This window comes from Gemmata sp., assembly GCF_051859125.1.
Lineage (GTDB): Bacteria > Planctomycetota > Planctomycetia > Gemmatales > Gemmataceae > Gemmata.
This window is the reverse complement of the sequence record NZ_JBHYGG010000057.1, coordinates 1-41472: the sequence shown is the minus strand read 5'-3', so window position 1 is coordinate 41472 and position 41472 is coordinate 1. Positions and strand designations below refer to the sequence as shown.

At 69.9% G+C, this 41472-nt stretch carries 40 protein-coding genes and 2 tRNA genes; 16 read left to right on the top strand and 26 right to left on the bottom strand.

The genetic code is table 11. From position 1 onward, the window contains the following. Window positions 1-152 precede the first annotated feature (152 nt). Window positions 153-848 carry a YdjY domain-containing protein gene (locus ACTIGN_RS07195; protein WP_439622270.1) on the top strand — a complete coding sequence of 232 codons (696 nt, stop codon included), beginning with the start codon at window positions 153-155 and terminating at the stop codon, window positions 846-848. A gap of 185 nt (window positions 849-1033) precedes the next feature. Beyond that, the gene (locus ACTIGN_RS07190) at window positions 1034-1780 is read left to right on the top strand and encodes a hypothetical protein (protein WP_439622269.1); all 747 of its coding nucleotides are present in this window, start codon (window positions 1034-1036) and stop codon (window positions 1778-1780) included. A 197-nt stretch (window positions 1781-1977) separates the two neighbouring features. Here ACTIGN_RS07190 and ACTIGN_RS07185 read toward each other — a convergent pair whose 3' ends face one another. Next, on the bottom strand, window positions 1978-3687 hold the full coding sequence (locus ACTIGN_RS07185) for a hypothetical protein (protein WP_439622267.1): 1710 nt from the start codon (window positions 3685-3687) through the stop codon (window positions 1978-1980). A gap of 179 nt (window positions 3688-3866) precedes the next feature. Then, window positions 3867-5237 carry an outer membrane protein assembly factor BamB family protein gene (locus ACTIGN_RS07180; RefSeq protein ID WP_439622265.1) on the bottom strand — a complete coding sequence of 457 codons (1371 nt, stop codon included), beginning with the start codon at window positions 5235-5237 and terminating at the stop codon, window positions 3867-3869. Window positions 5238-5355: 118 nt separating this feature from the next. Here ACTIGN_RS07180 and ACTIGN_RS07175 point away from each other — a divergent pair, with 118 nt between their 5' ends. Both ACTIGN_RS07175 and ACTIGN_RS07170 read left to right on the top strand, forming a co-directional pair. Beyond that, complete coding sequence (locus ACTIGN_RS07175) at window positions 5356-6036, top strand: Uma2 family endonuclease (RefSeq protein ID WP_439622263.1); 681 nt, start codon at window positions 5356-5358, stop codon at window positions 6034-6036. A gap of 23 nt (window positions 6037-6059) precedes the next feature. Next, window positions 6060-7097 carry a DUF1963 domain-containing protein gene (locus ACTIGN_RS07170; protein ID WP_439622261.1) on the top strand — a complete coding sequence of 346 codons (1038 nt, stop codon included), beginning with the start codon at window positions 6060-6062 and terminating at the stop codon, window positions 7095-7097. A 95-nt stretch (window positions 7098-7192) separates the two neighbouring features. Here ACTIGN_RS07170 and ACTIGN_RS07165 read toward each other — a convergent pair whose 3' ends face one another. Both ACTIGN_RS07165 and ACTIGN_RS07160 read right to left on the bottom strand, forming a co-directional pair. Beyond that, a complete protein-coding gene (locus tag ACTIGN_RS07165; RefSeq protein WP_439622259.1) occupies window positions 7193-7555 on the bottom strand; it encodes a ribosome-binding factor A in 363 nt (120 codons plus the stop codon). A 179-nt stretch (window positions 7556-7734) separates the two neighbouring features. After that, entirely contained in the window at window positions 7735-8502 is a 768-nt protein-coding gene (locus ACTIGN_RS07160; RefSeq protein WP_439622257.1) for a hypothetical protein, read from the bottom strand. A 214-nt stretch (window positions 8503-8716) separates the two neighbouring features. On the opposite strand from ACTIGN_RS07160, the gene ACTIGN_RS07155 reads away from it, so the two are divergent. The 7 genes from ACTIGN_RS07155 to ACTIGN_RS07125 all read left to right on the top strand — a co-directional run bounded on the left by ACTIGN_RS07155 (window position 8717) and on the right by ACTIGN_RS07125 (window position 17346). Beyond that, window positions 8717-9850 carry a pyridoxal-phosphate-dependent aminotransferase family protein gene (locus tag ACTIGN_RS07155; RefSeq protein ID WP_439622255.1) on the top strand — a complete coding sequence of 378 codons (1134 nt, stop codon included), beginning with the start codon at window positions 8717-8719 and terminating at the stop codon, window positions 9848-9850. Window positions 9851-9975: 125 nt separating this feature from the next. Beyond that, window positions 9976-11595, top strand: a complete 1620-nt coding sequence (locus ACTIGN_RS07150) for an exosortase C-terminal domain/associated protein EpsI (RefSeq protein WP_439622253.1) — start codon at window positions 9976-9978, stop codon at window positions 11593-11595. Between the two features lie 157 nt (window positions 11596-11752). Beyond that, the gene (locus ACTIGN_RS07145) at window positions 11753-13297 is read left to right on the top strand and encodes an MraY family glycosyltransferase (RefSeq protein WP_439622251.1); all 1545 of its coding nucleotides are present in this window, start codon (window positions 11753-11755) and stop codon (window positions 13295-13297) included. Window positions 13298-13392: 95 nt separating this feature from the next. After that, complete coding sequence (gene rsmH, locus ACTIGN_RS07140) at window positions 13393-14274, top strand: 16S rRNA (cytosine(1402)-N(4))-methyltransferase RsmH (protein ID WP_439622249.1); 882 nt, start codon at window positions 13393-13395, stop codon at window positions 14272-14274. 35 nt (window positions 14275-14309) lie between these two features. Then, window positions 14310-16142, top strand: a complete 1833-nt coding sequence (locus ACTIGN_RS07135; RefSeq protein WP_439622248.1) for a hypothetical protein — start codon at window positions 14310-14312, stop codon at window positions 16140-16142. Between the two features lie 81 nt (window positions 16143-16223). Beyond that, complete coding sequence (locus ACTIGN_RS07130; RefSeq protein ID WP_439622246.1) at window positions 16224-16802, top strand: hypothetical protein; 579 nt, start codon at window positions 16224-16226, stop codon at window positions 16800-16802. Window positions 16803-16824: 22 nt separating this feature from the next. Continuing rightward, window positions 16825-17346, top strand: a complete 522-nt coding sequence (locus ACTIGN_RS07125) for a YbaN family protein (protein ID WP_439622244.1) — start codon at window positions 16825-16827, stop codon at window positions 17344-17346. Here ACTIGN_RS07125 and ruvB read toward each other — a convergent pair. From ruvB to ACTIGN_RS07050, 15 genes are all read right to left on the bottom strand, one after another. Continuing rightward, window positions 17325-18365 (bottom strand): Holliday junction branch migration DNA helicase RuvB, encoded by a 1041-nt coding sequence (gene ruvB / locus ACTIGN_RS07120; protein WP_439622242.1) that lies wholly within the window; start codon window positions 18363-18365, stop codon window positions 17325-17327. The genes ACTIGN_RS07125 and ruvB overlap by 22 nt on opposite strands. A 26-nt stretch (window positions 18366-18391) precedes the next feature. Further along, a complete protein-coding gene (locus ACTIGN_RS07115; RefSeq protein ID WP_439622240.1) occupies window positions 18392-18631 on the bottom strand; it encodes a hypothetical protein in 240 nt (79 codons plus the stop codon). A 6-nt stretch (window positions 18632-18637) separates the two neighbouring features. Further along, window positions 18638-18844, bottom strand: a complete 207-nt coding sequence (locus tag ACTIGN_RS07110) for a hypothetical protein (RefSeq protein WP_439622238.1) — start codon at window positions 18842-18844, stop codon at window positions 18638-18640. A 6-nt stretch (window positions 18845-18850) separates the two neighbouring features. Then, window positions 18851-19567, bottom strand: coding sequence for a Holliday junction branch migration protein RuvA (ruvA, locus tag ACTIGN_RS07105; RefSeq protein ID WP_439622236.1), 717 nt, complete (start codon window positions 19565-19567; stop codon window positions 18851-18853). After that, window positions 19564-20175, bottom strand: coding sequence for a crossover junction endodeoxyribonuclease RuvC (ruvC, locus tag ACTIGN_RS07100; RefSeq protein ID WP_439622234.1), 612 nt, complete (start codon window positions 20173-20175; stop codon window positions 19564-19566). Before ruvC ends, ruvA begins: the two co-directional genes overlap by 4 nt. 146 nt (window positions 20176-20321) lie before the next feature. After that, window positions 20322-21887, bottom strand: coding sequence for a cysteine--tRNA ligase (gene cysS / locus ACTIGN_RS07095; RefSeq protein ID WP_439622232.1), 1566 nt, complete (start codon window positions 21885-21887; stop codon window positions 20322-20324). Window positions 21888-21956: 69 nt separating this feature from the next. Further along, window positions 21957-22463 (bottom strand): 2-C-methyl-D-erythritol 2,4-cyclodiphosphate synthase, encoded by a 507-nt coding sequence (gene ispF, locus ACTIGN_RS07090; RefSeq protein ID WP_439622230.1) that lies wholly within the window; start codon window positions 22461-22463, stop codon window positions 21957-21959. 252 nt (window positions 22464-22715) lie between these two features. Further along, window positions 22716-25244: a DNA gyrase/topoisomerase IV subunit B gene (locus tag ACTIGN_RS07085; RefSeq protein WP_439622228.1), complete on the bottom strand. Its 2529-nt coding sequence runs from the start codon at window positions 25242-25244 to the stop codon at window positions 22716-22718. A 54-nt stretch (window positions 25245-25298) separates the two neighbouring features. Beyond that, window positions 25299-25628, bottom strand: coding sequence for a hypothetical protein (locus tag ACTIGN_RS07080; protein ID WP_439622226.1), 330 nt, complete (start codon window positions 25626-25628; stop codon window positions 25299-25301). 8 nt (window positions 25629-25636) lie between these two features. Further along, a complete protein-coding gene (locus ACTIGN_RS07075; RefSeq protein ID WP_439622224.1) occupies window positions 25637-25951 on the bottom strand; it encodes a DUF721 domain-containing protein in 315 nt (104 codons plus the stop codon). Window positions 25952-25954: 3 nt separating this feature from the next. Next, the gene (gene dnaN / locus ACTIGN_RS07070; protein ID WP_439622222.1) at window positions 25955-27082 is read right to left on the bottom strand and encodes a DNA polymerase III subunit beta; all 1128 of its coding nucleotides are present in this window, start codon (window positions 27080-27082) and stop codon (window positions 25955-25957) included. A gap of 330 nt (window positions 27083-27412) precedes the next feature. Further along, a complete protein-coding gene (locus tag ACTIGN_RS07065) occupies window positions 27413-28447 on the bottom strand; it encodes a DnaA/Hda family protein (RefSeq protein ID WP_439622220.1) in 1035 nt (344 codons plus the stop codon). Between the two features lie 164 nt (window positions 28448-28611). Next, a complete protein-coding gene (locus tag ACTIGN_RS07060; protein WP_439622218.1) occupies window positions 28612-29073 on the bottom strand; it encodes a type II toxin-antitoxin system VapC family toxin in 462 nt (153 codons plus the stop codon). Beyond that, window positions 29070-29453: a hypothetical protein gene (locus ACTIGN_RS07055; protein WP_439622216.1), complete on the bottom strand. Its 384-nt coding sequence runs from the start codon at window positions 29451-29453 to the stop codon at window positions 29070-29072. The genes ACTIGN_RS07060 and ACTIGN_RS07055 overlap by 4 nt, the downstream gene beginning before the upstream one ends. Window positions 29454-29562: 109 nt before the next feature. Next, window positions 29563-30780, bottom strand: coding sequence for a cysteine desulfurase family protein (locus tag ACTIGN_RS07050; protein WP_439622214.1), 1218 nt, complete (start codon window positions 30778-30780; stop codon window positions 29563-29565). 69 nt (window positions 30781-30849) lie between these two features. Between ACTIGN_RS07050 and ACTIGN_RS07045 the strand changes: the two genes are divergently transcribed. From ACTIGN_RS07045 to ACTIGN_RS07035, 3 genes are all read left to right on the top strand, one after another. Further along, window positions 30850-31557, top strand: coding sequence for a DNA alkylation repair protein (locus ACTIGN_RS07045; RefSeq protein ID WP_439622212.1), 708 nt, complete (start codon window positions 30850-30852; stop codon window positions 31555-31557). A gap of 83 nt (window positions 31558-31640) precedes the next feature. Then, a tRNA-Ser gene (locus ACTIGN_RS07040) sits at window positions 31641-31727 on the top strand. Between the two features lie 171 nt (window positions 31728-31898). Next, window positions 31899-32315: a hypothetical protein gene (locus ACTIGN_RS07035; RefSeq protein ID WP_439622210.1), complete on the top strand. Its 417-nt coding sequence runs from the start codon at window positions 31899-31901 to the stop codon at window positions 32313-32315. Window positions 32316-32318: 3 nt separating this feature from the next. On the opposite strand, the gene ACTIGN_RS07030 is transcribed toward ACTIGN_RS07035, so the two are convergent. Then, entirely contained in the window at window positions 32319-33245 is a 927-nt protein-coding gene (locus ACTIGN_RS07030; protein WP_439622208.1) for a DUF1559 domain-containing protein, read from the bottom strand. A gap of 300 nt (window positions 33246-33545) precedes the next feature. On the opposite strand from ACTIGN_RS07030, the gene ACTIGN_RS07025 reads away from it, so the two are divergent. After that, window positions 33546-36983, top strand: coding sequence for a DUF7133 domain-containing protein (locus ACTIGN_RS07025; RefSeq protein WP_439622206.1), 3438 nt, complete (start codon window positions 33546-33548; stop codon window positions 36981-36983). Between the two features lie 71 nt (window positions 36984-37054). After that, window positions 37055-37669: a Uma2 family endonuclease gene (locus tag ACTIGN_RS07020; RefSeq protein ID WP_439622204.1), complete on the top strand. Its 615-nt coding sequence runs from the start codon at window positions 37055-37057 to the stop codon at window positions 37667-37669. Between the two features lie 52 nt (window positions 37670-37721). Here ACTIGN_RS07020 and ACTIGN_RS07015 read toward each other — a convergent pair whose 3' ends face one another. The 6 genes from ACTIGN_RS07015 to ACTIGN_RS06990 form a co-directional block, all read right to left on the bottom strand. After that, window positions 37722-38150: a TIGR03067 domain-containing protein gene (locus ACTIGN_RS07015; RefSeq protein WP_439622202.1), complete on the bottom strand. Its 429-nt coding sequence runs from the start codon at window positions 38148-38150 to the stop codon at window positions 37722-37724. A 59-nt stretch (window positions 38151-38209) separates the two neighbouring features. Continuing rightward, complete coding sequence (locus ACTIGN_RS07010; protein ID WP_439622200.1) at window positions 38210-39424, bottom strand: hypothetical protein; 1215 nt, start codon at window positions 39422-39424, stop codon at window positions 38210-38212. 39 nt (window positions 39425-39463) lie between these two features. Next, window positions 39464-39537, bottom strand: a tRNA-Pro gene (locus ACTIGN_RS07005). Window positions 39538-39711: 174 nt separating this feature from the next. Then, window positions 39712-40224, bottom strand: coding sequence for a hypothetical protein (locus ACTIGN_RS07000; RefSeq protein ID WP_439622198.1), 513 nt, complete (start codon window positions 40222-40224; stop codon window positions 39712-39714). A gap of 90 nt (window positions 40225-40314) precedes the next feature. Continuing rightward, window positions 40315-40824: a hypothetical protein gene (locus ACTIGN_RS06995; protein ID WP_439622196.1), complete on the bottom strand. Its 510-nt coding sequence runs from the start codon at window positions 40822-40824 to the stop codon at window positions 40315-40317. Continuing rightward, window positions 40821-41339: a hypothetical protein gene (locus ACTIGN_RS06990; RefSeq protein WP_439622194.1), complete on the bottom strand. Its 519-nt coding sequence runs from the start codon at window positions 41337-41339 to the stop codon at window positions 40821-40823. The genes ACTIGN_RS06995 and ACTIGN_RS06990 overlap by 4 nt, the downstream gene beginning before the upstream one ends. Window positions 41340-41472: the final 133 nt, after the last annotated feature.

Genomic DNA, 41472 nt, shown 5'->3' with positions numbered 1-41472 from the left:
GATACCGGTTCTGTTGGGCTCGGACCCGTCCACCACGGTTCCGGTTCAATCGGACCTGGTATGAGTCGGTGGTGGGAGGTTGGTCGTTGGGACCAACCACGGCAGCACGCACAACCGCGACCCGGAGGGGGGCGCGACCAAGGATGACTGACATGAAGCGAATCGCAGTTGCGCTCGGACTTCTCGCCGCGGTCGCCGCGGCCGACCGCGGGGCCGCCCAGGAGAAGAAGGACGCGCCGAAGGGCGGCGTCACCGTGGACGAGGCCAAGCGGTGCGTCCTCGTGGACGCCAAGGTCGCGCCGCGGAAGCTCCCGAACCTCGACCAGGTGTACCCGGTCGAACTCATCGCCGGGTGGGGCGCGCCCAAGGGGAAGAAGGCGCACGAGATCGTCGTGGCGATCGACGTGGACCCGTCCGAGGTCCACGAGGGGCTGGAGAAGCTCGGCCTCAAGGCCGGGAAGCCGGCCCGCGGCGAGAACACCAAGGCCGAGGGGCCGGTCGTCAACGTGTACATCGAGGTGCCCGACGGGGCCGGCGGCGGCAAGCGGGTCCCGCTCGAAAAGGTGCTCTGGGACCCGAAGACCAAGAAGGCCCCGCCCAAGATGACGTTCGTGTTCACCGGCTCGGTGCTGACGGCCACCGACCCGAACAAGCCCGACGAGAAGAAGTACGGGGCCGACGTGACCGGCAGCCTCATCGTGCTGTTCCCGGTGTCCGACGAGGTCGTGCTCCAGACCGCGTGGACCATGAAGGAGGAGAAGTTCCTCAAGCTCGACGTGAACCCGGACGCGCTGCCCAAGGAGGGCACCCCGGTGAAGCTCGTGATCGAGGCGCCCGAGAAGAAGTGACCGCGCCTTCCCCGGGACCGAGGGCGTTCCGCCCGCAGCGCTTGGTTTCTGTAGCTGGCCTCTGTGAGGCCGGCGCTTCTGGGATTCCGCGAGCGTCCGGGGTCACAGACCCCGGCTACAGAACGCACACCGTCCCGCCCGCGGTCCCAGGAATCCACCCACCACCCTCCCCGCGACCCATCACCATGACCCGCCGCACCATCCTCGTCGCACTCACGGCCGCCGGGTGTTCGCAGAACCCGGCCGCGCCGCCCCCGCCCGCCGGAACGGTCGTCGTGACACAGACCGCCGCGGCCGCGCCGCAAGGCGCCACCACGGTCCCGGTCGCCGTGCAGCCGCCGAAGCCGCCCGAGCCGCCGCCCACGGTGTTCGACTACCCGGCCGACCTCGGCGGCAAGGCGGTCGTTCGGGCGGTCACGCCTTCGCTTGCCCCGCTCGCGAAAGAGAAGACCGCCCCGGCCCCGAAGCCGCGGACCCCGCCGGCCCGCGTCGTCGATCCGGACCCGGTGCCGGTCGCACGGTACGCCCCGCCGCCGGTGCTGCCGCCGAAACCGGGCGAGTCGAAGCCGACGCCCCCGCCGGAGCGCGTGCCCTACGACCTCGGGTACCTCGCCGATGCGGTGCCCGAGAAGCCGACGTTCCCGGTCAAGCCCGGGATCACGCAGCGGGCCGCGGACGTGAAGGTGCCGCCGGCGCTGCCGGTCCTGGGCCGCCCGGCGACCGACCGCGTGGGGCTCGACGACCCGACCGCCGAGGCCGGCAACCAGGCGATCGTCGCGCCGCTCGTGCGCGTCGGGTTGCTCCCGGCGGCGTTCCTCAAGGTGGCGCTGCCCGACCCGTTCGAACTGGGCGAGCAGGTGAAGCCGCGGGTGCCGCCCGCGATCGACCCGGGGCTCGCGCCCGTCGCGGTCGATCCGCAGCGGGTGAAGTGATGCCCAATCGCAGGGATCGTTTCTTTGTTGGTGGGGCAGGCATTCTTGCCTGCCTCCCGACGCGCCCGGAGGCAGGCAAGAATGCCTGCCCCACCAAGGGCAAATGATCCACGCTCAAAGCCACCAAAGCCGAGAACCCGGTCCTGACGGACCGGGTTCTCACGTTCACACCCAGGGGTGATCGGGCCGCGCTCGGCTCACGGCAGGTTCACGCGCTTCAGCACCAACTTCGTGCGGTCGCCGCTGAGGACCACGAGCAGCTTGGCCTCGGGGATCAGGTAGAAGTGCTGGTCGAGGTCGGCCCGCCCGGCACCGCTCGGATCGAGGATCCCGTCGAACTCGGGGAGCCCGCTGAGCACCGTCGTGTTCGCGGCGAACTGGCCCACGTTCCCGGCGGCGTGGACGCTCACCATGAGCGAGGGCTTGAGCTGGCGGGCCACCGGTGGTTGCTGGGGCTGTTGCTTCACCACCTGCGCGCCGGCCGGGGCCACCCGCTTCGAGGCGAGTTCGGCGGACTGATCGTCGAGTGCGACCGCCTTGGACCCGACGACCGGGGCCGGCTTCGCACCCTCGGGGCCGACCTGATCGTTCGGCGGCGGGACGGGCTGGACCCGGGGCACCGGGACGTACCGCATGAACGCCATGACCCGGAGCACGTAGCCGTCCTGCGTCAGCGGGAGGTCGCCGGACCGCGTGACCTGCGGGAGGAACCACAGCCGCCCGACGGGCACGGTGTAGGTCGCCTTCAGCGGCACGGCCGCCCCGGTGCGGTCCACCGGGGACGCCCAGTTCCCGTAGAAGAGGCCGTCGGGGCCGGGGGTCGTGACGGCGGCGTCGACGGCCGTCACGGCCCAGTCGCGGCCGGCCTCGGTGAGCACCTTCGCGCTGCGGGTGACGGGCGGCTCGAACGAGTGGGCGAAGGTGAGGAACGCGGTGCCGTCGGGCGCGGCCCGGAGGTTGTTCGGGACGATCCCCGGCTTCTTGCGGCTCCCCTCGACCTCCTTGAGCGCCGCGCCGGTCACGTCGAGCAGCACGACGTCGCCGAACGGGTTCGTGACGAGGAGCGGGCCGTCGGTCCGGTGCCCCATCGCCATCGCGGAGACGCCGCCGAACAGCGGCACGGTCGTGTCGTACCGGGGCTCCAGGGCCGGCAGCGTGAGCACCCGGAAGGTGTTCCCGGCCGCACAGGTGACGACCCACGACAGGCCCGCGGCCACCTTCACGTCGCCCTTCTCGGCCCCGACGGTCCCGACGACCCGGCCCTCGGAGGCGTCGAACACGCCGAGCCGCCCCGCGTCGGGGAAGTGAAGCACGAGGAACCGGCCGCCGCCCCCGACGGCCACCGCCCCGACGCGGCCGCCGTGGGGCGCGAGGTCGAGGGTCGTGAGGTCGGCTTCGACTTTGGACGGCGTGATCTGCGGGACGGGCCCCGCGAGGGGATTGAGGTCGAACTTCTCGACCCGCGGCGGGGGCGGGACCGACGACCCGGGCTCGGGGGCGTCCCCGATGCCGGCCGTGAGCGACGTCCGCGGGACCGGCAGCGCGTCGGCGTGCGTGCCGGGGCGGGCCGTGAACAGGTAGTACCCGGTGGCCCCGAGCCCGCTGATGCTCACGAGCAGCACGGCGAGGCTCGCGAGCATCACGCCGAACATCGAACCACTCTTGATCTGCCGCTCGCGCCTGCGGGTGGCAGCCGTCTTCCGCCGGGTCGCGAGCCCCGCGTAGGCGGCCTGCGAGGCGGGGTAGCCGGACCGCACCCGGGCGGCCGCCGGGGCGCGGCGCGACGCGGGGCGGAACTCGGCGGTCAGTTCGGCGTCGCACCGCGGGCACTCGATTGCGACCGCGGCCCGGGCCTCGGTGACGGGGAACACGCGCTGGCAGCGGGGGCAGGTAACGTCCAACGGCATCGCACCACCGGGTGTGTCCGGCCATGAGAGGAGCCTGGTTGGAGAGGTGAGTGGGGAGTGGGGGAATTGTGGCACTGCGCGTGGGCCGACGCAAGCGCCGTCTGACGGACTGCCGAATTTCCACCCTGTGAACGATCGGTTCCCACAGGTCGGCCCGCCGAACACCGCGGTTTACCACGCTACTCGGCGAGCGAGACGCACACGAGTTCCTTGTCGTTGCGGACGAACGCGCACCGGTCGGCGAACGCCGGGTGGCTCCACACGACCTTGCGGCCGAACGCCGCGCCGGTGGGCTCGACCACCTTCGCGCGGCCCACCTCCTCGTACCTGTCGCGGGACAGCTTCGCGATCGCCAGCTCGCCGAGTTCGTTGAACAGGAAGAACCGGTCCCCGTTCTTGACGAGGAACGCGGTGCCGGACCCGCCGCCCTTGAAGTCCTCGGCCTCGTCCCTGCCGAGCACCGGCTTGAACGTGAACCACAGCTTCTTGCCGGTGTCGAGTTCGACGGCCCGCAGCATCCCGGGTTGGTCGACGCCGTAGACGAGGCCGCCCTCGACGAACGGGGTCATGTTCACCGGGTACAGGCCGCGGGGCTTCGGGGTCATCCCCTTCGCCTTGTCGGTCGCCTCGTGCCACACCACCGCCGGCTCGCCCTTCTCGTCGAACTTCAGGACGAGCCCGGCCCCGCCGATCCCGGCCGCGAACAGCCGGTCGCCCGACACCCGCGGGGCCATGATCGACATGCCGAACATCGGTTCGAGCCCGAACGACCACAGCACCCTGCCGGTGAGCGGGTCGAGGCCGTTGATCGCCTGCGCGTGCCAGATCACGAGCTGGTCCCGGCCGGCGACGTGAACGAGCGTCGGCGGGCAGTACCCGATCTCGCGGGCGGTGAGCGCCTTCCACTTCTCCCGGCCGGTCGCCGCGTCGAGCGCCACGGCGACCGAGCCGTCGCCGCCGGCGAGGCAGATCACGAGGTCCTTGTACACGAGCGGGTGCCCGCAGTACCCCCACGTCGGCACCTTCGCGTCGTAGTCCTTGGGGAGGTTCTTGGCCCACACCACCGCGCCGGTGTCGGCCGCGAGGCAGTGCAGGTCGCCCATCGCGCCGAGGAGGTACACCTTTCCGTCGGCGACGGTCGGCGTGCACCGCGGCCCGGCCGGGTAGCTGATCTGGTACGCGCAGTCGTACTCGTGCTTCCAGAGTTCCTTGCCCGTCTTCGCGTCGAGGCACAGCAAACGCTCGACGCCCGGCACCCGGGTCTTGGTGTCGAACGGGTCGGCCGGGTTCATCGCCCGCACCCCCAGGACGCGGTCGGCGACGAACACCTTCCCGCCCGCGACCGCCGGCCCGGCGTACCCGGCCGAGACCGGTGCCCGCCACAGCACCTTTGGGCCGTCCTTGGGGAACGCCTTGAGGATCCCGGTCTCGGTCCACACCGCGTCGCGGTTCGGCCCCATCCACTGCGGCCAGTCCGCGGCGGGGCACGGGCACAGAGTCGCGAGCGAACCGAGAAGCGTGAGGGCTGCGGCGGCAAGGACGCGGGGCATGGCGGCTCCGGGCGAGTTCCGAAGGCGAATAGGTCTCAAGATACCGCGCCACCGCACCGCGGCTTACAGCAGTCAGGGACTTGGGTTATCATCGGGAGCGCCCCCGGAGGACCGAACCGTGACGCCGACGACCACCCCCGATCCCGCGGCCGCCCAACCCCGCCGCCGCAAGCCCGGCCGGGCCGTGCGGATCGCGAACGTCCCGTGGGACATGTACGAGAGCGTCCTCAAGGCGTTCGGGGACAAGCGCGGCATCCGAGTGACCTACGACCGCGGGGAGCTGGAGATCATGGTCCCGAGCTTCGATCACGACCGCGGCGACCGACTCCTGGCGATGTTCGTCCCCATCCTCGCCGAGGAACTCGGGGTTCCCGTACTCCCGGGCGGCTCGACCACACTGAAACTCAAGAAGGTCATGAAGGGGATCGAGGCGGACGACATCTTTTGGCTCGCGAACGCCGCGAAGCTCGCAGGGGTTCGCGACCTGGACCTGACCGTTCACCCGCCGCCCGACCTCGCGATCGAGGTGGACGTGTCGCGGAGTTCGATGAAGCGCCTCGCCATTTACCGGAAGCTCGGTGTGCCCGAGGTGTGGCGGCTGAAGGACGACACGCTGACGTTCCACGTCCTGAGCGGGAAGAAGTACCAAATCGCATCGCACAGCCGGTCGTTCCCGCTCGTCGCGTCCGCGGACCTCGTCACGTTCGTGAAGCGGGGCCGCGAGGCCGGCGACCAGACGCCGCTCTACCGGGCGGTCCGCGCGTGGGCGCGGCAACTCGCCGCGAAGCTGCCGCAGTAACGGCCGACGACTCGGGGAACGACATGCCACCGGAACGCGCGCCTCGGTCGGCCGACGAGCGAGCCCTGTTGCGGGCGCTGACCGGCCAGTTGGGCGACACGCTCGCGCTGGACGCCTACACCGACTGGCTCGAGGAACACGACGACCCCCGCGGCGCGTACCTGCGCGGGTTCACGACCGCCTACAGGAGTGGGAGGCGGCTCCCGGCACGACCCCAGGGCGTTTCGGCCGACTGGGACGAACTCGTCGGCCTCGGCCCGCGGCGGCGGCTCCGCGATCGACCGGCCGTGGTCGGGGGTCTCGAACCGCACCTCCCGACGCTCCTCAACGCCGGGCAAGTCTGCGTGCGCCTGGACCTGCTGCCGCGACAGTCGATGTCCCGCGTTGCCCCGGCCGCCAGTCGCGCCGGCGGCGTGCCGGACCTGCCCGTTGGAACCCCCTGGCCAATGTGTAATGACGACCTCTGCGGCGGCCGCTGGCCGATGCTCTTCCTCGGTCAGATCAACCTCGCCGACCTCGCCGACACCCTCTGCCAGAACCTCCTCCCTACGGCCGGCCTGTTGAGCCTGTTCTTCTACCCGGAGAACCACCCGCGCGGGCTCGAACTCCGCTACACCCCGCCCGGCGTCCCGCTCGCATGCACCCGCCCGCCCGAGCCGTACGCGTTCAATCCCGCCCAGATCGGTAACGTGCGGTTCCCGACCGACCCCACGCGCCCGGTCCGGCTCGTCGAAGCGGTGCGCTACCCGGGGTGGTTCGACGCACTCGCCGGCACGCTCGGCGAGTTCGACGCCGCCGGGGACGATCGCATCGATTGGGTTCTGTCGGGCGATCGCGCCGAGAAGCCGCACTACCTCGCGTCGCGGTACCGGCCGTCGGTGTGCTCGCAGTGGGCACCGGACCTCCGCTTCGCCGACGTTCCGTCGTCGCACCTGGAGCTGTTCGAGTTGTCGGACAACGAGGCGCTCCACTGGCACTTCGGCGAGAAACTGCACGTGTTCGTCGATGCCGCAGCGGCGCGCCGCGGGGACTTTCGCCAACTGAATTGGGGGACGATCTGAGCAACGCGGGCAACGAACCACAGGCCGGCCCCCGACCACCCACGGCACCGCAGTACCGGCCGCGGGCCGCCGGAGTGATCCGGCGGCCCGCGGGTTCACAGCACCTCGAACACCACCTCGGGGGCGTGGCGGCGGCAGATTGCGGCCGCCACTTCCGTCCGCAAGAACCCCGCCGCCCGGGACACCGACGCTTCCACCGGTTCCCGGGCGGCGTCGGGTGCGGACAGCACCACGAGCAGCCGCCCCGTGTGCGGGGCCGGTTCCACCGACGCCACGGTCAGTGCTTGCAGCACCGGGTCGCCGCACCCCGCGAGCGCCTGGTGCAGCGCGTCCCTCACCTGGGCACAGAGCTGGAGTGCCTTGCGGCCCGCCTGCTTCGGCGTGTTCCACGGCTTCGCGTGGAACTCCTTCGGGTCGGTCCCGTCCTCGCCGCCCAGGTCGCCCGCGAGTCGGGTCAAGTCATCGGATCGTTGCCGCCTGCGACTCATTTGAGTCGTCGCCTCGAATGGAAAGGGATGGACCTGCGACGCCACCGACCGCTTTCACACGGGCACGCACGGGTCACCTCCCTTCAACGCGAGAAGCCCGCCCCAACACGGGCGGGCTTCTCATCGGACACCGGCGCTCGCGGCGAGGTTCACCGGCCGGCGGCGATCGCCGCGGGGTCGAACGCCTTCTTCGGCCCGCGGTACTCCTGCCGCTCGATCGGGTACTGGTCGAGGCCCAGCGCCGGGAGCAGGCAGTCGTGGGTGCGGTCCGGGTCGATGACCGCGCCGCGGCTCATGATCTGCCGCACGGCGTGGCGGCTCGCACCGATGCCGAAGAACGAGAGCGGGTAGCGGCTCCGGCTGTAGAGCGGGTCCATGTCCGTGATCGCGTGGATGCAGTCGGAGCCGTTGCCGCACCGGGCCGCCTCGCCGAGCGAGTCGATGCACTGGTACCCGATCGCGCCGGAGTCGATGAACGCCTTCTGGGTCAAGAACCGCTGGTACGCGCCGTGCCAGATCTCGTACGGCCCCCACATCGCGACCGTTTCGTCGTGCTCGAGCATCCCGCGGACCGACGCGTGCAGGTCCAGGTTCACCCCGGGCTCGACGCGGAAGTTCCGCGGGCGGATGTCGAGCGTCGCCGGCATCCAACTGATCGTGCTTTGCTCGACCGCGGGCACAACCCCCGCGCCGAGGTCGGTCACCTTCACGACCGTCGCCCACGAGTGCGTGTACTTCGGCGTCTTGGGCTTCGATTCCGACCCGAACACGATGAGGAAGTACCGCTCGTTCGGCGGGGCCGGTACCGCAAGGAGTTGGGCGGGCGTCAGGTCGTCCGCCGGGGTCGGCGGCTTCGTGGCGAACGTCGCGCACCCCGGGCCGGTGAGCGCGAGAACCAAGACGAGGGCGGGGCGCATGCGAGACTCCGGCGGAACGACGTCCATGCTCGCACATCGGCCCCGCGACAGAACGGGCATAACCCCGGCGACTCCCCCCGCCGCGGCGACCCGCCCGCCCGCACCCGCGCGACCCCTACAGCTTCGCGCGAACCCCGTTCCGGGTGTCGCGTCCTCCACGCGGGGAATACAACTACCCCATCCGGACGAACTTCTCCAGAAAGGACGAGCAGAGATGAAGGCCCGACTGTTCACCCCCGGCCCGACCCCGGTCCCGGAAGAGTCGCTCCTCGAACTGGCGCGGCCGGTGACGTACCACCGCTCGCAGGAGGCCAAGGCGGTTCTGGCCGAGGTGTCGGAGGACCTGAAGTACGTGTTCCAGACGGCGCAGCCGGTCCTCACGCTCACCAGTTCGGGCACCGGCGGGATGGAAGCAGCCGTCGCGAACGCCTTGGCCGCGGGCGAGAAGGCCGTCCTGCTGACGGCCGGCCGGTGGGGCGAGCGGTGGCGGGGCGTGCTCAAGGCGTTCGCCGCGAACGTCGTCGCCGTCGAGGTGCCCTACGGCAAGGCCGTGACCCCGGAGATGCTCGCCGCCGCGCTCGCCGCGAACCCGGACGCGAAGGCCGTGTTCGCCACGCTCAGCGAGACCAGCACCGGCGTCGGCCACGACGTCGAGGCGTTCGGCAAGCTCGTCGCCAGGACCGACGCGCTGCTGATCGTGGACGCGATCAGCGGCATGGGCGCGATGGAGTGCAAGGTCGACGCGTGGGGCATCGACATCTGCGTCACCGGGTCGCAGAAGGCGCTCATGCTCCCGCCGGGGCTCGCGTTCGTGAGCGTGTCCGAGAAGGCGTGGAAGAAGATCGACGCCACCCCGATCCGCAGCTTCTACTTCGACCTGCGGCGGTACAAGAAGTCGTACGCCGAGAGCGACACGCCGTTCACGCCCGCGAACACGCTGATCCGCGCCCAGCGCGCGAGCCTGAAGCGCATCCGCACCGAAGGGATCGAGAACCTGTGGGCGCGGCACGACCGCGTCGCGGCCGCGTGCCGGGCCGGGGTGAAGGCGATGGGGCTGGAACTATTCGCCGAGCGGCCGAACAGCGGGCTCACGGTCATCACCGTGCCGGCCGGCGTGGACGGCAGCGGCACGCTGAAGAAGATGGAGAAGCAGTACGGGTTCAAGCTCGCCGACGGCCAGGACAACATGAAGGGGAAGATCTGGCGGCTGTCGCACATGGGGTACACCGACGCCTTCGACGTGCTGGGCGCGCTCAGCGCGCTGGAGCTGGTGCTCGTCGAGAGCGGGTTCAAGGTCGAGCCCGGGGCCGGCGTCGCCGCGTTCCAGAAGGCTTACGCAGCGAAGTGAGCCGTGGTAGCATGGGGGCGTCCGTGCCCACGCCCCGACTGGCGTGCCGGGAGCTTCCGCGCCCGGCGGAACGGCCCTCCGGTCGCTCACGCTCCCGGCTCGCCTCGGTCACCTCGACACTCCACATGTCGATCAATCGCTCCAGGCCGCCGGTCGCCGCTGTGGTCCTCGCCGCCGGTGGCGTGGCGCTCGTCTGCTCGCTCGCCCGGTTCTGGGGGGCGAACCCCGAGTACGTCGACCGGTTCCTGATCCTCGCCGGGGCCGCGTACGCCGCGTGGAGCGTCTGGCCCGCGGTCGCGCACCTCTCCCCCGCCCCGTCCCGACTCGGCTACCTCCCGCTGCTCGTCGGTGCGGCGGCGTTCCCCGTCGGGTGGTTCCTCCAGGCTCAAGTGGTGCCGAAGCCGGTCGTCCTCTGGTGGCTCACGGCCGTGTGGGTGCTGGCGGCGGGCGGACTCGTTCTGGTTGCGGTCGGGCCGCGGCACCTCCGGCGGCTCGCGTTCCCGCTCGGGTTCGTCTTCTTCGCCCTCCCGGTGCCGCTCCGCGTCCTCGTGCCGCTGCAGCTCGTGCTGCAAACCGGGACCACCACCGTCGCCGCGTGGGCGCTCCCGGTGCTCGGCATCGCCGTCGAGCGGCACGGGTTCGTGCTGAGTCTACCCGGTGGCGACCTCGGCGTCGCGGAGGCGTGCAGCGGGGTGCGGTCGGTCACGGCGCTCACGGCGATCGCGGCGTTCGTCGCGTGGTGGCGCGGGTTCGGGCCGGTTCGCGGGGCGGCGCTCGTGCTGCTGTCGGTCCCGGTGATCGCCGCGGTGAACGCGGCCCGCGTCGTCGCGAGCGGGGTGATCCAGGAGCGCGCCGGGGCGGACTACGTCCGCGGGAACTGGCACGAAGCGTTCGGCGTCTTGATGGTCCTGCTCGGCCTCGGGTTGATCGTCGCCCTGGCGCACCTCTTGCGGCCGCGACCCGCTGCGCTGGCACCGGCGCCGGAACCGGCCCTTCCCCACGGCCCGCCCCCGCTCGTGCCGCGCCCGGCGACCGTTGTCCTGATCTCCTCGGCGGTTGCGACCGTCGCCGCGCAGTTCCTCGGGACCGGGGCCGAGCAGGAGGTGCTCGCGTCGGCACCCATCGAGCAGATCCCGCACGCCCTCGACCGGTGGCGGGGGACCGACCTGCCCGTGCCGGACGACGTGCGGTCCGTCCTCTCGGCCGACGCGATCACCCGCCGCGAGTACAGCGACCTCGGGTACACCGTTCACGTCTGGGTGATCTACTGGTCGTCGCAGCGGATGGTCAACGGCTACCACCACCCCGACGTGTGCTGGCCGAACCGCGGGTTCCGCCAGACGGTCCGCGACACGGTTCCGGTCCCGCTGGGCGGCGGCCCCGGCTCGGTCCCGGTCACGCTCCGCGAGTTCGTCCGCACGGCTCCCGGGGGCCGCGACACCGACCGGCAACTGATCCTGTACTGGACGCAAGAGGGGCGGCGGGTGTGGGATGCGGCCGACGAGCAGCGGGCGCAGGCGACCGGAGGCGCGGCCCACGAGTGGCTCGGGGAGCGATTGTTCCGGCGGGAGCGGCCGGCCGTGACAGGTCGCCTCGTTGTTCTACTGGGAACACCACTTTGGGGTGACGGCGCAACGATCCGCACGCAGACGCTCGGCCTCGCCGGGCGCGTCGCGGGCGAGTTGTACCGGGCGTGCCCGTGGGCCGACCCGCAGGGCGGGACGGTGCAGGAACGCGGACAATAATCTCCGACCGTTCGCTTCGTAGTTCTTGCGAGATAAGTGATTTTCCCAGTTTTTGCGGTTCACGACCAATTCGGGGGCGTGTTAGAATGTCCCCCGTAACACCTGGCCTCTCTCCCCCAGATTAACACCCTGTTCATCTTCACCGAAGAGAGCCGGCATGTTCGCCCATGAAACTGTGACCGCCCTCCTCGCCCTCGGGGCCGGGGTCGGGCTCCTGTCGACCGGCCTCGCCCGGGGCGTCGCGCGCCGGGCCGGGCTGGTCGATAAGCCCGACGGGCAGCGGAAGGGGCAGGCCGCACCGGTCCCCGTGGCCGGGGGCGTCGCGGTCCTCGCCGCGGCCCTCGTGACCCTCGCGGCCGTCGCGTTGCTCGACCCCGCCGTGGCCGCCGCCCTCACCGCCGACCCCCGCAAGACGCTCGCGCTCCTCGCCGGGGCCGTACTCATCACCGGCGTCGGCGTCGTCGACGACCGGTTCAACCTCCGCGCCCGGTACAAGCTCGGGGGCCAGTTCCTGGCCATCACGACGCTCGTGGCCGGCGGCGACTTCGTCATCCACAGCGTCGGCGTGTTCGGGTTCGTGATCGACCTGGGCCGGCTCGCCGGGCCGTTCACCGTGTTCTGGCTCCTCGCGTGCGTGAACGCGCTGAACCTGATCGACGGCATGGACGGCCTGCTCGGCACGGTCGGGTGCATCGCGCTCGTGACGTTCGCGGTCATCGCCGCCATCGGCGGGCACGTGTTCGCGGCGAGCGTGGCCCTGGCGCTGGCCGGGGCGGTGTTCGGGTTCCTCTGGTGGAACCTGCCGCCGGCCACGATCTACATGGGCGACGCGGGGAGCATGCTCATTGGGCTCGTCGTCGGGGCGGTGGCGATCCCGGACTCCCTCAAGGGGCCGGCCATGATCTCCCTGTGCGCCCCGCTGGCCATCCTCGTCCTACCCGCGTTCGACACCGCCGCCGCGATCGTCCGCCGCAAGCTGACCGGCCGCGGGCTGGCGCAGGCCGACTGCGGCCACATCCACCACCGGATGCTCGACCGCGGCCTGACCCCGAAGCGGGTCCTGGCCGTCGTGGCCGCCCTCGGGACGTTCGCCGCCGCCGGGGCGCTCGGGAGCATCGCCTGGAGCAACGACCTGTACGCCCTGCTCGCCGCCGCCGGGGTCGTCGCCTCGCTCGTCACGTGCAAGCTGTTCGGGCACTCCGAGCTGGGCCTGATCCGCGCCCGCGTGGCGAAGATCGTCCGCAAGGTGTTCGTCCGCGACGCGAGCGCGTGGGGCCTGGCCGTGCGGCTCCAGGGGTCCCGCGACTGGGGCGCGGCGTGGGCGGAACTCACCGCCCTCGCCCGCGGCCTCGGGGTCCAGTCCCTCAGGCTCGACGTGAACGCGCCGGCCCTGCGCGAGAACTACCACGCCCGGTGGGACAGCTCCGCCGCCGAACTCGCCCTCAAGTTCCTGCAACTCGAGGTCCCGCTCCTGGGCAAGAGCGGCGCCCCGATCGGCCAACTGGCGGTCACGATCCCCCGCGACGGCCGCCCGCTGGCCGAGGCGTTCGCGCTCGTCGCCCGGCTCATCGAGACGTTCGAGTTCCACGCCGCCGGCCTCATCGCCCCCGCCCCGCGGCCCGGCGCCCGCCCGACGCCCGTGCTGGTCGCGGCCCCGGTCGTGGTCCGGGTCAGTCCCGAGCCCGTCGCCATCCGCGCCTGACCGCCGGGCCGGCCCCGGCCGCGCCCGCTCCCGCCCGTTCCCTTACAACACCTCCCGGGGACCACCTCGCCTTGACCCGCCTCCCGGGGCACCGTATGTCCGCGCCGCGCGAGCCTCGACACGCTCCCGTACTCGCCGCCGAAGTCCTGGCCCTCCTCGACCCGCGACCGGGCCAGACGTGGGTCGACTGCACCGTCGGCGGCGGCGGCCACGCGCGGCTGATTGCCGAACGACTGGGTGCCTCCGGGCGGCTCGTCGGGCTCGACCAGGACCCGTCGATGCTGGACCTGGCCCGGCCGCGGCTCGCCGGGGCCGGGGCACACGTCACGCTGGTTCACGCGAACTTCGACCAACTGGCCGGGGTGCTCGAGAACCTCGGGACCGGCGCGGTGGACGGCGTCCTCGCGGACCTCGGGTTCGCCTCCGACCAGATGGACGCCGGGGCGCGCGGGCTGAGCTTCCGCGAGGACGGGCCGCTCGACATGCGGCTCGACCCGACCGCCGGGACCACGGCGGCCGGCCTGGTCAACACGATGAGCGAGGCCGCCCTCGCGGACGTGTTCTTCGAGTTCGGCGAGGAGCGGCACAGCCGGCGGGTGGCGCGCAAGGTCGTGGAGCGCCGGGCGACCCGGCCGTTCGCGACGACCGCCGACTTCGCCGCCGTGGTGCGGAGCTGCGTCCCGCGGTCGGGCGGGATCGACCCGGCGACCCGCGTGTTCCAGGCGCTGCGGATCGCGGTGAACGACGAACTCGGGGCGCTCGACCGGTTGCTCGCCGCGCTGCCAAAGCTCGTGGGGCCGGGCGGCCGGGCCGGGGTCATCAGCTTCCACTCGCTGGAGGACCGCCGGGTGAAGCAGGCGTTCCGCGGGCCGCCGTGGGAGCCGGTGACGAAGAAGCCCGTTGAGGCCGGCGACGAGGAGATCGCCCGCAACCCCCGCAGCCGGAGCGCCAAGCTCCGCGTGGCGAGACGAACCTGAGCGAACCGCGGTTCGCGACACCAGCGAGGTCACGGATGACCGCCGAACCCATTGCCGTTGACGCGCCGAAGCCGCGACCTGTCGCCGCGCCGCTCCCGTCGCTGCCCCCGCTCCCGCCGCTCCCGAAGGCGGCCGACAGGCCCGTCGAGCCGGTGAAGCTCGCGGAGGCGCCGGCGGCCCGAGCCGCGGCACCGGTGGCGGGTCCACCGGCCCCCGCGCCCGCGGCGAAGAAGGCGGGCCTGGGCAAGAAGATCGTCGTCGCGGCGGCGTCGGCGCTGAGCCTCGCGGCCGGCGTCGCGGGGGTCAAGTACCTCGCGCCGGACGACCCGCCCGCGACCGCGACCCCGTCGGCCCCCACACCGCCCGCACCGATTGCCGCGGCCCCGCGAGAGCCGGCCGTGTTCGAGCGGCCGGTCATCGAGCACCCGAAGCCGGTCCCCGAGACGATTCCGCCCACGGCGCTGCCCGTCGCGCCGCACGTGGATCCGCAGTTCCCCGTGGTGACGCCGACCGCGCCGGTGCGCCCCGTCGCGATGGTCGAGCCGTTGCTGCCGCCGGTCCCGAGCACCGCCCCGGCGGCCCCGGACCTCGTGCCGCCCGGACCGAAACCTGCGCGCGAGCCGAAGCCGTCGAGGCCCGAGTTTGCGGCGGCCCCGCCCCCGCCGGCGTTCGACGCTCCCGTGCGGCCGCCGAGCGTGACGCAGGCCGGGGGGACCGAACCCGCTCCGCTGGTCCCCGCCGCACCGCCGGCCATCCCGACCGTTGGCCCGCAGGTGCCCGCAATTCCGTCGGCCGGACCGGCGACGCCCGCCGCACCGATGATCCCCGCGGCGCCGACCACCAGCCCGGCGCTGCCCGCGCTCCCGGGCGGCCCCGGGGCCCCCGCGCTGCCGGCGATCCCGCCGCCGGGCGGAACCCCCGCACTGCCTCCGGCACCACCCGCGAGCCTGCCGCCGCCCCCGATCGACGTCGCGCCGAAACTCGACGTCGCCCCAAAGCTCGACGTCGCACCGAAGCTGCCGGCCCCGCCGTCGGCCGTGGTTCCGCCGGTCGGGCCGGGTGGCGGCGCGCCGGTCGAGCCCAAGAAGTCGCTCCCCGAGCCGGAGTTCGCTCCGTCGCCCGCACCGAAGGGGCCGTCGGTCGCACCGCCGCCGGTCACCGGGTCGCCCGTGGGTCCGTCGCTCCCGCCCGCGGCCGATCTCGTGAGGCCCGCGACCCCGGTCGCGCCGGTCGGCGGAGGGGACGCGTCGCCCGCACCGCCCAGGCCCGAGGTCCCGCGGCCCGAGCCGAAGCTGAACCCGCCGGTGGCCGCGACCCCGCCGGCGGCCGAGCGGGCGAAGCCCGAGTTCACGCGGGCCGATTCGAAGTCCGCCGTCACCCCGGTCGCGGCCATCGAGCGGGCACCGGTGACCTCGTTCGACGTGGACCTGCACGAGCCGAAGGCCGGCGACACCTACGAGTCGATCAGCCGCGAGTTCTACAACGACACGCGGTACTCGGCGGCGCTGCGGGCGTACAACCGGAACAAGGCGCTCCAGGGGTCCGGGCCGATCGACGTGCCGCCCCTGCACGTCCTCAAGCGCTACCTCCAGGGCGGGTCGAAGCCCGCGACTGTGCCCGTGAGCCAGTCGGGCGGAATCCCCGAGTGGGGCAGCGCGACGCCGAGCGCCCCGGTGCGCTCGAGCGGCGCGGAGAAGACGTTCCGCGTCCCGACCGGCGGCATGAGTATGCGGGCGGTCGCCCGCGTCACGCTCGGGAACGAGCAGCGGTGGAACGACGTGTACTCGCTGAACCCGCAGTTCAAGGCCGACGAGCTGCTCCCCGCCGGGACCGACGTGAAACTCCCCGCTGACGCCCGGATGCCGTGACAGCGGGTCCCGGCACGAGTATCATCGGGGCGTCGCGGTCGACCGGACCGCGACGCCCCGATTGCATTCCGGGAGACAACCGTGATCGCCCTGATTTTGTTTAGCGCCTTCGCTCAGCATCCCAAACTCGAGCCCGCGAAGCAGGTCCCCGAGGAAACCTCAAAGCTTGGCCCGGTGTATACGGCCTTTCCAGAGTTGAAGCCTCCCCCGATGACGACGGACGGGAAGCCCGCTGACCGTGGTGCACGGAGTAAGGAACTCCACGAACTGATTTTCAAGGACGTCTTCGCGGACCTTCCTGCTGATGCGACGCTGCTTCAAAAAGTACAGTACCAACAAGTACACGAAGGATTGTTATATCTTCAGAAAATTAAAGAGGTAATTGACCTCGGTAGGTGGGACTCCGCATACTATAAGGAATACTTGAGTATGGCGTCGCAGGTTCACAGGGCAGCGGCCGAACTGCACACGATCCCTACCAGGCGCATTCGATGCTTTGAAGCTCGGGTCATTCTGCTCAAGGAAATCGAGATATTCGTAACGTGGCGCGTCGAAACCGGGAACTCACCGCCCCAGGATCTGCACAGCGTTCGCTTTCAGAGGCTCCAGGCAGAAGCTGATTTGCTGGCGTTGAAGGAATCGCTCAAGTCCGCAAAGTGAGATCGGTCTCGGGAGCGACTCAATGAGTCTCGGCACGGGCGGTCAGTTCGTCACCTGCCCGCCGCTGAGCGCCGCCACGGTTCCCGCACACGAGCGCCGGGGCACCCCGGTTGGGCCGAGCCCGCCCGCGAAGCCCGCGACGGGTGCCGCGCGCGTCCTCTACGCCGGGGCCGGGATCGGGTTCGTCGGCGTCGCGTACCTCGGCGTGCTGCTGCCGGGGCTGCCGACGACGCCGTGGGTCCTTCTCGCCAGCTACTGCTTCTCGAAGTCGTCGCCGCGGCTGGAGCGCTGGCTGCGGCGGTCGCCGGTGTTCGGGCCGCTGCTACGGGACTGGATCGAGCACCGCGGGATCCGCCGGCCGGTCAAGGTCGCCGCCGTGTGCCTCGTCGCGACCGTCGTGACGCTCAGCATCGCGTTCGGCCGGGTGCCGGTGTGGGTGAAGTGCGTGATCGGCGGGCTCGCGGCGGTCGGCGTCTGCACCATCACGTTCGCGGTGCCGACGATTCCTCGAAGGCCCGTCGATCACTCGAACAGCCCCGACTGAGGCCTCTCGTCGGCCTTCGGCTTCGGTTGCGAGCGGCCCAGCAGCGCGAACCCCCGCGGCATCGCGATGCGGCCGCGGCGGTCGCGGCTGACGTACTGCTCGCGGAGCAGGTACGGCTCGATCTCGTCCGAGAGCGTGTCGACCGCGAGGTTCATCGTCGCGGCGAGCGCCTCGACCCCGGTCGGCCCGCCGCCGTACAGGTCGATGAGCGTCTCCAGGTACTTCCGGTCGTTGCGGTCGAGCCCGTCGCGGTCCACCTCGGCCATGTCGAGCGCCGCCCGCGCCACCTCCTCGGTGATGTTCCCGTCGTGCCGGGCCGCGGCGTAGCTCCGCGCCCAGTACAGCCGGCTGTTCGCGACCCGCGGCGTCCCGCGGCTGCGGCGGGCCAGTTCGTGCGCGGCGGCCGGCGAGAGCGGGGTGTTCAGCTTCGCGGCGTTCACGGTGACGATCCGCGCCAGCTCCTCGGTGCTGTAAAACTCCAGGTGCTCGTGGATCTTGAACCGGTCCCGCATCGGCCCGCTGAGCATCCCGCTGCGGGTGGTCGCGCCGATGAGGGTGAACCGCTTCAGCGCCATCGAGATGGTGCGGGCGCTCATCCCCTCGCCGAGCACGATGTCGATGCGGAAGTCCTCCATCGCCGGGTAGATGAACTCCTCGACCACCCGCGGCATCCGGTGGATCTCGTCGATGAACAGGATCGACCCTTCCTCCAGGTTGGTGAGGAACGGGAGCATGTCGGCGGGCTTCGAGAGCGCCGGGCCGCTGGTCATCTGGACCGTGGTGCCAAGTTCGTTCGGGAGCACCGTGGCGAACGTGGTCTTGCCGAGGCCCGGCGGGCCGTCGAACAGGATGTGCCCGAGCGGCTCGTTGAGCTTCTTGCAGCCCGCGACGGCGACCTCCAGCCGCTCCGCGACCTTCCGCTGCCCGATCACCTCCTTGAGGAGCTTGGGCCGCAGTGCCGCGTCGTGCTTCTGGACCTCGTCGGCCGGAACGGTGGTGATGACTTTCTCACGGCCCATAGGTGCCTTCACGTCTTGAGCTGTTATCAGGCAAGGTTCGGGAATGTTTGGCGAATGAGATCGAGAAGCTGACGGGCGGCGGCCTCATCAAGCTGAATCGACTGACTAATCTTCTCGGTAAATGTCCGATCTTCTGTGCCGAACGTATCGAGCTGGAGAATCGTCTTTCCGCCATCCGCCGTGAACGACGAGACGTGGCATCGGGTCGGTGCGTGGACCCTCTGTCGCTCCTTCGTGGTCTGCTCAATTTGGGCAATCAGTGCCATGGTCGCTCACCTCTTCGCAAACCGGCGGAGGAGTTCTTCGTTCTCCCTGAGACTGGCGTTCATCGCTTGTTGAAACGGTGCGTCGTCAGCCCTCACGAGAAGGTGCCGCTTGACGATGTCCGCTGCCAGTTGTTCGGGGGTCACCCCGAGGCCGGCAGCCTCCTGTTGGAGGGCAATCTCACTCGGTTGATCGAGTTGAAACGAGATGGTCATGGGCCGTTACCCCTTCTGAGCGTAGATCAGCGTGAGTGCGTCCGGGAGGTTCTTGAACGGCTTGCCGCAGGTCAGCAGGGCGTCGAGCCTGGTGCGGGCCTCGATTGGGTTGTGGCCGAGGCCCATCAGCGCCTGGTACACGTCCTCGACCAGTTGACCGTCGGCGTCCATCGACACCACCACGGGTTGCGGATCGGGCTCGGCCGCGGCCGCGGCTTTCTTCTTGCTCGCCCTGGCCTTCGGCTCCTCGGGCGGGGTCGCGCCGCCGGGCGCGGGGGCCGGTGCGGACGCCGCCATCACGAAGCTCGCCACCTTCCGCTTCAGCGTCGTGACGATCTGCTCGGCCGTCGTCGCGCCGATGCCGGGGAGCGTGCTGAGCCACCGCGCGTCCTGCCGGGCGATGGCGTCGGCGATCTCCCGCACCGGGCGGGCCATCGCCTTGAGCGCCTTCTTCGAGCCGATCTTCTCGACGGTGCAGAACAGGTCGAAGAACTCGAGTTCGGCCTCGGTGTTGAACCCGAGCTTCCGCGGAACGAACCGGTTCCCGCCCGAGTTGCCTTCGAGGTACTCGGTGACGTGGAACGTGACCTCCTGGCCGACCCTCATCTGGATGACGCGGCGGACGCTCTCGGGCACCAGCACCTGGTACTCGAAGGCGTCGATCTGGAGGCGGACCTCGTCGTCGAGCACGCGGGTGAGGACGCCCGTCATCTTGGTAATCATGCCGCGTCGTCCGTGGATTCGGGTTCGTCGTCGATCCGGTCCGGGTCGGGGCCGAACAGCGCCTCGCAGTTGATGCCGGTGAACGTCGCGCCGCGGGCACCGCCCATGATCCCGCCGCTGCCGGCGAAGTAGTGGCACAGGGCGATGGCGAGGGCGTCGGCGACGTCGTGCGGCTCGGGCGGGCCGGCGAGGTTCAGCTCGCGGGCGACCGCGTGCTGCATCTGCTCCTTGCTCGCCCGGCCGCTGCCTGTCACGAGCTTCTTCACCCGGGCGGGGGCGTAACTGGTCACAGGTATACTATACTGCGCACCGGCGAGGAAGAACGCCCCGCGGGCGTGGGCCATGAGGATCGCCGTCCGCGGGTGGTCGTAGTGGGCGAAGAGCTGCTCGACGGCCATCGCGGTGGGTGAGTACTGCTCCAGCACCTCACACAGCCCATCGTAAAGCGTCTTGACGCGGCGGGCCATGTCAGCAGTGTCGCGGCCCTCGGCCGAGCGGATGACGCCGGCCTCGCACACCCGCGGCCCGGCGTCGGTGACTTCGAGGACGCCGTACCCCGTGACTTGCAGGCCGGGGTCGATGCCGAGGATGCGCTTCGGGGTGGGCACGGTCGCACCTCGCACGAGAAGTTCGGATCACCCCGCTATACCCCGCCCCCGGCAAAACGAAATGTCGGTGCCCTTCCCTGAACGAAGGCGCGATGTGCGTTCCGGCGTCCGGTCCGGCACAGGCCGCCCGACCGGACGCGCACCGATCAACTCCCCACGCGCCACGTCGTGCCGCCGGGGCGGTCTTCGAGGGTGACGCCGAGGTCCGCGAGCCGCTTGCGGATCAGGTCCGTCTGGTCGAACAGCGCCTTCTTCAGCGGGTTGTCCTTCGCCGCCGCCTTCGCCTCCGTGCGGAGGTTGTTCCGCAGGTCGAGGAGCAACTGCATGAGCCCCGCGACGAGCGCGCCGCCGAGGTCCGCCTGCGGCACGTCGAACGTCAGCCCCAGAACAGTCGCCATCTCCTTGACGAGCGTCGCGCCCTCGATGAACTCGGCCTTCGCCGCGGCGTTGGTCGTCGCGGGGTCTTCGAGCTTCGCGGCATCTGCGGCCTTGTTCAGACTCGTGACCAACGTGCTCAGCACGCCGACCGCGCCGCCGGTGTTGAAGTCGTCGTCGAGGTACGCGCGGAACTCGCGGTACGCTTCCGCGAACGCCGGCTGCGTGAACGTGCGGTTCGGGTCGAACGTCGCGGGCGACTTCAGCTCCGCGTACCCGCTCCCCGTGACGCGCTTCACGCGCTCGGCGAACCGCACGAACGACCCGTGGGCCGTTCGCGACTCGACGAGGCCGTCGGGAACCGGCGTCGCCGGGTTCTTCCAGTCCCAGATGCCCAGGTCGATCGGCGAGCGGTAGTGCGTCTTCAGCATGAAGAACCGCAGTGCCTCACCCGACACGTGCTTCAGCGCGTCGACCACGTTCAGCACGTTGCCGAGCGACCCGGCCATCTTCGCTTCGTTGCCGTCCTTGTCCTTGAGCTTCAGCAGGCCGTTGTGCATCCACACGCGGGCGAACGGCTTGTCGGTCCAGCTCTCGCTCTGGGCGAGTTCGTTCTCGTGGTGCGGGAACTGGAGGTCGAGACCGCCGCCGTGGATGTCGAGCGTCTCGCCGAGCATCTTGATCGCCATGCAGGTGCACTCGATGTGCCACCCCGGGCGGCCGCGACCGCACGTGAACGGGCTCTCGTACTGCACCTCGGGCGGTTCGTCGGGCTTGGCCCCCTTCCACAGCGCGAAGTCGCCGGGGTTCCGCTTGCGGGCGTTCACCTCGAGCCGCGCGCCGGCCTCCATCTGCTCCGGGTCGCGGTTGCTCAGCGCGCCGTAGTCGGTGTCCCTCGACACGTCGAAGTACACGCCGTCGCCCACCTGGTAGGCGTAGCCCTTCGCTTCGAGCTTCTGGATCACCTCGATCATCCCGCTCACGTACTCGGTCGCCCGCGGGAAGTGGTCGATGCCGGTGACGTTCAGCGCCTTGAGGCACTTGAAGTAGTCCTCGGTCATCTGCGCCGCGAGCGCCGGCACGGTCGTCTTCAGTTCGCGGGCGCGGACGATGAGCTTGTCGTCCACGTCGGTGATGTTGACGACCCAGGTCACCTTGTACCCGAGGTACGTGAGGTAGCGCTTGACCGTGTCGAAGATGACCGGCCCGACCATGTGGCCGATGTGGCTCGGCTTGTACACCGTCGGCCCGCACACGTACATCGAGACGGACTCGCCCGGCCGCTTGTGGAACGGTTCCTTCTTGCGGGTCAGCGTCGAGTACACTTGCAGGGCCATAGAGCGAAATCCTTGATGATCCACAGATTACACAGAAGACACAGATTTGAAGAACGGGCACCTCGGTCTTTAATCTGTGTCCTCTGTGTAATCTGTGGATAACTTCTGAACCAATACCACGGCGTGGGTGGCGATCGCCTCGCAGCGGCCGATGTGCCCGACCCTCTCGCCGGTCTTCGCCTTCACGTTCACGCAGTCGGGTGGGACGCCGAGCAGCAGGGCGAGGTTGTCGCGGATCGCCGCCTTCACCGGGCCGAGCTTCGGCTCCTGGGCGAAGACGGTCACGTCCACGTTGACGACCCGCCAGCCCATCTGGTTCAGCTTCGCGAGCGACTCGGCGAGGAACACCCGCGAGTCGGCACCGAGGTAGCGGGGGTCGGTGTCGGGGTAGGCGTCGCCGATGTCGCCGAGGCCGACCGCCCCGAGCAGCGCGTCGGTGACGGCGTGCAGCACCGCGTCGGCGTCGGAGTGGCCGACGAGCCCGCGGGCGTGCGGGACCGTGACGCCGCCGAGGATCAGCGGCCGCCCCTCGGCGAGGCGGTGCGAGTCGTGGCCGCTGCCAACCCGGAATGACACTTCGCGAACTCCGCAGACAACTCGGGTAACCTGGGTCGATTGTACCGGCCGGCCGCAGAAGTGAAAAAGGGCAGTCGGGAAACGCGGAGTTCGGAACGCGGAGTGCGGAATGACAATCAGAGACACGACAAAGGCGAGCCGGGAGCATCAGCGACCGGAGTTCACCTTCGCATGAACTCCGGTCGCTGACGCTCCCGGCTCGCCAATTGATTGGTCTTCACTCCGGGTTCCGCGCTCCGCACTCCGCACTTCCTATGCCCCGTAGTCGATGTCCTCGGGGTTGTTCAGCGGCTTGTCGAAGATGAACCGGCGGCGGCCGTCGACGTCCTCGCCCATGAGCCGGCGGAACTCCTTCTCGGCGGCCATCGCGTCGTTGAGCGTCACCTTGAGCAGCGTGCGGTGCTGCGGGTCGAGGGTCGTCTCCCACAGCTCCTCGGGGTCCATTTCGCCCAGCCCCTTGAACCGGGTGACGCTGATCCCCTTCTCGCCGAACTTGCGGATCTCGGCGACGAGCGTCTGCAGGTGCCCGAGGTCGCGGCGGATCTCGCCGTGCTCGACCACGAACCGCACCGGGGGCTCGCGGCCGGCGATGCGGGGCAGCGGCACCAGGTCGCCGGCCTCGAACCCGGCGTCCTTGAGCTTGCCGATGGCGGCGTTCAGCACGCGGACCTCGTGCCAGTCGTCGAGCGTGTACTGCTCGGCCGGCACCGGCGCGACCGGCGCGCCCGCCTCGGCGGCGGTCGGCTCCTCGGGGGTGCTCACCAGGTCGTTGCCCAGCACCAGTTCCTTGCCGAGCTTCTTCGCCTGCTCGGCCCGGAACGCGTCCACCTCGGCCTGCGCGTGGAACCAGTGCTCCTTGCCCGCGAACTGGACGTGGTACGACGGGAGGAGCCCGTCCTTCCCCTTGTGGAGGTACGTTTCGAGCGTGTGCCCGCGCTTCTCCAGGTTCACCACCGCGGTCTCGACGTCGGCCAGGATCGGGAGCAGCTTGGCGAGGGCGTCGCTCGCGAAGTCGCGGTTGGCGCGGCCGTTGACCGCCTGGACGTGCAGCACCGTGTCCTTCAGCCCGCGGGCCATCTTCTCCTGGTCCATCTCCTTGAACGTCTGGACGAACCGCGTCTCCTTCTTCTGCGTGACCTTGTAGAGCGGGGGCCGGGCGACGAACAGGTGCCCGCACTCGACGAGCTTCCGCATCTGGCGGAAGAAGAACGTGAGCAGCAGCGTGCGGATGTGCTGGCCGTCCACGTCGGCGTCGGTCAGGATGATGATCTTGCCGTACCGGATCTTGCTGATGTCCTCGACGTTCTCGATGTCCACGCCGGTCGCGGCGATGAGGGCCGAGATCTCGTTGTTCTTGAGGAGCTTGTCGAGCTTCGCCTTCTCGACGTTGAGCACCTTGCCCCGGAGCGGGAGCACGGCCTGGAACATGCGGTCGCGGCCGCTCTCGGCGCTGCCGCCGGCGGAGTCGCCCTCCACCAGGAACAGTTCGCTGCGGTCCCGCTCGCGGGTGGTGCAGTCGAACAGCTTGCCCGGCAGCCCGCCGCCGCTCAGGATGTTCTTGCGGTCCTTGATCGCGTCGACGGCCTTGCGGGCCGCGATGCGGGCCTCGGCCGACAGCGCGATCCGCTTGCAGATCCGCATCGCCTCCTTCGGGTTCTTCTCCAGGTACTCGGTCATGTACCCGTAGACGACCCCGCTGACGATCCCCTCCATCTCGGGGTTGTTCAGCCGCACCTTGGTCTGCGACTCGAACACCGGGTCCGGGTGGCCGACGCTGATGACGACCGTGAGCCCCTCGCGGAAGTCCTCGCCGCGGACCTCCAGCCCCTCCTTGAAGTGCCCTTCTTTCTTGCCGTAGGCGTTGAGCGCCCGCGTGAGCCCCGAGCGGAACCCGGACAGGTGCGTGCCGCCGATCGGGTTGAACGCGCCGTTCGTGAAGCACCGCTCGATCTTCTCCTCGCCCGCGGTGTACTGGAGCGCGACCTCGGTGGAGATCATCAGCCCGCCGCCGTTGGTAGCGTGCTCGACCTCTTTCTTGATGTAGACCGGCGGGTGCTCGACCGTCTGGGCGGTGTTGAGCCACTCGACGTACTCGGCGATGCCGCCGTCGAACTTGTACGCCTCGCTGCGGTGCGGCACCTCGCGCTCGTCGTGCAGCGAGAGCGCGAGCCCGCGGTTCAGGTACGCGATCTCGCGGAACCGGTCGCACAGCGTCTCGTAGCTGAACTTCAGGTCGCCGAACATCTCGGGGTCGGGCTTGAACGTGATCGACGTGCCGGTCTTCTTGTCCGGCGTGGGGCCGAGGTTCTGGAGCGCGCTGGTCGCGTACCCGCGCTCGAACTCCATCTTGTAGACGGTCCCGTCGCGGCGGACCTCGACCTCGCACCACTCGGACAGCGCGTTCATGGCCTTCGCGCCCATGCCGTGCAGCCCGATCGACACGCGGTACGCGGCGTTGTCGAACTTGCCGCTGTTGCCGGCGATCGTGAGCGCCTCTTCGAGGGCCGACTTCCCCGTGTCCTTCTTGATGCCGACGGGGATGCCGCGGCCGTCATCGGACACGGTGACCGAGTTGTCGGCGTGGAGCGTGACGCGGATCTGCGTGCAGAACCCGCCGAGCGCCTCGTCCACGGAGTTCGACACGATCTCGTAGACGAGGTGGTGGAGCCCGCCGGACTGCGTGTTCCCGACGTACATCCCGGGGTTCTGCCGGATGTGAGCCGCGTCCTTGAGGCTCTTCATGTTCTCTTCGGTGTACTGCACCGTTGCCGTATCGCTCATGTGGGTCCGTCTCGGTCGTTAGAGGTACTCGACGTGGCTCTTGTGTCGGTCTCGTCACGCGGGCGGTGACGGGATCGGGTTGCCACCACACCGGCAGTGAAAGTCGGTCTGCTCCGTGAAGCTGTGCGGTCCCCATCCCTCGTTCAGATGGTCGGGACAAGTGAAGTGCTCGAACACCGTTTCAAGGTGGTGTCGAGACTTGGGGTTGGCACACAATCCCCAGTCGGAATTGAACGCCGCGAAGAACGAACACCCGCCGCACTGGATGCATTCCGCGTTTAACTCGCGGGTGAACGGGTCATCCGGCCAGTTCGCCGTGTACATCTGCTCGCTCAGCGCGCTCGAAAATGCGGTCGTCGTGATCGTGTTTCGGTTGTCGTCCATTGCACTTCTCACCACGTCCCGGCCCGGAACTTGATGTCGGTAAGCGTGACGCCGGGCAGCGCCGCGCGGAGCTTGGCGAGCAGGCCGCGCTTGTGGAACTGGGCCAGCTCCGACATCTGCACCGCGTTCCGCACGTCCACTTCCAGCACGCCGCGCTTCAGGCCCAGCACGCGGGTGCTCTTGAGCAGCTCCGGTCCCGCGGCGTCGGCCCACGCCATTTCGAGCCGCACCCGCTCGTTCTTCCGGCCCCACCCCCGGGACGTGAACAACTTGCCGAGGATGTCGGCGATGTTCTCCGGCCCCCTGTTGCCATCTGCGGCCATGAATCACCCCGCGAGTGGCATTACGAGGTACACGTAGGAGTCGCCGCACTTGAACAGCGCCGGCTTGGTGCCGTCGGTCATCTCCAGCATCACCGTGGGCTCGCCCTCCATCGCCCGCAGGAACTCGACGAGGTACGACGGGTCGAACGCGATGCTGACCTCGGGGCCGTCGTAGTCCGGCAGCGGGAGCTCGACCTCGCTCGACCCGGTGTCGGCCCCGCGGGCCTGCATCGCGACCTTCCCGGCCGAGAACCGCATGTCCACCCGCTTGCTCTCGTCGTCGGTCACGATCGCGGCCTGCCGCACGCGGGCCAGGAAGCCGTCCACGGGCAGCGGGATCTGGACCGCCGCGCCCTTGCGGGTCTGCCCGATGATGTCCTTGTACGGCGGGTACCGGCCCTGCACGAGCGTCGTGTAGATCATCGACCGCTCGGTCTGGAACACCGCGTCGTTGGTCCGCAGCCCGATCCGCACGAGTTCGCCGTCGTCGGTCAGGTTCCGCTCCAGCAGCGCGATGGCCTTGGGCGGGACGAGGTGCGTCGCCTTGACCGCGTCGGCCGGGCCGTAGACCGACGCCGGCCCCTCGCACAGCGCGAGCCGCTTGGTGTCGGTGGCGACGAGCCGGGCGGTGCGGCCCTCGGCCTCCCACAACACGCCCTTCAGCGCGAACCGGCCGCCGCTGTCCTTCTTGTCGGCGGCGAACGCGGTGCGGCGGATCATCGCCCGCAGGATGCCCGCGGTGACCTCGTGGTAGCGGCCCGCGTCGTCGAACGCCGGGAGGTCCGGGAACTCGTCCACCGGCCGCGTGGGCAGCTCGTAGCGGCTCGTGCCGGCCTTCACCTTCGTGACCTCGGGGCCGGTGTCGAGCAAGATCTCGTCGTCGGAGCAGTTCTTGAGGATGTCCGTGAGCTGGTTGATCGGGAGGATGGCCGAGCCGGGCCGGCTCACGTTGTTGCCCCGCAGCTCGTACCGGATGCCGACCTCGGTGTCGAACGCGATCAGCGTCAGGGCGTCGTCCTGGGCGACGGCCTTGATGCTGCTGAGGATCTCCTTTGTGGTGCGTGCGGGCACCGCCGCGGAAACGAGCTGGCACGCGGTGAGGAGTCCGTTGCGCGGGCACGTGAGTTTCATGTGCTGTCCTTTCGCCGTCCTTGGTTGTGGGCCTCACCCCGCGGTTCAGCCAGATACTCCATTCCTTAATTTGAAACATCAAGTAGTGACAGTAAGGTGCCGGCCGGTTCTGGCGCGCACGCACCTCGAAGACTCACTACCCGCTACGAATCCCAGCGGTCGCGAGTGTCCCACGGCCTGTGGAAAACCTGGCGCGCCGGCGGCGCGCCCGTGGTTTCCTGTGCGCGGCCCTTGCGGGCCGGTGTTCGGCGTCGGTCGCCGACCGGAGTGCGCGCCAGCGGTGAAACGCGGCGCGCCAGGTGCGCGCCAAGTTTTCCACAGGGTTGCGCGCTACCCGAGTTCGCCCCGCAGTTGCCGCACGCGCGAGTCGAGTGCGGCGTCCTGCTTCACGGCGCCTTCGATCTTGCGGCAGGCGTGCAGGACCGTCGTGTGGTCCCGGCCGAACGCCGCACCGATCCGCGGGAGCGAGAGCCCGACGAGTTCGCGGGCGAGGTACATGGCGACCTGCCGCGGGACCAGCACGCTCCGCAACCGGCTGGGGCCGAGGAGCGCCCGCTCGGTGATCCCGAACGCGGCGATCACGCGCTTGATGATCGCATCGACGGTCGCGCTGCCGGAGGTCGGTTGTCCGGTTTCCGCCAGCGTGCGCTCGACGGTCGTCGCGTCGAGCGGGCCGGGGTACTGCGGCGCGACCTGGGCGAGGTTCTGGAGCGCCCCGAGGGCCGGCCGGAGCCCGCCGACGCGGTTCGCGAGCCAGTCGAGCGCGTCGGGCGTGAGTCGCACGTTCCGGGCCCGCGCCGCGGCCCCCAGCACCTTGCGGCGGCCCGCGACGCCGAGCGGTTCGAGCCGCACCGTGAGCCCCGCGACCAGCCGCGACGTCAACCGCTTCGGGAGGCCAGTCAGTTCCGCCGGGCTGCACACGGTCGTGACGATCAGCGCCGTGCGGTGCCGGGTGCGGTGGTCGAGCAACTCGCACACGCCGTCGGCGGCCCGCTCGGGCAGGTGCTGGACGTCTTCGAGGACGAGTGCGTCGCAGGTGAAGAGCCCGCGGTCGCCGAAGCCGGTGTCCTCGGCGAGCACGTCGGGCCGTGCGAGGTCGCCGGCCGATTCGAAACGGACCACGATACCGGGCGACGCCTGCATGAGCGCCGCGAGGGCGGCCCGGCACAGGTGCGACTTCCCGGACCCCGGCGGGCCGTGCAGCACGAGCGGGCTCACCGGGGCGCGCTTCCCGAGGCTCGCGGCCCGTGCGACGGTCCGCACCGCACGCACCGCGGACCGGTTCTCGGGGAGAACGACGAAGCTGCCGAGGTCGAATTTTGGGGGCGTCTTGGGCGACTCGGACGGTTCGGCAGGTGCGGGCATCCGGCCCTCGTCCGAGTGAGCGTTGAGAGCACCAGAACTCGGCCGTTGGGGAGTGCTCATTCCACTGGAAATTATATCGATTCGGGGCGCTCGCGTAAAGGCGAACCGGGGGGGAAGTGGGCGACCGCAAGAGGTGATATTTCAACGAGATGCGGTGGACTGACTCAGGGCGCTGGCGGTGCGGGGGACTGGGGTGTTTGCGGGGCCGTCCAGTCGGCGAGCAGCAGGCCCGGAACGCGGCCGAAGTCACGCAAGTTGTGGGTCACAACTGTTGCGCCCAGTTCGAGCGCAATGCTCGCGATGCGAAGGTCCATCTTCCCGACGTTGAGCTTCGCGGCGACGAGCAGATCGAACCGTGCCAGCGACGCTTCGGTCTGCGGAAAGATGCGGAACGTGCCCCAGAGTTCGACTGCTCCCGAGAACAGGCGAGAGGCTTGTGCGACCTGTGCGGGCGTTCTGGCCTTGCTGAAAGACGCGAACCAGCCCTTGGCCTGTTCCTCAACCGTGACCGCGGTCAGAGCGACAACGACCCTGCGCTCCCGCGCGGCCAGGACCGCGGATACAACCGTCTCGTCCCCGTGCTGGTAAAGGGTCAGGATGTCTGTGTCGAGGATGAACACGCTCACGCCGCGGGCTCCTGCCGGTGGGTGTTCGTGGTGCCGTTCGAGGAGCTTCGGAGCTTCTCGGCCTCCGCAGCCGCCTCGGCGGCGTCCTCCTCGGCCTCGCGCTGCTTGCGGTATTTTTTAGTTTCGGCGACCCAGTCATCAAACATCGGGTTCGCCGCCATACTCGCCGTGAGTTCGCGGATCCGCTCCATGGTCGGGTCGGTGCTCGTCACCGCGACTTCGACGATTCTCGCCCCCCTCGTGTGGAGCGCGGCCAACAGGCCCTCGACGGCACGGAGCGCGTCGCTTGCGGTGCCCGCTTCCGCGGCGAGGTTCAGCGGCGCGCCGGTCGTCGCCCGGAAGCCGGTCGGGATCGGTTCGAGCAGCACGGGAATGTTCATGGCGGCCTCCAAAGGGGTTTCGAGTTTGAGGTTTCACGTTTCGAGTTGAGATCACAGCGTCGGTTCCCGAAACGTGAAACCTCAAACTCGAAACTCGAAACTCCTGGTGTCAGCCCATTTTACTCGATTCACGATGCCTTTGAACCGCGGCGGTGATGCGGTCGGCGGCCTCGTCGATGTCGGCGAGTTCCAGCGTCGGGGACAGGCTGAACCGGAGCGCCGAGCGGAGGCGGTCGGCTGACACGCCCATCGCCCCAAGAACGGGACTCGGCAGCAGGCTCCCGCTCGAACACGCCGAGCCGGTCGAGCACGCGACGCCCGCGAGGTCGAGCGCCATTAAGAGCAGGTCCGCACGGCACCCGGTGAACGAGACGTTCAGCGTCGTGGGCAGCGCGTCGGGAGCGCCGATCCCGGGGCCGTTCAACTCGACCGGTGCGGCCGCTCGGAGCCGGTCCCACAGGCGCTCCCGGAAGGCCGCGAGGTTGGCGCGGTTGGCGGTCAGGTTCCGCGTGGAATGTTCGAGCGCCGCCGCCAGACCCGCGGCGAGTGCCGGCGACTCGGTGCCGGGCCGGCGGCCGCCCTGTTGGTGCCCGCCGAATGTCCGCGGTGCGAGCTTCACGCCGCGCTTCGCGATCAGCACGCCGACCCCCTTCGGCCCGCCGAACTTGTGCGCCGACGCGGTGAGCGTGGTCGCGCCGAGGTCGCGGAAGTTCACCGGCAGCTTGCCGATCGCCTGCACCGCGTCGCAGTGGAGCGCGACGCCGGGGGGCAATGTGGCGGCGATCTCCCGGACCGGTTGGAGCGCCCCCGTCTCGTGGTTCGCCAGCATCACGCACACGAGCCGCGTTTCGGGCGGGAGCGGTTGCGGCGCGACCGTGCCGCGGCCCGAGACCGGCCACCACGCGACGGCGATCCCACGCGCTTCGAGCCGGCGCAGCGGCTCGATCACGCACGGGTGTTCGAGGTGGGACGCCGCGACCAGAGGGGGAGACACGGAGAGGGGAAGTGGGGGAGACAAGACAGGGGATCGGCTTTCGCTCCGTGTCTCCCCTTCTCCGTGTCGCCCCCTCTGGTCGCGGCCCAGCGAGAACACGGCGAGGTTGTTCGCCTCGGTCGCGCCGCTCGTGAACGTCACCTCGTCGGGCGACGCACCGAGCAGCGAGGCGACGCGCTCGCGGGCGTCTTCGAGGACGCGGCGGGCGGCGCGGCCGGCGGCGTGCGGCGACGCCGGGTTCCCGAACGCCTCGGCCTCGGCCCGCAGCATCGCGTCGCGCGCCTCGGGCAGCAGGGGGGTCGTCGCGTTGTGGTCGAGGTAGATCGGTCGCATGCCGTGATTGTAATTCACCGCGGCGGTGGGCATACTCCGGTTCCGCCGGCACACCCCAGGGAGCCGCCCGTGACCGCACACGACGTTCTCGCGGAACTGAAGGCGCTCGGCACCGAGCAGACCAAGAAGACCCTCGCGCGGCACGGCGCGCGGGAGCCGTTCTTCGGCGTGAGGGTCGGCGACCTGAAGAGCATTCAGAAGCGCGTGAAGCCGGACCACGCCCTCGCGCTCGAGCTGTACGACACCGGAAACTCCGACGCGATGTACCTCGCGGGCCTGATCGCCGACCCGCACAAGGTGACGAAGGCGCAACTTCGGAAGTGGGCGAAGGGCGCGTACTGGTACATGTTGAGCTGCTTCACGGTGCCGTGGGTGGCCGCGGAGTCGGCGCACGGCAGGGAACTCGCGCTGGAGTGGATGGACAGCAAAGCGGAGCAGACCGCGGCGGCCGGGTGGTCCACGTACAGTTCGCTCCTGTCGATCACGCCCGACGAGGATCTGGACCTGGCCGAAGTCGAGGCGCTCCTGGACCGCGTGGCGACCGGGATCGGCCCCGCACCGAACCGCGTCAGGTACTGCATGGTGATGTTCGTCGTCTCGGTCGGGAGCTACGTCGCCCCGTTGGTGGCGAAGGCGAAGACCGTGGCCGCGGCACTGGGCACGGTCGAGGTCGACGCCGGCGACACCGACTGCGCGGTGCCGGACGCCGCGGCGTACATTGCGAAGGTCGAGAAGATGGGCCGCGTCGGCAAGAAGCGCAAGACCGCCGCGTGCTGACGCTCGCCAATCGCGCCCCCGGCCCCTATGCTGATTCGTGTGAACCGCTGAGCTGGACCGAGTGTCCCCTTGGTGGTGCCGCCGGAGCGGTGGCAGAGTGGTCGATTGTGCAGCACTGGAAATGCTGTGTACGGGTAACCGTACCGAGGGTTCGAATCCCTCCCGCTCCGCTGACGAACCGTCACCCTCGCGGGTGGCGGTTCGCGTCGTTTAGCACCAGAGGACAGAGCCTCAGAAGAACAGAAGCCAGACGAACACCACTCGCCTCCGCTGTCCTCCTGCCCGTCTGGCCTCTGGGGTTCTGACCTCTGGTCCGTTATTCACCTCCCCCTGGTGCCCCCATGCGAACGCTTCTTCCCGCACTCGGTCTCCTGGTCGCGATCGGCTGCGGGCCGTCCGAGCCCGCGGTGTACCCCGTGAGCGGCACGCTGAAGCTCGGCGACGGCAAGTCGCCGGCCGGGTGCGTGGTCGAGTTCTCGTCGCAGGAAGAGGCGACGAAGGGGCTCAACGCCCGCGGCGAGGTGGGGGCGGACGGCACGTTTACGGTGAAGACCACGATCAACGGCAAGGAAAAGGCCGGGGCGGTCGCCGGGCCGCACAAGGTCGTGGTGGTGCCGCCGGCCGCGAGTTCGACGCCCGGTGCGCCGGTGCCGCCCGCGATCCCGACCCGGTACATGGAGTACACGAAGTCGGGCCTCACCGTTGAGGTGAAGCCCGGAGATGCGAACGCGGTGACGCTGAAGCTCGACGCGAAGTGACGGTCACGGGAGGTTGAGGACGTTCCCGTCGGCCCGTTGCGTCATGTACCCCAGGACCGTGGTGTCCGTGCTGTTCTGAACGGCGCGGACGCTCCCGTCGCAGAACACGAACATGCACACGCCCGTGTGCCAACTCCCGAACCGGCTAATGAACCCGGTTGTGTCGGTCGGCCCGTTTGCCAGCGAGAGCGTCGGCCCGGCTTGACGCGCGTAGCCCCACTCGTGGTCGCCGTTGAAGACCGACCCGTCGCCGCCGCCCGAATTCCCTACTCCCAATTTGGACGGGATCGTGTGCTTCTCGCCGAGCATTGCCGTGTTGCTCGTGCCGTCCGTGATCCCGAGGAGCGTGACTTGGCCCTTGAAGCCGACCGCACTCGCTCCCACGAAGCAACCCGTTGATCCGATGATTGCCCCGTTTGCGTAGGGACCGTCGGGCCATGCGACCGGAGGCCCGTAGTTTGTGAGGCTTCCCGTGCTGCAAGCGTAGTCGGTGAGCGAACCAGGGGTGTGCGGGGCAGATGGGTTACTGTCTGGGATGTCATCCGAGATACTAAGTGCTCCGGCTTGGCGGCCCCGGCTTGGGCAAAGGAACGCCTTCACCGAAAGCTGCTGAGCGGTCGTGTTCTGTTGGTAATACTCCTTCGTCAGGTCCCACTGACTGAAGCCGGCACCCTGCTCGATGTACGGGAGTAGGAGTACGGCCCATGTCCCCCAGTGATCCTTAATGCGGCTCGGCGGCAGGAACCCGACGTTGTCGTGGTAGGCGTGGCAGGCGATGCCGAGCTGCTTCAGGTTGTTGGTACACTGCGTGCGTGCCGCGGCCTCGCGGACCTTCTGCACGGCGGGGAGGAGCAGGCCGATCAGGATCGCGATGATGGCGATCACCACCAGTAACTCGATCAGCGTGAACCCCGAACGCGGGCGCGTCATGGGCGAGACTCCGGGGGAATGCAGCGGAGAGCGGAACGATATCGGAACCGTCATTGTACCAACCTCGCCCGTTCGAGCAATTCCAGCCCGCCCCGCCCCGCCCGTTCACCTTGCCACCGTTGCCGCGTCGCCGTGTCTGCGGTAGCCTCAACTCAGTCAGGGTATTTCGAGTTTCGAGTGCATGTAGGAGTGAGCCCGGGGGTGAAATCCAGGGTTCCGGCGTGCCCACAACTCGAAACGTCGAACTCGAAACTCGAAACCGCCCCAACCGTCCCACCCGCCACACCGGAGTTCCTCCCCATGTCCCGCCTCGCCTGCGCGGCCCCCGCGCTCCTCCTGACGTGCGCACTCGCGTTCGTCCCCACCGACCGGCCGGTCGCGGCGCAAGCGAAGAAGGCCGGCCCCGACGAGGCCGCGGCCGCCGTGCGGGTCGCCGACAAGGGGCTGAAGGTGGACGTGTGGGCCAGCGAGCCGCACCTCGCCAACCCGGTCGCGTTCACGTTCGACGAGAGGGGCCGGTGCTTCGTCGCCGAGACGTTCCGGCACAGCCAGGGCGTGCCCGACACCCGCGGCAAGCCGTGGCTCGACGACGACCTCGCGGCCCGCACCGTCGCCGACCGCGTCGCGATGTACAAGAAGTTCAAGTACGGCGAGTTCCCCGACAACAGCGAGCGGGTCCGGCTCGTGTGGGACTCGACCGGCAGCGGCCGGGCGGACAAGGACAGCGTGTTCGCCGACGGGTTCAACAGGTACGAGGACGGCATCGGGGCCGGCGTGCTCGCCCGCAAGGGGAACGTGTACTACGCCTGCATCCCCGACCTGTACCTGCTCCGCGACCCCAAAGGCGAGAACAAGGCGACCGAGAAGACCTCGCTCGCGTCCGGGTTCGGGATCCACGTCCAGTTCATCGGGCACGACCTGCACGGCCTGCGGATGGGGCCGGACGGCAAGCTCTACATGTCGGTTGGCGACCGCGGGTTCAACATCACCACCAAGGAAGGGAGGAAGCTGTTCAACCCGGACAGCGGGGCCGTGCTGCGGTGCGACCCCGACGGCGCGAACCTCGAAATCGTTCACATGGGGCTCCGCAACCCGCAGGAACTCGCGTTCGACGACCTCGGGAACCTGTTCACCTACGAGAACAACTGCGACTCGGGCGACCGGGCGCGGTGGGTGCAGATCGTCGAGGGCGGCGACAGCGGGTGGCGGTGCGGGTTCCAGTACGGCACCGGGTACCACACCCCGGCCGTGCCGCAGGGGAACCGCGGCCCCTGGAACACCGAGAAGCTGTGGCTCCCGCAGTGGGACGGCCAGCCGGCGTACATCCTGCCGCCGCTCGCGAACTTCGGCAACGGCCCGTCGGGCATCACGCACTACCCCGGCGTCGGGCTCAACGACAAGTACAAGGACCACTTCTTCTGCTGCGACTTCACCGGCGGCCCCGGCGGGAGCAAGATCTGGGCGCTCGCGGTGAAGCCGAAGGGCGCGACCTACGAGATCGTCGGCGGCGCCCCGAAGGAGTTCCTCGGCAACATGCTGCCGACCGACTGCGAGTTCGGGCCGGACGGCGCGTTCTACTGGAGCGACTGGACGACCGGGTGGGACAAGCCGGGCAAGGGCCGCATCTTCCGGCTCACCGATCCCGAGGCGATGAAGAACCCGGCCGTGGCCGAGGCGCAGAAGCTCATCGCCGAAGGGTTCGAGAAGAAGAGCGCCGACGAGCTGGAGAAGCTGCTCGAACACCCGCACGCGCAGGTGCGGCAGGAGGCGCAGTTCGAGCTGGTCGCGCTCGGGGCGACGGGCCGGCTGGCGAAGGTTGCGAGCGATTCGACGAACCGCCTCGCGCGCCTCAACGCCGTGTGGGGGCTGGGTCAGGTCGCCGCGAAGGACCGCGACGCCGTCGGCAAGCTGCTCAAGCTCGTCGGGGACCGCGACGCCGACGTGAAGCGCTCTGCGGTCGAGCAACTCGGCACCGCCGTGTACCGCAAGCCGCAGCTCCAGGCCGACCCGACCCACGCCGCGATCCAGGCCGAAGTCCTCAAGCTCCTGACCGACCCCGACCTTCGCGTGCGCGCTGCCGCCGCGGTCGCCTACGGCAAGATCGGGAACCCGGCCCCGCGCGAGGTGCGCCCGACCACGGAGCAGGAGTACATCGCCCCGCTGTTCGAGGTGCTGAAAGCGAACGATGACAAGGACCCGTACCTGCGGCACGCGGCGGTGATGGGCCTTTTCTACGCGGCCCGCAACCCGATCGACCTCTGGAACGTGTGGGCGACGTCGAAGGACAAGTACGACCTCGCGTCGGTCCGCACGGGCGTGCTGCTCGCGCTGCGGAAGCACGGCAGCGAGAAGGTCGCCGAGTTCCTGGGCGACGCCGAGCCGCGGATCGTCGCCGAGGCGGCCCGCGCGGTCTACGACGACCGCATCACCGCAGCCCTCCCCGCCCTCGCCAAGCTCGCCGACAAGCCCGCCCTCCCGGACGCCGCCGCGTTCCGTGCGGTCGCCGCGAACTCCTGGCTGGCGCAGGCCGAGCCGATCGCCCGGTTCGCCGCGCGCCAGGGCGAGCCGGACTACACCCGCGCGTTCGCCCTCGACCTGCTCGGCAAGTGGGCCGAGCCGGGCCGCCGCGACCCGATCACCGGGATCACGATGGACCTGCCGAAGCGCGACGGGACCGCCGCGGCCGCGGCACTGAAGGCCGTTGGCGTCGGCGTGTTCGCCGGGTCGGACGTGGTCCGCAAGCAGGCGGCCCAGGTGATCGCGAAGCTCGGCGTGAAGGAGTTCGGCCCGCAACTCGCCGGGCTCGTGAGGGACGCGAAGACCCCGGCCGCGCTCCGCGTCGAAGCGCTCTACGCCGTGGACGCGCTGAACGACCCGGTCGCGAAGGAGCTGTCCGAGTTCGCGCTGAGTTCGGACGAGCCGCGGCTCCGCGCCGCCGGCCGCACCGTGAAGGCGAGGGTCGATCCCGCGGGCGTGCTCATGACGCTCCCCGATCTGTTGAAGGACGCGAAGACCTCGCTCGCCGAGAAGCAGGGCGCGTTCGCGATTCTCGCCGCGGCGAAGGAGTCCGAGGACGCCGACAAGTTGCTCGACGCCTGGCTCGATCAGGCCTTAGAGGCGAAGGTCGCCCAGGACGTGATTCTCGACCTGCTCGACGCCGCCGAGCGGCGCACGAAAGTCAAGATGAAGCTGTTCGCGCCACTCAAGGCCAAGGTGGACAAGTACCGGGCGGCGCAGGCGAAGGCCGGGAACGACCCGAAGGGCGACAAGCTGGCCCCGCACCTCGAATCGCTGCTCGGCGGCGACGCGGACCGCGGCCGGCAGGTGTTCCTGAACAATGCGGCGGTGTCGTGCCAGCGGTGCCACAAGCTCGACGGCCAGGGCGGCGAGGTCGGCCCGCAACTCAACGGCATCGCCGCGGAGAAGGACAAGGACCGCCGCTACCTGCTCGAAGCGATCGTGCTGCCGTCGGCCCACATCGCGAAGGGGTTCGAGACAGTCGTGCTCGTGCTCAACGACGACCGCACCGTGTCGGGCATCGTAAAGGCCGAGGACAAGAAGACGATCAAGCTCCTGACCGCGGAGAACAAGGAGATCTTCGTCCCGGTCGCGGACGTGGCCGAGCGGCGCACCGGTCTGAGCGCGATGCCGGCGGACCTGCACACGAAGATGAGTCGCCGCGAACTCCGCGACCTGGTCGAGTTCCTCGCGGGCTTGAACGTGCCGCCCCCGAAGTGAATGACTCGTGAGTCTTGGCGAGCGGGGGGCGTCAGCCCCCCGAGTTGTTGCGAGTTCTTGGAGGGCCGAGCATGGCGGTGCTGATTCACGACCCACTGTTCGAGCCGCAGGTGCGGGCCGAGCGCGACCGGCTGTTCCCGAACAACCGCGACGAGGTCTGGGAAGGAGTCCTGGTCATGGCCCCGCTGCCGAACAACGAGCACCAGTTCATCGCCCAGGATTTGGCATTCGCGTTCGCGTGCGCCGTGAATCGCGCCGCGAGGGACCGGGTCCAGCAAGGCGCGAACGTGAGCGACAGGGTCGCCGGGTGGACCGACAACTACCGCGAGCCCGACGTCGCGGTGTATCTCTCAACGACAAAGGCAAAGGACTGCGGTACCCACTGGGTCGGCGGGCCGGACCTCGCGGTCGAGATCGCGAGCCCCGGCGAGGACCCGCGGCAGAAGCTCGACTTCTATGCGAAGGTGAACACGCGCGAAGTGCTGATCGTGGACCGCGACCCGTGGGCGCTCGAACTCTATCAACTCCAAGGCGGGAAGCTCGAACTCGTCGGCACGTCGGACGCGACGACTTCGACCGTCCTCGTGAGCAGCGTCCTACCGCTCACCTTCGCGCTGCGACCCGCCGCCCCCCGGCCCGTGATCCGCTTGGCCCACACCGCGAAGCCCGACGAGTGGGCGGCCTGAAGGTCGAAGAACTCGGGGGGCTGACGCCCCCCGCTCGCCTGATCACTTCGTGTCACTTCGCCTTCTTGTACACCGCCAGGACCACGCCCGACCCGGCGGCGCTCTCGAACTTCGTCGGCCGATCCTTGCCCGGTTCGACGAACGCCACCGTCATCGTGTCCCCCTCGACCTTCACGATCCCCGGCAGCGTCTTGCCGTCGTAGGTGCCGCCCTTGGCGACCACCTCGAACGTCGCCGGCGTCTTCGTCGCGTCGACCGTGTACGTCCCCGACGACGAGGGGAGCTTCGACTCGGCCGGGAGCGTGAACGTGTACTTCCCGGCGTCGTGGACGCGGACCCCGCCCTTGTAGGCGTCCATCACCTTCCCGTCCCTCGTCACCGACTCGACGACCCACTTGCCGGCCGTCGGGTCCTTCTTGTCCTCGGCACCCGCGACCCCGATCAGACCAACTGCCAGCACTGTCGAAAGGAACAGTTTCATCGTGCGCCCTCGTGTGGAGACCCCGCCCCACAGGGAGCGGGTGAGTTGTTCTATGCGCGTCAGCCCGCCCACTGCCAGTGGACGTACCGGTTCAGCAGCACGAGTTGTGCGGCCGCGAAGCACCCGACGGTGAGCCGGTAGTAGAGCCGGTTCCGCAGCGCGTCGCCCAGTTCGATGAACGCCGGGGTGCTGACGAGCAGCAGGCGGTGGGCGCTCAGGAACGTGCCGGTCGCCATTAGCACGGCGACGGGGAGGAGCGTCACCAATCCCCAGAACACCCCGCGCCGCCGCCACGCCCGCACCCCCATCGCGACCACCAGCACCGCGACCAGCGCCTCGGGCACGAACTGCGTCGCGCCGCCGGGCCGCGGGAGGGCGGGGTCGTAGACCGATTCGACCGCGTACCACAGGTTCAGCGGCGACAGCGGCCGGCGGCCCCAGTGCGCCTGCGCGTTCACGCCCACGAACGGGCTCCCGAACTCGTACGCGACGAACCCCCAGAACAGGGCGATCCCCGCGAGGCTGCCGAGCGCGACCGCGAGCACGCGCCAGAAGCCGCGGCGGCTCCGGTCGTTCACCAGCCAGTCGGCGACCGCCGCCGCGCCGATGGCGACGCTCTGGAGCCGGGCGAACGTGCTGAGCAGCGCGTAGCCGCCACAGCACCAAGGCCGTGAATCGAGCCACGCAATCAGCGCGAGGCTCGTGAACAGCAGCCCGAACGACTCGTGGTACGGGGCGGAGTAGAAGAACGCCGTCGGGAACGCGAGGAGCAGCACGAACGCCCGCACCGCGGCGGCCCGGTCCCGGGCGACGCGCTCGGCGACCTGCGCGAACAGCGCCGCACCGGCCGCACCCGCGAGGTTCGCCGCGAGAAGCCCGACCCAGAACGGGTTCAGGCCGATGGCTTCGCTCGCCGCGAGGATACCCGGCATCAGCGGCGGGAACACGGCCCCGAGGTGCCCGCCGCGGTTGTGCGCGTAGCCCTGCTCCGCGAGGTACGCGAACCACGTCGCGTCCCAGCGGTACCAGGGCTCGATCACGGACGCGGACGTGCCCTGTATGCGCTCGCGGAGCTGCTTCGGCCCGTCGTCGTCGCTCACCGACACCATGTCGGCCGGGTAGCCGGCGACGCCGATACCGAACACGATCACCGGGTTCGGCGGTTGCACCGGGATGAACAGCACGCCGAGCGCGACGACCGCGAGGCGCACAGCGAGCGCGACGCCGAAGAGCGGGAGGAAGCGGAGACTGGCTGGTGGGGCGGGTGGTGTCATGCCGTTGTGATACGGCAACCGAAGCCGACGAGGTGAGAGTCGGGGCGACAGGATTCGAACCTGCGACTTCCTGGTCCCAAACCAGGCGCTCTACCGGGCTGAGCTACGCCCCGAATTGCGGGTGGGTCGCACCCGCACAGTCATCTTACCAAACCGGACACGCCCGCGGAAGGGCGGGTTCACATTCCCGTCAGGACCGGGCGAACCCAGTGCGCCAGCGAGGGGGGACGCCTACCCCCCACGCGGGCGCTCTGGGTTCGCCCGGCTACACGCTCGCAGAAGGGCGGCTACTTTCGGATCTCGAACGACTCGAAGAACTTGTCGGCCGCCGCACCGCCGACCGCGTCCGGGCTGCCGACCGCCAGCACCTGGTACACGCGGTTGTTGGCCAGCACGATCCGCAGCCGGAGCTGGAGCGTCGTCGCGTCCACCTTCACCTCGGCGGTGACGTTCCGCCCCGGGTACTTGTCCGCCCCGAACGTGGTGGGTTGCGACTTGGTCACCTTCGCCTTGAAGTTGTCCACCAGTCCCTTCTCGCCGCTCTCCAGGATGTCCTCGGCCTTGCTCGCCTTCACGGTCTCGGCCGGCAGGTCGGAGTGGATGACCATGTAGGCCACGTCCTTCGCCTCGACCGCGGCCGTGCTGATCGTCAGCTCGCCCGACTTCTTGGAGTCGACGGTCGGGGCGGCCGGGAACGCGACCGCGTACCGCCCGTCCTTCGACTCGTACTTCTTCGCGTCCTGGGCCGCGAGCCCGCAGGCGGCGCCGAGGACGAACACGGTGCTCAGGAGAGTTCGCATCGGACTACTTTCTTTGGGCGGTGGTGTGGTGACGGGAGCGGTGGCCGGCGGGCCCCCACGGAGGGCGGCCCGCGTGGGGCCGGCCCCGCGTCACTTGGTCAGCTCGAACGAGTCGAGGAACTTGGCCGCGTCCCGGCCCGTAACGAACGCGGGCGAGCCGACGACGGCGACGTGGTGCAGCCGGTCGCCGCGGAGCACGAGGCGGACCCGCACCCGCTCCGTGCCCTTCTGGATGTCGAGGTCGCGGCCCGGGAGCTTGTCCGGGCCGACCTCGACGTCCTTCTCGGCGAGCACCTTCCCGTCGGCCCCCTTGAGCGCGTCGCGGGCCCCGTCGTAGAGCTTGCCGCGGGGCTCGGCCGCCGCCTTCCCCGCCGGGTAGTCGGAGTAGCTGGCGCTGTAGGCGTCGCCGTCGGCCGTGGCGTACGTCGCGGTGAACACCTTCGCGTCGCCGAGCGGGGTGGCGGTGGCCGCGGTCGTTTCCTTGGGCGCGCCCGGGAACCGGACCGAGAACCGGCCGTCCCTCGGGGCGTAGGCGTCGGCCGCGAGGCTGTTCGCCGCGGCCCAGACGAGCGTCGAGAGGGCGAGGGCGGTGCGGGTCACTTGGTCACCTCGAACGACTCGATGAAGCGGTCCGCGGAGGGCGAGGTCACGACGTCCTTCGGCCCCTGCACCATCACCTGGTAGAGCCGCGGGCCGGCGATCACCACGCGGTTCCGCAGGAACCCGTCGGGCTTCTCGATGAGCAGGTCGCGGCCGGCGTACCTCTCGATCCCGACGGCGACGTCCTTCTCCGAGTGGACCTTCCCGTCGGCCCCCTTGTTCCCGTCGCGGACCTTGTCGAGCCGCCCGGCCGCCGGCTGCTTGGCGACCTCGGCCGGGGCGTCCACGAACGTGACGAGGAACGACGTCCCGGCCCGCAGCTCGACCAGGTCGATCGTCAGCACCAGCTCGGACTTGTCGCCCTTGATGGGGACCGTCTCGGTCTTCACCGGGCCGGGGAACTGCACCTTGTACCGCCCGTCGGACGAGGCGTACTGCTTGAACTCCGGGGGCTGGGCCGCGGCGCCCGACGCGAGGGCGAGCAGTGCGGCGGCGAGCAACGTCCGGGTCGTCATCGTGACTCCTCCTGGGTCGATGCGCTGAGCGTAACCGATCCGCGGGGACGCGGCAAGCCGGCCGGGGGCGGGGGGCGCGCTGCCGCGTCTTGGCGAACCCTGAGCGCCAGCGAGGGGGTGAGGCGCACTCCCT

Coding starts and splice junctions, on each gene's coding strand:
- ACTIGN_RS07170 (WP_439622261.1), top strand. CDS start 6,060: ATGCCACCGGAACGCGCGCCTCGGTCGGCCGACGAGCGAGCCCTGTTG.
- ACTIGN_RS07180 (WP_439622265.1), bottom strand. CDS start 5,237: ATGCCCCGCGTCCTTGCCGCCGCAGCCCTCACGCTTCTCGGTTCGCTC.
- ACTIGN_RS07000 (WP_439622198.1), bottom strand. CDS start 40,224: ATGCGAACTCTCCTGAGCACCGTGTTCGTCCTCGGCGCCGCCTGCGGG.
- ACTIGN_RS07050 (WP_439622214.1), bottom strand. CDS start 30,780: ATGCGACCGATCTACCTCGACCACAACGCGACGACCCCCCTGCTGCCC.
- ACTIGN_RS07010 (WP_439622200.1), bottom strand. CDS start 39,424: ATGACACCACCCGCCCCACCAGCCAGTCTCCGCTTCCTCCCGCTCTTC.
- ACTIGN_RS07155 (WP_439622255.1), top strand. CDS start 8,717: ATGAAGGCCCGACTGTTCACCCCCGGCCCGACCCCGGTCCCGGAAGAG.
- ACTIGN_RS07035 (WP_439622210.1), top strand. CDS start 31,899: ATGCGAACGCTTCTTCCCGCACTCGGTCTCCTGGTCGCGATCGGCTGC.
- ACTIGN_RS07015 (WP_439622202.1), bottom strand. CDS start 38,150: ATGAAACTGTTCCTTTCGACAGTGCTGGCAGTTGGTCTGATCGGGGTC.
- ACTIGN_RS07110 (WP_439622238.1), bottom strand. CDS start 18,844: ATGACCATCTCGTTTCAACTCGATCAACCGAGTGAGATTGCCCTCCAA.
- ACTIGN_RS07025 (WP_439622206.1), top strand. CDS start 33,546: ATGTCCCGCCTCGCCTGCGCGGCCCCCGCGCTCCTCCTGACGTGCGCA.
- ACTIGN_RS07080 (WP_439622226.1), bottom strand. CDS start 25,628: ATGGACGACAACCGAAACACGATCACGACGACCGCATTTTCGAGCGCG.
- cysS (WP_439622232.1), bottom strand. CDS start 21,887: ATGGCCCTGCAAGTGTACTCGACGCTGACCCGCAAGAAGGAACCGTTC.
- ACTIGN_RS07055 (WP_439622216.1), bottom strand. CDS start 29,453: ATGAACATTCCCGTGCTGCTCGAACCGATCCCGACCGGCTTCCGGGCG.
- ACTIGN_RS07145 (WP_439622251.1), top strand. CDS start 11,753: ATGTTCGCCCATGAAACTGTGACCGCCCTCCTCGCCCTCGGGGCCGGG.
- ACTIGN_RS07195 (WP_439622270.1), top strand. CDS start 153: ATGAAGCGAATCGCAGTTGCGCTCGGACTTCTCGCCGCGGTCGCCGCG.
- ACTIGN_RS07135 (WP_439622248.1), top strand. CDS start 14,310: ATGACCGCCGAACCCATTGCCGTTGACGCGCCGAAGCCGCGACCTGTC.
- ACTIGN_RS07030 (WP_439622208.1), bottom strand. CDS start 33,245: ATGACGCGCCCGCGTTCGGGGTTCACGCTGATCGAGTTACTGGTGGTG.
- ACTIGN_RS07115 (WP_439622240.1), bottom strand. CDS start 18,631: ATGGCACTGATTGCCCAAATTGAGCAGACCACGAAGGAGCGACAGAGG.
- ACTIGN_RS07125 (WP_439622244.1), top strand. CDS start 16,825: ATGAGTCTCGGCACGGGCGGTCAGTTCGTCACCTGCCCGCCGCTGAGC.
- dnaN (WP_439622222.1), bottom strand. CDS start 27,082: ATGAAACTCACGTGCCCGCGCAACGGACTCCTCACCGCGTGCCAGCTC.
- ACTIGN_RS07075 (WP_439622224.1), bottom strand. CDS start 25,951: ATGGCCGCAGATGGCAACAGGGGGCCGGAGAACATCGCCGACATCCTC.
- ACTIGN_RS06990 (WP_439622194.1), bottom strand. CDS start 41,339: ATGACGACCCGGACGTTGCTCGCCGCCGCACTGCTCGCCCTCGCGTCG.
- ACTIGN_RS07065 (WP_439622220.1), bottom strand. CDS start 28,447: ATGCCCGCACCTGCCGAACCGTCCGAGTCGCCCAAGACGCCCCCAAAA.
- ruvB (WP_439622242.1), bottom strand. CDS start 18,365: ATGGGCCGTGAGAAAGTCATCACCACCGTTCCGGCCGACGAGGTCCAG.
- rsmH (WP_439622249.1), top strand. CDS start 13,393: ATGTCCGCGCCGCGCGAGCCTCGACACGCTCCCGTACTCGCCGCCGAA.
- ACTIGN_RS07150 (WP_439622253.1), top strand. CDS start 9,976: ATGTCGATCAATCGCTCCAGGCCGCCGGTCGCCGCTGTGGTCCTCGCC.
- ACTIGN_RS07020 (WP_439622204.1), top strand. CDS start 37,055: ATGGCGGTGCTGATTCACGACCCACTGTTCGAGCCGCAGGTGCGGGCC.
- ACTIGN_RS07185 (WP_439622267.1), bottom strand. CDS start 3,687: ATGCCGTTGGACGTTACCTGCCCCCGCTGCCAGCGCGTGTTCCCCGTC.
- ACTIGN_RS07190 (WP_439622269.1), top strand. CDS start 1,034: ATGACCCGCCGCACCATCCTCGTCGCACTCACGGCCGCCGGGTGTTCG.
- ACTIGN_RS07160 (WP_439622257.1), bottom strand. CDS start 8,502: ATGCGCCCCGCCCTCGTCTTGGTTCTCGCGCTCACCGGCCCGGGGTGC.
- ruvA (WP_439622236.1), bottom strand. CDS start 19,567: ATGATTACCAAGATGACGGGCGTCCTCACCCGCGTGCTCGACGACGAG.
- ACTIGN_RS07085 (WP_439622228.1), bottom strand. CDS start 25,244: ATGAGCGATACGGCAACGGTGCAGTACACCGAAGAGAACATGAAGAGC.